Source organism: Microvirga tunisiensis (assembly GCF_009296175.1).
Lineage (GTDB): Bacteria > Pseudomonadota > Alphaproteobacteria > Rhizobiales > Beijerinckiaceae > Microvirga > Microvirga tunisiensis.
Map to the genome: position 1 here is coordinate 1 of NZ_VOSK01000024.1, position 51,201 is coordinate 51,201.

Consider the following 51,201-nt stretch of genomic DNA (forward strand, 5'->3'; position numbering starts at 1 on the left):
GTAGTTCACGCGCGGCTCGGCGCCGAAGATCGTGACCTCGTAGGCGCCGGGCGCCCGCTCGAACAGTTCCTCCAGGGCACGGCCGGCGGCCATGCCGTTGCCGATGACGACCAGCTTCTTGGGCATCGTCACTCTCCTCACGCTGCGAGTGTCGGAGCCCGGTGGCGTGCATAGAGGAACTCCAGCACGGCCGCACGGGCATCGTTGTAGGTGGAATTGCCGACGAGTTCGAGGCGCCGACGGGGGCGCTCCAGATCGACCCTCAGATCCTCGCCGATGGTGGCTGCCGGACCGTTCGTCATCATGACGATCCGGTCGGAGAGCAGCACCGCCTCGTCCACGTCGTGGGTGATCATGATGATCGTGTTGCCGAGCCGGCCGTGGATCTCCATGACCTGATCCTGGAGATGCGCGCGGGTCAGCGCATCGAGAGCGCCGAACGGCTCGTCGAGCAGCAGGATCTTGGGCTCCATGGCGAGCGCCCGGGCGATGCCGACGCGCTGCTTCATGCCGCCGGAGATCTCGTGTGGCCGCTTGTTCTCGGCATGGGCCATGTGCACCAGCTCGAGATTGTGGCGGGTCCAGTCCCGGCGCTCCGCCTTCGACTTCCTGCCGCGGAACACCTTGTTGACCGCAAGCTCCACGTTCTCGCGCACGGTCAGCCAAGGCAGCAGCGAATGGTTCTGGAACACGACGGCGCGATCGGGTCCCGGTCCGCTCACGGCCTTGCCTTCCAGGAGCACCCCGCCTTGGCTCGGCTCCAGGAGGCCGGCCACGATGTTGAGCACGGTGGACTTGCCGCAGCCGGAATGGCCGATGATCGAGACGTATTCGCCTTTTTCGATGGAGAGGTTCACATCCCGCAGCACTTCGGTCGTGGCGCCGGCACGCTGGAAGGAGATGCTGACATGATCGATCTTGAGATAAGCCATGGTGCCGTCTCCCTACTGCGCGGCAGTGCCGCGGGTGAGCAGATGGCCGATGGCCGCGATGGAGCGGTCGAGCACGAAGCCGACCACGCCCACATAGACCAGGGCCACGATGATGTCGGAGATGAGGGACGAGTTCCACGCGTCCCAGATGAAGAAGCCGATGCCGACGCCGCCGATCAGCATCTCGGCCGCCACGATGGCGAGCCAGGACAGGCCGATGCCGATGCGAAGGCCCGTGAACATGTGCGGCACGGTGGCCGGCACCATGATGCGCGCGAAGAACTCGATGGGCGACAAGCGCAGGACCTTGGCGACATTGCGATAATCCTGCGGGATGTTGCGGATGCCCACCGACGTGTTGATCAGGATCGGCCACACGCTCGTGATGAAGATCACGAAGATGGCGGAGGGCTGCCCGTCGCGGAAGGCTGCCAGGGAAAGCGGCAGCCAGGCCAGCGGCGGAATGGTGCGCAGTACCTGGAACACCGGATCGAGGCCGCGCATGGCGAGGGTCGACTGGCCGAGCAGGACGCGTACTCCGATGCCGACGATTGCCGCCAGGATATAGCCGTACCCGACACGCACGAGAGAGGCCGACACGTGCCAGAAGAGGCCCTGGTCGATGCCGTTGCCGACCTTGAAGGGATTGACGATGATCTCCCAGCTCTCGTCGATCACCTTCAGCGGGCTCGGCAGCGCCGAGGTGGGGCTCGAAGCGAGGATCTGCCAGAGGATCAGCAGGAACGCGATGGTCAGAACCGGCGGGGCTAGTTGCGTGGCGATGCCGGTGCCGATGCGCACGGCACGGGAGAGAACGCTGACCGGCTTCGGCGCCAGCGGATGGAGCACTGCCTGCTGGGCAGGCGGTGCGGCCTTCGGATTGGGAAGTGCGACGACGCGGGCGGAATGAACCATGAGCCTGTTCTCCGGCGGTTACGCAATGCGCTTGATGGGCAGGCTTGCGAGATAGACCTGGGGGTTTTCCGGATCGAAGACCTTGCCGTCGAAGAAAGTCTCCTTGCCGCGGCTGTCACTGGCCGGAATGTCGCTTGCGGCGATACCGAGCGTCTTCGCCGCCTCACGCCAGAGATCGGAGCGGTTGACCTTGTCGACGAGGGCCTTGGCGTCGGTGTTTGTCTCGAACTTGCCCCAGCGCATGTTCTCGGCAATGAACCACAGGTCGTGCGACTTGAAGGGGAAGGAGGCGTGATCGCGCCAGAACTTCATGATCCCCGGCGAGTCCGTCACGACCTTGCTCTCGATGCCGTAGTCGTACTCGCCCCTCTGGCGCGGCAGGATGTCGGCGACCGGAACGTTGAACCAGGCGCGGGTGCCGACGATCCTGCACATCTCCTCGCGGTTCTCGAGCTTGTCGCACCAGGCCTGCCCTTCCATCACGGCCATGAGCAGGGCGCGGGCCGCCTTCGGATGCTTGTCCACCCAGGCAGCGCGCAGACCGAGGGCCTTCTCCGGATGCTTGTTCCAGATCTCGTAGGTGTTGGCCGCCGTGTAACCGAGCTTCTGGTTGATGAGCTGCGCATTCCAAGGCTCGCCGACGCAGAAGGCATCCATGGTGCCGACCTTCATGTTGGCGACCATCTGCGGCGGCGGCACCACGATGGTGGACACGTCCTTGTCGGGGTCGATGCCGCCGGCTGCGAGCCAATAACGAATCCACAGATCGTGCGTGCCGCCCGGGAAGGTCATGGCGACTTTCGGATCGCCGCCCGCGGCACGTTTCTTGGCGAAGGCGTCCTTCAGCGGCGATGAGTCGAGCCCGAGCTTCAAACCGTTGTATTCAGCGGCAACGGAGATTGCCTGCGCATCGAGGTTGAGGCGGGCAAGGATATACATCGGGGTCGGCACGCCGCCCTGCGTCACCTTGCCGGTCGAGATCAGGTAGGGCATCGGGGTCAGGATGTGAGCGCCGTCGATGCCGTTGGCTTCCGAGCCCAGCACAAGATTGTCGCGGGTCGCGCCCCAGGAGGCCTGCTTCAGCACCTCAGCATCCGGCAAGCCGTGCTTGGTGAAGAAGCCCTTCTCCTTGGCGATGATCAGAGCGGCTGCATCGGTGAGCGCGATGTAGCCCAGTTTGACCGTCCTCGTCTCGGGCTCGGCACTCTGCGCGAAAGCGCCGCCGGGGAAAGCCGCCTTCGCGGCAGCCAGCGTCAAGGCGGCGCTGGCACCGCGAAGCGCGTCTCGGCGGGTGATCTTCGGTGTCTGCATCGTGCTTCCCCTGCTCCTGCCGCCAAGCGCCGGTGCGCCGAACGAGCGTCAATGAAACTTCGTCGAGGTCGATCTGCCGGAAGCCATGAGGCTCAACCGCGGACGCAGACCGCCCGTTGCCGGCTCATGCAGAGCCGGCCGAAAAGCAAAAAACGCCGCGAGATGAACTGAATTCCGCATCGATGCGGGTACAGCTGATCCAGCGACGTCGTTGTCGGGAAACGCCCCTTTCGAGAGGCATCAACGGCCTGTCATCGTTGACCGGCCTATCGTCGAGAGTGGCTCGGACATCATTGTCCCGCCGGTCTCTCACTTAGAAAAGGTATAGACTGCCTATATCTTGCTCAAGGTCATAATTTGTGCAGTACGCCTTTGTTATGTGCGGTGCAATGCCTATTCGGCAATCGAAGCATTGATCCCGTTTCGGATGTCGAAACCTGCGACGTAGCCGGGAATGTCCTCGGGCACGAAGCTTCGCCCGTCGATGAACTTCTCCCGTCCTACACCCTCGATCTTGCTGTCGATCGTCGGGGCGGAGTGGCCCAAGTTCCCGAGAACCTCCTGGTACATGTCTGGGCGATAGGCGGCCTGAACCTGGGACGGACCTGCCACGTCATAGGCAACCTGTCCCCAGCGCACCATCTGGCTGTAGATCCACAGGGCCTGACTGATCCAGGGAAAGTTCGCCGACTGATCGTGGAACGTCAGATAGTTCTCCACCTGCCGTGTTCGGCCGTCGGGATCGACGGTCAGTTGCCCGGAGAGCAGGCGCAGGATCAGCTCGGACGGCACGCCGACATAGGCGGGATCCGACATCATGTCGGCCAGGGCGCTGTGATTCCGTCTCTCGTCGCACCAGCGGGCCGCGGCATCGAGCACCACGATGAGGCGTGACAGGGTCTCAGGATTCTCTTTGGCCCATTCCGGGCTGACGCCAAGCACCTTTTCCGGAGCCGATGGCCAGATGTCGGCCTTGGTCGCCACCATGCGCCCGACACCCTTTTCCACGGCGATCATGTTCCAGGGAGCATTGACGCAAAAGCCGTCGATGGCCCGCGTGGTCATGGCGTCGACCGTGAGCGGAGGCGGCACGATCGTCATGGTCACGTCGGTGTCGGGATTGATCCCTGCCGCCGCGAGCCAGAAGCGGAACTCGTAATTATGGGAGGAGAAGGGATAGGTCATGGCAAAGACGAGCGGCTTCCTACCGGCCCGCCTTCTCCGCTCGACCACCTGATTCAGAGCCGTGCCGTTCGTAAGCGCGTCCTCGGAACCATCAAGCCCCGCGACAGCCTGCATTTCGCGATAAAGCTCCACAGAAAGCGTGATCGCGTTGCCGCCGCGCCCGAGCGCGAAGGGCGTGAAGCAGGGATAGGGGTTGGATCCGAGATGGAGCTGCGATGCGATCGGCATCGGGCTCAGCATTTGAGCTGCGTCGAACTGACGAAACGCCAGACGGTCGCGGATGTTGGACCACGACACATCCTTGATCAACTGCAGGCGAAGGCCTTCTCGTCGTGCAAAGCCCTGTTCGGCGGCGGCTACCAGCACGGCCATGTCGACGAGGGGGATGAACCCGATGCGGACCAGGCGCTCGGGCGCGGGACGTCCCTTCCTTTTCGAAGGAGTGTCATCCACCGATCCAGCCTGATGCATGGGGCTGCTCCCCGCTTCTTTCAAATCCCACACGCGCTTATTTCTCCAGAAGGGAAGCTGCCGTCACGACACTCTGGGCGATGTCGACGAGCTTCCGTTTCTCGTTCATGGCGGTCTGGCGAAGCAGGGCATAAGCCTCCTCCTCCGAGAGTTGCCTGGTTCTCATGAGAATGCCCTTGGCCCGCTCGATCACCTTGCGGGACGCCAGTTCGCTGCGTGCCTCCAGAAGCTCGCGCTGCAGGCGGTCGAACGCATTGAAGCGGCTCACCGCCATATCGACGATGGGCTTCACCCGCTCCTTGCGCAGCCCATCGACCACATAGGCGGAAACGCCGGCCTCGACGGCAGCCTGGATCATGGATCCGTCGGAGCGGTCCACGAACATCGCCACGGGACGCGACACGAGCTTTGAGACCTGGAACATCTGCTCCAGGACGTCGCGACTCGGGTTCTCGATGCCGATGATGATCACGTCCGGATCGACGGTGCTCAGGCGCCGGAGCATGTTGGTCATCGTCTCGATGACCTCCACGTCGAGGATCCCGGCCTCCCGCAATCCATCGAGGAGAATGGCCGCCCTGATGCTGTTTTCCTCGATGATCGCAACGCGAAGAGGCCGCTGACCGGGTTGTGTGTCTTTGGTCAAATTCCTGAAAGCTCTCGCTGCGAACGGTGATCCACTACCGAAGACTTGAAGCAAGTTTCAGGCCAAGCCGCCAGCCCCTGGCGATTTCCGAAATCCGGCGCCTCGATGCGTAAACTTTAGGCATATGGCGAAGGCTTGGCAGGAGGCGATACCTGCGCTCTTCGCCCTTCTGATCATTGAACCGGCAAGGTTTGACCAGAGAACCATCACTGAACCAGTTGCAAATTGGTTCAGCATTGGGCTAGCCTTGTTTCGTTGAGGCCTTGAGTCACGAAACAATGGATCGTGACTTGAGGACCAGCAGCAAGATTGGTTCGTACGGAGCCGGATCTCATGTCCAACCCCGATCCATTGCTGGACAGCTCGAACTTCGCCCTGGGGCGGCTGCGGGCTCTCCTGGAGGACAGCTCCTTCGACAAGGAGCAGCGGTTGCCGTCGGAGCGAGTCCTGTCGGCGCAGATCGGCATCGGCCGGCGGGCGCTGCGGCGGGCTCTCGAGGTGCTGGAGGCCGAAGGGCGGATCTGGCGCCACCAGGGCAAGGGGACCTTTCTCGGGCCCCGCCCGCCCGAGCCGCATGCCGATCTCGAGGAGCTGTCCAAGCGGACCAATCCGCTCGAGGTCATGGACGTGCGCCTGGAGATCGAGCCGGCGCTGGCCCGGCTCGCAGCCCTGCGTGCCTCGAACGGCGACATCGAGCGGCTTCTGCATCTGGCGAACAAGACCGCGTCGATGTCCGATGCGGACGGCCGCGAGCTCTGGGACAGCGCCCTGCACCGCGCCATTGCAGAGGTCGCCAACAACTCGCTTCTTCTGGCGATCTTCGACATGGTCGATCGAATCCGCCAGGACGCCACGTGGCGGCTTCTGCGCGAGCGCGCCCGCTCAGGCGCCCGTCAGCAGGCCTATGTGGATCAGCACCGGCGCGTGATCGCAGCCATCGCCCAGCGCGAGGCCCATGCGGCGGAAGAAGCCATGCGCGAGCACCTCGAGCTGGTGCGCGACGGGCTTCTGAAAGTCATGACGAGCCCCCTGCCCGACGGCAGGGATCCAGATGCGGCAATATCTGAAAACACCGAGGATCAGCGTCTCCATGGGACTTGAGGCAGCACAGCAATCAATGACCGGCACTCGCAATCCGGGCAAGGTCGGGTTGGCCGCCGAGCCGCCGTTGCTCAATGTTGAAGGGCTCTCGGTCCGCTTCGATGGCGCGCCCAAGGGCGTGAACGTGGTCGACGACGTATCCTTCTCCGTAAGCAAGGGCAAAACTCTGTGCATCGTCGGCGAATCCGGCTGCGGCAAGAGCGTGACCTCGCTGGCCCTCATGGGACTTCTGCCGACACCGCCGGCACGGATCGTCTCAGGCTCGGCCCTGTTCGATGGTCAGGATCTGCTGACGCTCACCGAGCGCGAGCGGGCGGACCTGCGGGGAGATCGGATAGCGATGATCTTCCAGGAGCCGATGGCGTCGCTCAACCCGGCCTTCACCATCGGCGACCAGATCGCGGAGGGCATCGTCCGCCATCGCAAGGTGTCGAAGGCCGAGGCCATGGAGCGGACCCTCGAGATGCTGAAGAAGGTGCGTATTCCCGCACCCGAGAAGCGTCTGCGTGCCTATCCGCACGAGATGTCCGGCGGCATGCGCCAGCGCGTGATGATCGCCATGGCGCTTGCCAACGATCCGCAGCTCCTGATCGCCGACGAGCCGACGACGGCCCTCGACGTGACGATTCAGGCGCAGATCCTCACTCTCATCCGCCGTCTGCAGGAGGAGACCGGGACCGCCATGATCCTTATCACCCACGATCTCGGCGTGGTGGCGGAAGTCGCGGACGAGGTTGCGGTGATGTATGCGGGACGCGTGGTCGAGAGTGGTCCGGTCGATGCGATCTTCGAGGATCCGCAGCATCCCTATACCATCGGACTCATGGGTTCAGTCCCGTCGCTCGGCCGTCGTCAGGGTCGGCTCGCCACGATCCGCGGCACAGTTCCGCCGGCGGAACTGATGCCCAAGGGTTGCCGCTTCACGCCGCGCTGCCCGTTCTCCGACAGCCATTGCGCCAACGATCCACCGCCACTCGCGGAGATCAAGCCCGGCCATCGGGCACGCTGCTGGTACGCCCCTCTCGAACTTCATCGTGGAGCCGACCTATGAGCGTGATGCCCCCGGACGACATCATTCTCGAAGGCGTCGGTCTCAAGAAGCATTTCGGCAGCGGCGGCCTGCTCTCATCGCCCACCGTCGTGCGCGCCGTTGACGGCGTGTCCCTCGGCATTCGGCGCGGCGAGACCTTCGCCGTCGTGGGAGAGTCCGGCTGCGGAAAGTCCACCTTGGGCCGCCTTCTGCTGCGCCTGATCGAGGCCACCGAGGGCGACGTGCGCTATGAGGGGCGTTCGATCCTGAAGCTCGACAAGAGCGAGTTGCGGAAGCTGCGGCGCGAGCTGCAGATCATCTTCCAGGATCCCTACGCCTCACTCAACCCGCGCATGAATGTGGGCGACATCATTGCCGAGCCCATCTGGCTGCATAATCTTGCCGCGGGACGGGAGAAGCGCGAGCGCGTGGCCGATCTCATGCGGACGGTCGGCCTGCTGCCGACCCATACGGATCGCTATCCGCACGAGTTCTCCGGCGGCCAGCGCCAGCGGATCGGTATCGCTCGGGCGCTTGCCGGTGACCCGAAATTGATTGTCGGCGATGAGCCGGTTTCGGCGCTGGACGTCTCGATCCAGGCGCAGATCATCAACTTGCTCGAGGACCTGAAGGGCCGCTTCGGCCTGACCCTCGTTATCGTGGCGCACGACCTTGCCGTCATCCGTCACATGAGCGACCGCGTCGCGGTGATGTACCTTGGCGAGATCGTGGAGCTGTCGGATACGGATGCGCTCTTCGACAATCCACTGCATCCCTATACCCAGGCTCTTCTCGCTGCGATCCCGGTTCCGAGCCCGACGAACTGCCAGCCGAAGGCGCTGCTCCAGGGCGATGTGCCGAGCCCGGCAGCGCCGCCGTCCGGCTGCCGCTTCCATACCCGCTGCCCCCATGCCCGTGCGGTGTGCAAGGAGCAGCATCCTGCTCTTGAAACAGCGCCCGGTGGTCGGCAGGTAGCCTGCCATTTCTGGCGCGAGATCCAGGGAGCGGGCGCCGGCTCCATCAGCGCGCCGCCCCCGAGCGCTGCGCTCGCCAAGCGTCTTGCGCTCTACCGAACTTGGCGCGAACGGCAGGATAAGCCCGTCGCGACGAGCCCTTGAACCAGAAGACGACATCCAGAGGATGATTGGAGGACGACAGAATGAAGAAGAGACTGCTCCTTGCCTTGGCCGCCGGGCTCATGATGACCACCGCGGCCTCTGCACAAACCCTGCGCATCGGCCTGAACGAAGATCCCGATGTGCTCGATCCGCACCGCGCACGCACCTTCGTCGGACGCATCGTGTTCACGTCGCTTTGCAACAAGCTCGTGGACATCACGCCCGATCTGAAGTTCACGCCTGAACTCGCCACCGAATGGCAATGGGGCGACGACGGCAAGTCGCTGACTTTCAAGCTGCGCCCGGGCGTGAAGTTCCATGACGGCGAGCCGCTGAATGCGGCTGCCGTGAAGGCCAATATCGACCGCGCCCGCACGCTGCCGGATAGCCTTCGCAAGAGCGAGCTGACCTCGGTGGACAATGTCGAGGCCGTCGACGACCTGACCGTCAAGGTCAATCTCTCCCGCGCCGACGCGACCCTGCTCTCCCAGCTCTCCGACCGCGCCGGCATGATCATGTCGCCGAAGGCGCTCGCCTCCGCCGATTTTGGCCAGAAGCCGGTCTGCTCGGGTCCCTACAAGTTCGTCGAGCGCGTCCAGAACGATCGCATTGTTCTGGAAAAGTTCGCCGATCATTGGGACGCCAAGAACTTCAACTTCGAGCGCATCGTGTTCCAACCCATTCCGGACACGACCGTGCGTCTTGCCAACCTGCGCTCCGGCAACCTCGACCTCATCGAGCGTCTGGCCCCGAGCGACGTTCCGGCGGCGAAGAGCGATTCCAACCTGGTCTTCGCGCCGGTTTCCGGCATCGGCTACCAGGGATTGACCATCAACACCAACAATGGTGAGCGCGCCAAGAGCCCGCTCGGTCAGGACAAGCGCGTCCGTCAGGCCCTCGAGCTCTCCATCGACCGCAATGTCATCAACGAAGTGGTCGGCGCGGGAATCTATCCGCCCGCAGGTCAGCCGTTCCCGGAAGCGAGCCCCTACAACAACCCGAAGTTCAAGGCCACCGAGCGTGACGTCGCCAAGGCCAAGCAGCTCCTGAAAGAGGCCGGTGTCGACCGGGTGAAGCTCGAGCTGACTTTCGGCACCGGAACGACGGCTCAGCAGATCGCCGAGATCATCCAGGCGATGGCCGCCGAGGCAGGATTCGACATCTCGCTGCGCCCGACCGAGTTCGCCGCCATGCAGAAAGAAGCCCAGGCTGGCAACTTCGACGTGAACGTGATCGGCTGGTCCGGCCGCGTCGACCCCGACGGCAACATCCATCCGTTCGTCACCTGCAAGGGCGCCCTGAACGACGGCCGCTACTGCAACGAGCAGGTCGACAAGCTCTTGAACGACGCCCGCATCACCAATGACGAGGCCAAGCGCAAGCAGCTCTACGACGCCGCGCAGGAAATCCTGAAGCAGGATCTGCCGATCATCTACACCTACTACCAGCCCTGGCCCTTCGTTCACACGAAGAAGGTCCAGAACTTCAAGCCCTACCCGGACGGCATGATCCGTCTGAAGGGCGTGAAGTTCGCCTCCTGAGACGACCAAGAAGCTGCGTGCCCGGTTGAATGACCGGGCACGCCCCTGCCCTTCTATGATGTGGGTTCCACGAGCTGATGCTGCGCTATATCGGACGACGAATACTGATTGCTATCCCGACGCTGATCATCGTGTCGCTTCTCGTCTTCGCCCTGCAGAAGCTCCTGCCCGGCGATCCGGTTCTCACCATGGCGGGCGAGGAACGCGACCCGCAGGTGCTCGCCTACCTGCGCGAGAAGTATCGCCTGGATGACCCCATCCCGGTTCAGTATTTCGCCTGGATCGGATCCGCGTTGACAGGCAATCTCGGGATCTCGCTGCGCACCGACATCCCGGTTCTCGATCTGATCCTCAGCAAGCTGCCCGTGACCTTGGAACTGGCCATCATGGCGATGATCGTTGCGCTCGCCATCGGCATACCCGCCGGCATCATCTCGGCCGTGAAGAAGGGAACGGCGGTCGACTACACCGCCAACGTCATCGCCCTCTCGGGCCTGTCCATTCCCAATTTCTGGCTCGGCATCATGCTCATCATGCTGATCTCGGTGCGCTGGCAGCTCCTGCCCGCCTCCGGCTATGTGCCGCCGACCGAGGACCTGTGGCTCAACATCAAGACGATGCTCATGCCGGCCTTCGTGCTCGGCACGGGTTTGGCCGCGAGCCTGATGCGCCATACCCGCAGCGCCATGCTCGGCGTGATGCGGTCCGACTATATCCGCACGGCTCGAGCCAAAGGGCTTCTGTCGAGAAAGGTCATTCTGAAGCACGCCCTGCGCAACGCGCTCGTGCCCATCGTGACACTTTCCACCCTGCTCTTCGGCGAGCTGCTGGCCGGCGCCGTGCTCACGGAGCAGATCTTCACCATCCCGGGTTTCGGCAAGCTCATCGTCGATGCGGTGTTCAATCGTGACTACGCGGTGGTGCAGGGCGTCGTGCTCTGCACGGCCATCGGCTTCATCTTCATGAATCTCCTCGCCGACGTCCTTTACGTTCTCGTCAATCCCCGCCTGAGGCACGCCGCATGACCGCCACAGCCGCTATTGCCGACGAGGTCGCGCTGCCGAAGAAGCGCAGCCGCGTCCTTGCCAAGTTCCTGAAGAACAGGAGCGCCGTGCTCGGCGGCGCCATCGTCCTGTTCTTCGTCCTCGTCGCCCTCGTCGGTCCATACTTCGCGCCGTACGATCCGATCAAGCCGAGTTTCACCAGCATCCGGAAGGCGCCGTCGGCTTTGTACTGGTTCGGTACCGACGAACTCGGACGTGACCTTCTCTCCCGCATGCTCTGGGGAGCACGCGCCTCCATCATGGCCGGCGTGGTCTCGGTGACGATCGCCATCGTGCTCGGCGTGCCGTTCGGCCTCGTCGCCGGCTATTTCGGCGGCTGGATCGATGCTGCGATCTCCCGCGCGACCGATGCCATGCTGGCGATCCCCTTCCTCATCTTCGCCATCGCGCTCGCGGCCTTCCTCGGGCCCAGCCTCACCAACGCGATGATCGCCATCGGTCTGTCCGCCATGCCCATCTTCATCCGCCTCACCCGCGGACAGGTGCTGACGGTGAAGGCGGAGGATTACGTGGAAGGCGCGCGCGCCATCGGGCTGCCCGATTTCTGGATCCTGGTGCGCTATGTGTTCCCAAATGTCCTGCCGCCGATCCTGGTTCAGGGCACTCTCACCATCGCGACCGCCATCATCGCAGAGGCAAGCCTGTCTTTCCTCGGCCTCGGCCAGCAGCCGCCGAACCCATCCTGGGGCTCCATGCTCAACACGGCCAAGAACTTCATGGACCAGGCTCCCTGGATGTCGATCTTCCCCGGCTCGGCGATCTTCCTGATCGTGCTCGGCTTCAATCTTCTCGGCGACGGCCTGCGCGATGCGCTCGATCCTCGCGAACAGTAACAATAACACCAACTTCGGATAAGATATATGTTTACGACTCGGCCAGAGATCCTCGGCACCTTCGGCATCGTCACCTCGACCCACTGGCTCGCCTCCGCGGCCGGCATGTCGATGCTCGAAAAAGGCGGCAATGCCTTTGACGCCTGCGTCGCCTCCGCTTTCGTGCTGCAGGTCGTCGAACCGCATCTGGTGGGTCCGTCCGGCGAAGTGCCTGCGGTGTTCTACTCGGCCAAGACCAAGAAGATCGAAGTTCTCTGCGGCCAGGGCACGGCTCCGAAAGGCGCCACCATCGCCCATTACAAGAACGAGGGCCTCAAGCTCATTCCCGGCAACGGCATGCTCGCCACCGTCGTGCCCGGCGCTTTCGATGCCTGGATGCTGCTGCTGCGCGACCATGGCCTTCTCTCGCTGAGAGACGTGCTGGAACCTGCCATCTACTATGCCGAGCAGGGGCATCCCCTGCTGCCGCGCGTGTCGGACACCATCAAGGGCCTGAAGGAATTCTTCGAGACCGAATGGCCAACCTCTGCTAGCGTCTTCCTGCCCGGCGGCGAGGTCCCCAAGCCCCGCCAGCTCCTCCGCAACCCGCAGCTTGCCGACACCTGGAAGCGTATCCTCCGCGAGGGAGAAGCCAAGGGCGGCGACCGCGAGGCTCAGATCGAGGCGGCGCGCAATGCCTTCTACAAGGGCTTCGTGGCCGAGGCCATCGACGCCTTCGTGCGCAAGACGGAAGTCATGGATCAAAGCGGTTCGCGCCATCGTGGCGTGCTCACCGCGGACGACATGGCGAAGTGGTCCGCAAGCTACGACGCTCCGCAGACCTACGACTATCATAATTACCGGGTGAACAAGATCCGGCCCTGGGGCCAGGGTCCCGTCTTCCTGCAGACGCTGGCTTTGCTGAAGGACTTCGACCTCGCCGCCATGGGCCCGACCAGCGCGGAGTTCGTCCACACCATTGTCGAGGCTAAGAAGCTCGCCTTCGCCGATCGCGAGGCCTATTACGGTGATCCGGATTTCGTCGACGTCCCCATCGAGACCCTGCTATCGGATGCCTATAACGACGAGCGCCGCAAGCTCATTAGCGACAAGGCATCGTTTGAGCTCCGCCCCGGCCGCATCGAAGGCTACGAGGCTCAGGTGGAACGCACACTTGAGGCCCTGCGCAATCTCTCGACAAAGAACCGGGAAGTGACGGGCGGCGAGCCGACGCTCGCCTCTATGCGCTCCGCACGCCGCGGCGACACAGTGCATATCGATGCGGTGGACCGCTTCGGCAACATGATCGCCGCCATGCCCTCCGGTGGATGGCTGCAATCCTCGCCGGTCATTCCGGAACTCGGCTTCATGCTCAACTCCCGCGCCCAGATGTTCTGGCTCGAAGAGAATCTGCCGGCGAGCCTGGCTCCGGGCAAGCGTCCGCGCACCACCCTCACGCCGACTCTCGCCGAGAAGGACGGCGAACCCTACATGGTCTTCGGCTCACCGGGCGGCGACCAGCAGGAGCAATGGCAGCTTCTGCTGTTCCTGCGCCATGCCCATCATGGCCTGAACCTGCAGGAAGCCATCGACCAGCCGATGTCGCATACGGCGCATTTCCCCTCCTCGTTCTATCCGCGCGAGCAGAAGCCCGGCCATCTCATGGCGGAGGAGACCTATGGCGCTGAGGTGCTCGACGATCTGCGCAGGCGCGGTCACGACGTCGAGGTTGCGCCCGCCTGGACGGTCGGTCGCCTCGTGGCGGCAAGCCGCGACAAGGATGGGCTGCTGCACGGCGCCGCCACGCCGCGCCTCATGCAGGCCTATGCGGTCGGTCGTTGAGGAGCAGGAACCATGACCTGGTCGATCATCGCCAAGGATCCTGAGACCGGCGCCTTCGGCGTTGCGGTGACCACGAAGTTCTTCGCCGTGGGAGCGCTTTGCCCCCACGGCGCGGCACGGGTCGGTGCTCTTGCCACCCAGGCGCTCGTCAACCCCCTTTACGGCCCGGATGGCATTCGGCTCCTGGCGGAGGGACGCAGCGCCGAGGACATCGTCGCGATCGTCACGGCCCAAGATCCGGGCAGCGGCTCCCGCCAGCTCCATGTGATCGCCCGTGATGGTCGCACCGCGGCCCATACGGGCCAGGACTGCATCGACTGGTGCGGTCACCTGACGGATGAGGGTGTCTCCGTTGCCGGCAACATGCTGGCGGGTCCTGCAGTGATCGAGGCGACGCTCGAGACCTACAAGCAGCGCATGGATCTGCCCTTCGCGGATCGTCTCATGAGTGCGCTCGATGCGGGGCAGGCCGAGGGTGGCGACAAGCGCGGAAAGCAATCCGCCGCCATCAAGATCTGGCGCGACGAGCCCTATCCCATGCTCGACCTGCGCGTCGACGATCACCCCGAGCCTCTGGATGAGATTCGCCGGCTCTACGGCGTCGCTCATGAGCGCTTTCTCGCGTTCATGGATGCCATGGCGACTCGCGCCAATCCCGGCGGCATCACGGATCGATCCTGGATCGACGAGAAGGCGCGTGAATATCAGGCGCAGCATGAGAGACGCACCTCGCGGTAGGACAATCCTGCAACAGTCTCACTTGCCGCGGGATTGAAAAGATCCTACGGCGATCTGCTTCCTTTTGATGGACATTCCGATGTTTGGCATCCCCCTGTTTGATCTGGCGTGGCTCGTTGTGGCGCTGCTGGCTGCCGGCGCGATCACCGGCCTGCTCGCCGGCGTCTTCGGCGTCGGCGGCGGCGCGGTCGCCGTGCCGATCCTCTACGAGCTCTTCCGCATCCTCGAGGTGCCCGAGGAGGTGCGCATGCCGCTGTGCGTCGGCACCTCGCTGGCCATCATCATCCCGACCTCGATCCGCTCCTTCAACGCTCACCGGGCCAAGGGCGCCGTCGACATGACCATCCTGCGGGTCTGGGCCGTGCCTGTGGTGCTCGGCGTCATCCTCGGCAGCATCATCGCCCGCTATGCCCCGGCCGACCTGTTCAAGGCCGTGTTTGTGGTCGTGGCCGGCCTCTCGGCCATCCGCCTGCTCTTCGGCAAGGACACCTGGCGCTTCGGCCTCGACATGCCGGCCAAGCCCATCATGGTGGCCTATGGCTGGATCATCGGCATCCTCTCGGCCCTCATGGGCATCGGCGGCGGCCAGCTCTCCAACCTGTTCATGACCTTCTACAACCGCCCGATCCATCAGGCGGTGGCGACCTCGTCGGGTCTCGGCATCCTGATCTCGATCCCCGGGGCGCTCGGCTACATCTATGCCGGCTGGCCGCACATGGCCGATTACCCGAACGTGATCGCCTTCCAGCCGCCCTTGGCCCTGGGCTACATCTCGCTCCTCGGCTTCGTCCTGTTCATCCCCACCAGCACCTGGATGGCGCCCATCGGCGCACGGCTGGCCCACCGGCTCTCGAAGCGCAGGCTCGAGGTCGCCTTCGGCATCTTCCTCCTCCTCGTCTGCGCCCGCTTCGCCGCAAGCCTCATCGCCTAAGCGCACGAACAGCCTTAAACTGACGCCCCAAGCGGAGGCACGGCAATGGCATCATCGGCGGGACCTCTCCATGCTTTTCTTGCCGGAACCGGGCGCGACAGCCGGGGACGTCTTGCGGCCGATGTGCTCGGCTTTCCCGACGAGCCGCTGGAAGAGGTGCACGACTACATCCAGTGGCTGTTTCCGCGTCCGACCCGCAGCGGCGCTCAGCCTGGAGCTCCGATACTGACGCAGGCCGAGATCGACGCGGTCAGGGCTGATCCGAGCGCACAGGACACGCTCAAGCGGGCAGCCGGGCGGATGCTAAGGTTCTATCGAGATACGCGTTGGTGGCTCCGCTCGTATGACCATAACCACCTGCGGATCACCCGGATCATCCATAGCCTGAGAATTCTCACCGGACCGGAGGAAGCTCGGCGCTTTCACAATGCTGTCCTTGAACTGAATGACGCAGCAGGATTGCCCGTCAACGCGCGCAGCCTTGAGTACTGGGCAGACGCCGCAGGCACCTGACTCGTCAGGTCTTTGCCTCAGGCGAACTGCGCCTCGCTCAGCCGCTTGTAAATTCCATTGGTAGCGAGAAGCTCCTTGTGGTCGCCCTGCTCCACAATCACGCCGCGGTCGATCACGGCAATCCGGTCCGCGTTCACGATGGTGGCGAGGCGATGGGCGATGACGAGTGTCGTGCGCCCCTTCGACAGCTCGGCAAGGGCCTGCTGGATCGCCCGCTCGGTTTCCGTATCGAGGGCCGATGTGGCCTCGTCGAGGATCAGGATCGGCGGGTTCTTGAGGAAGATCCGCGCGATGGCGAGGCGCTGCTTCTGACCTCCCGAGAGCTTGACGCCCCGCTCTCCGATGATCGTATCGAGGCCCGCCGGCAGGGAGGCGATCACCTCGTCGAGTCGGGCCCTGCGGGCAGCCTCCAGAATTTCACCCTCGGTGGCCTCGAGCCGGCCATAGGCGATGTTCTCGCGGATGGTGCCTGCGAACAGGAACACATCCTGCTGCACGATGCCGATCTGGCTGCGCAGGGAGCGGAGAGTCATATCCCGGATGTCGATTCCGTCGATCGTGATTGCGCCGCCGTCGACCTCATAGAAGCGAGGCAGGAGCGAGCAGATCGTGGTCTTGCCCGCCCCGGATGGGCCGACGAAGGCGATGGTTTCGCCGGCGCGGATCGTCAGGTCGAGACCCTTGAGGATGTTGCGCTCCGCGGCATAGCCGAACTCGACGTTTTTATACTGAATGTCGCCTTTGAGCTTGCCCACGTCCCTCGCGCCGGGACGGTCCGCGATATCCGGACGCGTGTCGAGGAACGTCATGTAGCGCTTGAAACCGGCGATGCCCTTCGGATATGTCTCGATGACCGAATTGATCTTCTCGATCGGCCGGAAGAAGACGCCGACGAGAAGCAGGAAGCCTACGAAGCCACCTGCGCTGAGTTCCCCTTTGAGCACCAGATAGCTGCCCGCGACCATGACGACCATCTGGATCAGGCGCATGCTGAGATAGCTCAGCGAGGTCGAAGCTGCCATGATCTTGTAGGCTTCGAGCTTCGTCTTGCGATAGCCCTGGTTATCGGCGGCGAACAGGCGCCGTTCGTGATCCTCATTGGCAAAGGCCTGAACCACGCGGATTCCGCCGACGTTTTCCTCGATTCGAGCGTTGAAATCTCCGACTTTTCCATAAAGAGCCTGCCAATTGCGTGTCATGCGGCCGCCATAGCGCGTCGTCAGCCAAGCGGTGAGCGGCACCACGAGCGCCGTGATCACGGCAAGCTTCATATTGACCGTGAACATCAGGATGAATGCGCCCACGAGCGTCATCACGGCGATGAAGAGATCCTCCGGCCCGTGATGGGCGACCTCGCCGATCTCTTCCAGGTCCTTGGTGAGGCGCGCCACGAGATGCCCGGTCTTCTGGTTGTCGAAGAAACCGAAGGAGAGTTTCTGGAGATGGTCGAAGGCCTTGCGCCGCATCTCGGTCTCGATGTTGATGCCGAGCATGTGGCCCCAATAGGTCACCGTGGCCATCAGACCGGCAGTGAGAACGTAGACGGCAAGCAGGATTGCCGAGGCCAAGGCGATGAGCCCCCACTGGCTCGTCGGAAGCAGGGTATCGATGAGCAGCTTGACGGCGATCGGAAAGCCGAGCTCGAGCAGGCCCGACGCCACGGCGCACGAGAAGTCCAGCACGAACAAGCCGCGATGAGGCTGATAATACGCGAAGAAACGTTTGAGGAGGGAGCGCATGGCAGCACTAGGTACTGCCGGCTGCCGGTGAGGGCAAGCGGGAGCTTGGAAACGGGCTCAACGGACGAAGCTGACGGGCTGGCCGGTGACGGGATGCGGGATGACATCCATGGCAATGCCGTAGATGGCCTCCAGCTGATCTGGCGTCATGATCTCGTCGGGCGTGCCCCGGGCGATCAGCCGGCCCATCTGCAGCGCCAGGATCTCATCGCAGAAGCGAGAGGCCATGTTGACGTCGTGCAGTACGACGACCACGCCGAGGCCGCGCTCTCGCGAGAGACGCTGGACGAGCGCCAGCACCTCAACCTGATGAGTGACGTCGAGTGCCGAAATCGGCTCGTCGAGCAGCAGGAACTGAGCATCCTGCGCCACCAGCATCGCCAGCCAGACCCGCTGGCGTTCGCCGCCGGAGAGGGTATCGACGAGGCGGTCGGCGAAAGGCTCCACGTCGGCGAGCGCCATGGCCTCAGCCACCTTCTCGCGATCGGTCGTTCCGAAGCGCCCCAGCGGGCCATGCCAGGGAAAGCGGCCAAGCGCCACGAGTTCCTTGACGAGCATGCCCGACGCCGGCGGCGTCTGCTGTGGCAGATAGGCGACCCGTCTCGCGAAGGACCGGTCTCCCCAGTCCGACAGCGCCCTCCCCTCAAAAGCAATGCCGCCGCCGGATGCCGGCTGCTGGCGGGCCAGGAGTTTGATCAGCGTCGACTTGCCCGAACCATTGTGGCCGATCAATCCGATCACACGCCGCCCCGGAAGGGACAGCGTCAGAGGATGAAGCAATGTGCGCTCCGGAATCGCGAAACTGACATCCGTCAATTCGAACAGAGGAGCCTCGGCGACAAGGTGGGGACTGGAAGCAGTGGACATGGACTTCAGCACGGACATGAGAGCGTCGCCTCGAGACGGCGCTCCGCACATCACCACTTGTAGCTCGCCTTCAGGGTCGCGACACGTCCTGCGCCGTAATTGCAGGTGTATTGTGTGTCGCAGGACGAGACATATTCGTTATCGAAGAGATTGTTGACGTTGAGCGCCACCGTGAAGTTATCGCGCGTGTAGCGTATAGCGCCGTCGAACACGGTCGCCGCAGGGACTTTCAAGGTGTTCTCGTTGTCGACATAGGAGAAGCCGACATAGCGGATGCCGGCGCCGAAGCCGAGCCCTTTGAACGCACCGTCCTGGACCGTGTAATCGAGCCAGCCGGAGGCCAGGATCTCCGGCACCACATTGGGGCGGTTGCCGATGAGTGCGGCATTGGGATCCTCTGTGATTTCGATATCGTAGGCAGTGAAGGCGGCGACTGCCTTCAGGCCTTCCGTGATGTTGGCCTGCGCTTCGAACTCGAAGCCGCGAGAGCGGACCTCACCCAACTGAGCCTCAAAGAATAGGTGCTGAGGGTCGGAGGTCAGGACATTCTGGCGCGTCAGATCGAACAGGGAGGCGGTGATGAGACCGTCGAAGAATGTCGGCTTGTATTTGAGGCCGACTTCATATTGCTGTCCGGTCTCGGGCTCGAACCCTTGACCGGAGAAATCGGACCCGATGACCGGATTGAACGAGCGCGACACGGAGACGTAGGGTGTCATTCCGTTGGCGAACTCATAGCCCAGTCCCAGGCGACCGCTGAACTCGCCGGCTTCGTCGCTGAAATTGGCAGCTCCGGCCTTGTCGGTGCTCTTCGTGGAGACGTGATCGTATCGTCCGTTCAGCGTTGCGATCCAGCCCCCGAAGCGGATCTGGTCCTGAGCGTAGAACCCGATCTGGTTCATGGTCAGGTCCTGATCGAGATAGGGAACGGTCGGTCCCTGGGGCACACCATAAATTGGATTGACGGGGCTGATCGGCGTACCGCCGCCGGACGCTTGGATCTGATCGATGTTGTAGTACTTGTAATCCAGGCCGAGGAGCAGAGTGTGATTCAGCGGTCCAGTTCCGAACTTCGCTTCCGCCTGGTTGTCAATGGACAGGGTGTTCACCACCGTGTGGTGGTTGAAACCGATGCGGTAAAGCAGGAAGTCAGGTGCGACAGGTGTCGCCACGGGAAAACCTGTCGCGGGGTCGAGATAGCCGTAGGGATAGGGACCGCGCTCCTTTGAATCGGTATGGGCGTAGCGGAAGTTCTGTCTGAGCGTCCAAATATCATTCAGGGCATGCTCGAACTCATAGCCGATCATCGCCTGGTCGCGGCGGTAGAGATCGATATCGGGCTCGCTGTAATAGAACCCGCGCGAAATGCGGCCGTAGGGCGCTGGAACGACCGTTCCGATATAAGGCAGGAAGCCACCCGTGTGGGTCAGATCCATGTTCTGGTAGGATCCGAGCACGGTCAGTTCGGTGCCCGCATCGGGCCTGAACGTGAGGGCCGGTGCAATGACGCCACGAAAATCCTCGGCTTCCTTCGTCTCCCAGCCGCCGCCGGACATTTTGCCGGTCAAGCGGTAGGACCAGATCTTGTCCTTGTCGAGCGCTCCGCCGAAATCGAAGGCCGCATAACCGTTGCCCCAAGAGTTGATGCCCGTCTCGACATAGCGAAGCGGCTCGGTCGTCGGGCGCTTGCTCACGAGATTGACGATGCCGCCGATCGCGGAGCCGCCATACAGAGCGGCAGTCGGCCCGTTGAGCACTTCGATCCGTTCGAGAACGAACGGGTCGATATAAAACCCGCCGAACCCATATTGATAAAGCGGCAGGTTGTTCAGGAAGACACCTGTCTGTCCGGCATCGAAGCCGCGGATGAAGAACCAGTCGGTGTCGGAATCCTCTCCATAGGGCTGCGCGAAGACGCCGGCCGTGTACCGCAGAGCCTCGTCGACCTTCTGCGCCTGCCGGTCTTCGATCGCCTCGCGACCGATCACCGAAACCGATTGCGGAATCTCCTCGATGGGCGTGTCGGTCTTGGATCCCGTTGCCGTGCGATTGGGAACATAGCCGTTGACCGGCCCGGTTGCGTTGCCGCCTAGCCCTTCGACAGTGACGGTTTCCAGCGAAATCTCACCGGACGCAGGCTGTGTCTGAGCCAAGGATTGCCCACTCGATGCCGCCATCACGGCCAGCGAGACCAAGCTCACTCCCATACTCAATACATAACGACGATTCATGAATGTCCCCAAGGCTTTCAATCCCACGGAGGTCTGCTGAAACCTCACATGCGCGTGCAATCGGCGGATTGCTGGTCGGGGTCACTGACTAGGGTTTCCCCTGGGTTCAATCAAGAAATATGTTTTCTAATTACTCTAAACTGCAGTTTAAAATCGTTATAATCCGTGGATGCATTCTTTATAATTCATGTAAGCTGACACTTACTCTTTATAAGATGAGAGAGCGATTGTATGATCCACGGGCTGCACAGCGCGCACCGGCGAGTGCTTCAGGCGTGACGCAAGAAGCCGCTCTAATGAAGATTGCCTCGCCCCGCTTTTGAGCAGCAATTTTTGGAAACATTCTAAGTTTATGCAGTGATTGCACTTTCGAGAGAAATCTATTGACGCAATGGCGTCCACGGTTCATCAACCCGCTCTAGACGACCGATGATGTTGGAGTCCCGCACGACAAACATTGATCGAAGGCGGCAGCCAATCGATCTTTGTTCCAAGAAGGATAATGCATAGTATTAGTGGCCATACCATAAGTATAAATTGTCCATTATAGAGAGACCTCAAGGATCTTCTCCTGGTACGTCGAAAGCCAATGCAACCTTATTCCGCACGAAATGCATTCGCGTTGACCCGGCGCAGCTTTCTTGGAGGCGCAATCGGCTCTTCCTTCATCGGCCAAGCTCAGGCGAACCCGCATCAGCGGATTGCGGTCGTCGATTGGGCCATGTTCGAGACCTTGCTCGCCCTGGATGTCGTGCCTGCCGCTGCGACCGAACTCGTGCAGTTTCGGAAGATTGCAGTCGAACCGCATGTGCCAACGCAAGTTGCGGATCTCGGCCTTCGCGGCTCTCCGAATTTCGAAATGCTGCGTCTCTCCAATCCCGATCTGATCATCAGCTCGCGCTGGTTTTCATGGGTGCAGGACAGCCTCGAACGGATCGCGCCCGTCGCGTCCTATTCGATCTACGAACCGGGTCGCCCCCCCTACGCCTCGGCCGAGCAGATCACCATCGCTCTGGGTGAGTATCTCGGACGCAAGCAACAGGCGCAGGCCTATGTGGAGGCATCGTCCCTTGAGATCGCACAGGCGACCCGGCGCCTCGCCGACAGGGCGATGCGGCCCGTTTTCCTGATCAATCTCGGCGATGCACGCCACTTCAGGGTCTTCGGCGCCGATAGCATGTTCGGCGACGTTCTCCAGCGCCTCGGTTTCAGGAATGCCTGGCCGAAAGCCACCAGCTATGCAGCGGCCGCGCCAATCCCTCTCGAAGCTCTCGCGGAGGAGCCCGAGGCGTCGATCGTCATCATCTCTCCGGTTCCACCGGATGCGCACAGCACTCTCGCGAATAGTCCGTTGTGGAAGGCCTTTCCGGCCGTTCGCGACGGGCGCGTCGTGACGCTTCCACCGGTCAATCCCTTCGGTGCGCTTCCCGCCGCAAGGCGCTTCGCTCGAGTGCTGGCGGAAGCGTTCTCCAAGCTCGGAGCCCCGACGCATGGTTAGGGCAATGACGGAAAGGCCATCCGTGCTCGCATGGCTTCTGACGGCTGCCGTCGCCATGGGTCTATGCTGGTATCAGGTCCTGAACCTGTTTCCGTTATCAGGCGGTCAGGGCTTCGATCTCAATCGCATCCTTCTTCTCAACAGCGTTCTTCCCCGCGCCGCGGTCGCGCTGCTCTCCGGAGCAGCGCTCGGATTGTCCGGTGCCTTGTTGCAGCAGGTCCTGCGCAACCCTATCGCGGATCCGTCGACGCTCGGCATCTCGGCGGGTGCGCAATTCGCCATGACCGCGGCCACCTTATTTGCACCGGCGCTCATGGATACCGCACGCGAGACCGTCGCGCTGTTCGGAGGGCTGGCGGTCGTTGCCATTCTCCTTTCCCTCACCTGGAAGCGTGGGCTCGAGCCGATCACCCTCGTCCTCGCCGGCATGGTGGTTTCCTTGATCGCCATGGCTTTAAGCGCGGCTCTGATCCTCGCGAATGGCGAATACATGATGTCCCTTCTCATCTGGGGCAGCGGTTCGCTCACTCAGCAGGGCTGGGATCACGCTCAGACGATTGCGCTCACGCTATCCATCTCCGTTATCGCAGCCTTCCTCCTGATCCGTCCGCTGGAGATCCTAAGCCTCGATGACGCGAGCGCGCGCAGCCTTGGGGTCAGTCTCCTGTCCCTGCGCCTCCTGGCGCTCGCCGTCGCCGTTTGGCTCGCCACGACCATCACGGCGGAAGTCGGAGTGATCGGCTTCATCGGGTTGGCAGCCCCAACTTTCGCCCGGCTGTGCGGCGCGCGCAGTCAGAAGGACACCTTTGTGGCAGCGCCGCTCATCGGAGCCCCCATCTTGTGGCTCACGGATGGCCTCGTGCAGCTTGCGGCCGGTGGATCGGCGGAGATCGTGCCTACAGGAGCCGCCACGGCGCTGCTCGGTGGACCTCTGCTCCTCTATCTGCTCCCACGCCTTCGGCTCGCCGGCCAAGCATCCGTATCGATGCCGCCCTCACCTGCGCGACGGATTGCTCGACCACACCTCCCGTTCCTCGCGATCCTCCTTCTTGTCATGGGCATGATCGTGCTGGCGCTGCTCATTGGGCGCGGACCGGATGGCTGGAGTGTGGCAACAGGACAGCTTCTTGACGACCTCTTCCCGTTCCGCGCACCACGCATCGCCGCGGCAGCCGCGGCCGGAGCGATGCTGGCAGCGGCTGGAATGATCCTGCAGCGGATGACCAACAATCCTCTCGCGAGCCCGGAAGTGCTGGGCGTCAGTGCCGGTGCCGGAGTTGGTCTCGCTGCCGTGCTCTTCACATTTCCTGCGCCGACTATGGGCACACGGCTGATCGGTGCCACGGTCGGCGTCCTGATCGCCCTGATCGCACTTCTCTCGGTGGCCGGGCGGCAGGAGAGAAACTCGGAGCGCCTCCTGCTTGGAGGGCTGGCGACCGGGGCTCTCTGCAGCGCTCTGGTCAACGCCGCCATGATCACGGGCGATGCACGCGCCTTCCAGCTTCTGGCCTGGATCAGCGGCTCGACCAATCAAGTCACGTGGACGGAAGCCTCGGTCGCAGGTGCGGTGGCGTTGGTCCTGCTGGGACTGCTGCCTCTCATGACGCGCTGGCTCGAAATTCTGCCTCTGGGAGCCGATCAGACGCGAGCTGTGGGATTGCCGCTCCAGATCAGCTGGATGACCCTCACCCTGTTTGCCGCAGGCTTGACGGCTGCGGCCTCGATCATCGTCGGACCTTTGAGCTTTGTCGGGCTTGTCGCTCCCCACATGGCGCGGCTGCTCGGCTTCGGTCGTGCCCATCACCAGCTGCTGGCTGCAATCCTGATCGGGACGGGACTGATGACAGGAGCCGATTGGCTCTCCAGGATCGTCTCCTTTCCCTATCAACTCCCGCTGGGTCTTTTCGCCTCGCTCATCGGCGGACCGTATCTGATCTGGCTTTTACGTCGAAACCGATAGATGGAGCGCCATTGTCCATGGAACATACGATGACATCACCCATCCTTCGCGCCGAAGCGAGGGTTACCCTCGCTGGCCCCATCCAAATGATGGAAAAACTCTGCGATCATTTCATCGAACACGGCAAGGTGGATCGGTCCGAGCGCTCGGCTCGAGTGGAATTCGATTATGGCATTGCATCGGTCGAGGCCGATGACGACACTCTCTACCTTCGTGCCGAAGGGACCGACGCGACAGGACTTGCTTACGTCAAGTGGAGCCTCGCGGAGCATATCCTGGGTTTTGTCGAGGGCGAGACACCTCGCATTGCCTGGTCTGGCGATGGCGCTGCCGGAGCGCCGCTTCCCTACTTCCGCGAAATGCACGTCGTCCGCGCGACCAACATCACGCCCCGTATGCGCAAGGTGAGGCTCAAGGGAGCGGATCTGGCGCGCTTTGCCATCGGCGGCATGCATGTCCGCCTCCTGTTTCCTCCAAAGCCCGGTATTGCACCACAATGGCCGGTGATGGGTGAGGACGGACGGCCCGTCTGGTCGAAGGGAGAGGATCGGCCAGTGATGCGGATCTATACTATCCGCGAACTCGATGTAGAGCGCGGTGAGATCGATATCGATTTCGTCCTGCACGAAGGTGACAACACGCCCGGCTCGACCTGGGCCCAGCAGGCACGCTCCGGAGACATCGTCGGAGTGATGGGACCCGGCGGTGGTGACCTTCCGGCTGCCGACTGGTACTTGTTTGCCGGCGATGAAACGGCGCTTCCGGCTATCAGCCGCATCCTAGCGGAGCTCCCGGCCGAATGCAGAGCCACCGTCCTGCTCGAGGTGGCCGATGCGAGCGAGGAGCAGCCTCTTCGCTCAGCCGCCGCACTGGACATCCGCTGGATGTACCGGAACGGAGCGCCGGCAGGAACGACGTCCCTGCTCGAGGATGCCGTCCGTGGGATTGCCATGCCGTCGGACCAGGCGCGCCGCTTCATCTGGGCCGGCTGCGAGCAGAAAAGCTGCCGATGCCTGAAGAAGCTCTTGCGCAAGGAGTGGAAGGTCCCGACCTCGGAGCATCAGGTCGTTGCATATTGGCGTGCAGGCCATACGGCCGATCAGGTCGAACATTAAAGAAGAGCCGCAGGGGGCAGTTCCCCTACGGCTCTTTTCATTTTCAGTCGATACCCTGAATTACGCGGCTTTGACTCCGGAGAGGAAGGAGTCGACCTCCTGTCCAAGGCTGGCGGTGTGCCGCGCAAGCTCCTGAGCCGCCGAAAGCACCTGGGATGCCGCGGCACCTGTGTCGCCGGCTGCCTGACGAACCTCTCCAATGCTGCCCGTGACGACCTCTGTGCCGCGGGCCGCTTCCTGCACATTGCGGGAGATCTCGGCCGTAGCCGCACCCTGCTCTTCCATGGCCGCCGCGATCGTCACCGAGATCTGGGACATCTCGCCGATGGTACCGGCAATCGCCTGGATGGCCTGTACGGCCTCGGCTGTCACCTGCTGCACGCTGGCGATCTGAGCCGAGATTTCGTCGGTCGCCCGAGAGGTCTGGTTGGCGAGTTCCTTCACCTCCGAAGCGACGACCGCAAAGCCCTTACCGGCCTCTCCCGCCCGGGCGGCCTCGATTGTGGCGTTGAGCGCCAGGAGGTTGGTCTGGGACGCAATGCTGTTGATGAGCTGAACCACGTGGCCGATCTTCTCGGCGGAGCCTGCGAGCATCTGCACGATGCCGTTCGTACGCTGGGCATCGACCACGGCGCGCTCGGCAATGCTGGACGACTGAGCCACCTGCGAAGCAATCTCACGAATGGAGATGGACAGCTCCTCCGTGGCCGCCGCAACCGTCTGCACATTCGCGGAAGTCTGCTGCGAGGCGGAAGCGACGCCCACGGATTGGTGGGTCGCCTTGTCGGCGACCGACGTCATGGACTGAGCGGTCGCCTCCAGATGCGATGCAGCAACGGACAGGCGATGCGTCAGGGTCGAAACCTTCGACTCAAAGTGCTGCGTGAGCTTGTCCAGCATCTGGGCACGGCGGGTCTTCACCTCCTGCTCTCGAGCAGCAGCCTCACCTGCCTGTCTCTGGGCGATCAGCGCGCTTCTAACCATTCCTATTCACCAGAGTTTGTTTCGGGGCCTATTTGGTAGCGCGGACGTGCTGATCGGTTGCGTTTCTTTCACCGCGGCGAGATCTGGAACGTGGGGAACGCGTTGGCCGGGACGGGATGGGATGACCGGGGCGATGGCAGCCCCGGCGCTCAGGGCGAGGCCGCCCGGGGCTGGGGTGCCAGAGCGCTCGCAAGACGGCGGACGAGATCCGCTTCCGGACAGCACGAGGCAAAGGCCAGTCGGATGCGGCTGGTGGTTTCCTGCACCCGCACGGCGATCTTGAGCAGGCGCAACCGCAGCGTTGCGAACTCCGCCCGGGCGAGATCTCGCGTGGCTGGGATGGCCTCCCGCACGGACAGCATCAGCCAGTAGGCGGCCGTGTGCAGTACGAGCCGGACCTGGTTGGCCACGGCGCGCCGGCACGAGGTCCGATCGGAGGCGAGTTGCGCCTTGTGGAACTTGATCCAGTTCTCCGCCTGACCGCGGGCACAGTACAGGCTCTCATAGATGACGCGCGGGCTGGTGCCGGTCAGATTGGTGACGACAAAGCGGATGTCGAGCCCCAGGCGCGTGGCCTCGATCCGAGCCACCACCCGGCGCTCGCACGACCAGCTCTTGGCTCGGTGTGTCGTCTCGGCAAAGCCTCGGATGACGTCACAATCTTCCAGCGCCCTGTGGGTGCGCACCGCATCGGCCACCTCCTGAACTTTGGTGGTGAGTGGCCGGGTGCCAGCCAGCCCAAAGAGGTAGCTGGCGCCGTTCTGCTCGCAGAACGTCATGGCCTCGGGCCGGGCATAATGACTGTCGCCGCGGATCGTGATGTGGGTGAGCGGCCAGCGCCTGCGGATGCGCCGCACCAGCCGACGCAGATGCGCCCGCACCTCCAGACCCGAAGGTGTTTTGCCCGGCCGCAGCACGATGGCGACGGGGCGGCCGGTGGCGCTGTCATAGACATGGATGGGCAGAAAGCAGCGCTCGTCATAGTGGGCGTTGAACAAGGAGAGTTGCTGGTGCCCATGCACCACGTCGCAGGTGTCGTCGATGTCCAGCACCACACCATCCGGCGCGGCGGCATAGCTGTCCATCCATTGATCGACCAGAGCATAGGTCAACCGGATGGCATCGCGGGTTGTCGGAGCGTTCTCCAGCCGGGAGAGGGTTGGCTGCGAGGCCAGATCCGCACCCGTCTCGGGCAAGTGCCCGCAGGCGAGCTTGAACGCCGGGTCAGCGCGCAGCAGGCCGAAGTCGTTGCAATCCTCATAGCCGCACGCGATGGCGAAGATGCGGGCGCGGATCATGTCGGTGATCGCGTGCGTCACGCGGCCTGGATCGCGGCGATCCGGGATGAGGCGCGCCAGCCGCTCGGCGATGCCGAGCCGGCGCTCGGCCTGGGCCAGGAGCATCACACCACCGTCCGACGACAGGCGCCCACCGTCGAAAGCAGCGGTGATCTTCTTGCGGCCAACGGCTGGAAACGGGAAGGTGGCAGGTGTATCGTCCGGCATGGCGAGTGTGGCACAGGGCAATTGGTGGCAGGGATTAGTCTCAACAACCAAATCCTACGCTGCTTCAAGTGCTTAAGCTACACTCGCCAGCCTTCATCAACCTTCCCATGCATAAGAACGGCTAGCTCCTGACGGGACTTGGCCACTGCACCGATCTCATCGCCACGGTCCTGGTAACCGATGGCGCTTTCGAGATCTCCTTCCGCCAGCTTCTCGACCCGGCCGGTGATCTCCTTGAGCGGGCGGAACAGTCTGGTTGCAATCAGCATGGCGCCTATGCTGGCAAGAACAGCGATCAAGCCGGCTGCTATGGTCAGCATCGTCATTGTTGATGAGTAGGCCTCATGCAGATCCGCAACCGGCACGCCTACATAGAGAATGCCGTTGACCTCGCCTGCATTGTCGAAAGTCGGCTGATAGGCCGTGTAGAACTGGCTCCCGAACAGAATCGTCGGGCCGTAATAGGGCTCGCCGCTGCGAACAAAGGCTTGAGCCGGGCTATCCGGAGCCAGGGCCGTGCCAACTGCCCGCTCCCCGTTCTCTTTCTTGACCGTCGTGACGCGGCGGATGAATTTGTCCTGCGCCGCATCGAAGGTGAAGATAGTGGCATTGCCACCAACATAGGACACGGAATCGTCGACAACCGAGAGATCCTTGTACTCGGCCAGCGGCGGACTCACGATGCGTGCGACCCGACCATTCTCGATCCTGGTCTCGGCGCCGGACATCCGCGCAGCATAGACGAGAGAGAGGCTGCGCAAATACTGCTCGGCCCTCTGCTGCTGCTGTATCTCCAGATCAGACCAGATCTGACGCGAAGCGGCAAACCACATGGTTCCAGCCGTCGAGAAGATGACCATGGCAACCAGCGCCATGATCTTTACAGGCAACGTAACTCTATTCAACACCGAAGAGCCCCAACTTGTACTGTGATTTGCTTCGCAATACTGCTCGATTGGTTAATGTGGCCCTACTTTACTATAAGTATATTTACCCGCCTCCTAGGACAAATGGCGAAACTAGTTCCAGTTGCCGCTGATCTTCTATGTTGCGTACTTGCTGCGGAGATAAGCGAGATAAGGCGCCGGATCGAGACGGCGTCCCGTTTCGCGCTCCAGCAACTCGTCGCGCCTGAACCGGCGGCCGTGCTGCCAAATCCGGGTGCGCAGTTCTTGCGCCAGAGTAGAATACTCGCCTGCCGTGATGGCAGCATCGAGAGAGGGCTTCTGCCTGCGCAGGGTCTCCATCATTTGCGCGCCCATGACATTGCCGATCGTGTAGGTCGGAAAGGAGCCGATATATCCCGTCGACCAATGTACGTCCTGCAAGACGCCATGCGCATCGTTCGGCACGACGAGATCAAGATCGCGTCTGATTGCGGCATTCCAGGCTTCAGGCAGATCGGCCACGGGCAGCGAACCGTCCATGAGAGCACACTCGATGTCGGCGCGCATTATGATGTGGAAGTCATAGGTCAGCTCATCAGCCTCGACGCGGATGAAGCCGGGCTCCACGCGTGTGACGGCGCGATAGAACTCTTCCGCGCTCACGTCGCCGCGTTGATCCGGGAAATGCTTCTGCAGCTCGGGGAAGTGAAGCTGCCAGAAGGTACGGCTGCGGACGATGTGGTTCTCCCAGAGGCGCGACTGGGATTCATGGGCACCGAAGCTGGTGCCACCGACCGTGTAGAGGCCGACCAGATCGGTGGTGAGCGTCGTGCGGGTGTAGGCCGGATCGACGCCCTGCTCATAGAGTCCATGCCCGGTCTCGTGGGCTGTGCCGAAGATGGAAGCCGGAAGATAGTTGCGGTTGTAGCGGGTGGCGATGCGCACGTCGTTGCGCGTGAACGACACCTCGAACGGATGCACCGTGGTATCCAGGCGCCCACGTTGGAGATCGTAACCGAGCTTCTCGGTAAGGCTCAGCCCAAAGGCGCGCTGCCCCTCTTCCGGAAAGTCGCGGAACAGGAAGTCCGAACGGGGTTGAGGCCGGGACCTCGCGGCGTCAAGGATCGGCAGCAGCCCAGCCCGCAATTCCTTGAAAAGATCTTTGAGACTCGCAGCCGTTTCGCCTGGCTCGTAGATTGATACCATTGCGTCATAGGGATGCTCGCTCCAGCCGATGCAATCGGCATATGCGCGGGACAATTCGACAGTCTTGGCAAGGTAGGACGAGAAGATCGAGAATTCGCTCTTTGAACGCGCCTCGATCCAGGCTGCCTGGGCGACGGTGCGAAGGGCCGCCCGCTCCTGGATCAGGGATGCAGGCACTCTCTTGTGATGCTCCACCGCATGCCGCGTCTGCTGCACCATGCGCCGCTCGGCAGAATCCTCCGCAAGTCCCTCGACCGCCCGCTCGGCACCCTCAAGCGCCCTCTCGGTCTCGGGCGCGAGAAGCAGATCGCGCGCGATCCGCGTCAGCGTCGCGATCTGATGTCCGCGGGTTTCCGCTCCGCCCGCGGGCATCATGGTGCGGGAATCCCATGTCAGGACGGATGTTGCATTGAGCACATCGTTGACGGCAGCGATACGCTCCTGGAGCGCCACGAGAGAGGCGTGCTGGGTCATGTCTGTCAGTCTTCTCGATTAATCCGTGCCGCCGGTGTTGAGATGGCAGGCGGAGAAGCGGCCGGGGCCGATAGCGGTCAGCGGAGGCGTTTCCCGCTTGCAGCGTGGACCTGCGAAGGGACAGCGCGGGTGGAAGTGGCATCCGCTCGGTGGATGGAGCGGCGACGGAATCTCGCCTGCAATCGACCGAAAGTCCTTCCGGCCCACGCCGATGCGCGGAACACTCTCGAAGAGCGCTCGCGTATAGGGATGGTTCGGTTTGGCATAGAGCTCGGATGTCGGCGCCAGTTCGACGATGCGTCCGAGATACATGATCGCGACTCGGTCGGAGACGTGTCGAACCACACCGAGATCATGGCTGATGAAGATACCGGTCAGATCGAGATCGCGACGCAGATCCATGAAAAGGTTCAGCACCTGCGCCTGGATCGACACGTCGAGCGATGCCACGGGTTCGTCAAGCACGAGAAGATCCGGCTTCATGGCGAGTGCGCGGGCAATGGCGATGCGCTGGCGCTGGCCGCCGGAGAACTGATGGGGAAAGCGCCTGCGGTAGCTCGGGTCGAGTCCGACGCGGCCGAGCAGATCTGCCACATAGGAATCCGCCTCGCGCGACCTGACGATGTTGTGCGCCACCGGGCCTTCGGCCACCGTATCGCCAATGCGGATGCGCGGATTGAGGCTCGCGAAGGGATCCTGGTGGATCATCTGCACACGGGTCGTCAGCTTCTGCGTGCGCCGTCCCTGCGACTTGGCCACGGGCACCTTGTCGAACAGGATCTTGCCGTCGCTCGGCGTGTAGATGCCGGCGACCATGCGCCCAAGCGTCGACTTTCCGCAGCCGGATTCACCAACGAGGCCCACAACCTCGCCCTTGGCGATCGTGAGACTTACATCGGTTACAGCGCGCACAGTCTCGGCCTTCTGCCCCGCACCCAAGAGACCGGCGATGCGCTCTCCGAGATTGGGTTGCTTTACGAAGCGCTTCGATACGTGGTCGATGTCAAGGAGAGCGGCTGGCATGAAACGGGCTCGATCGGGTAATGGCAAAGGGCGGTGCGTCCATCCTCGAAGTGCTGGACAGGCGGTGTCGTGGTGCAGGCCGGTCCCGCCTTGGCACAGCGGGGCGCGAAGGCGCAGCCCGGCGGGAGATTGGCCAGGGAAGGCGTCGAACCGGGAACTTGCGGAAGCTTCGTCCCGGGCTCGTGCTCGGCGGGCACAGATGCGAGGAGACCAGCGGTGTAGGGATGACGCGGCGATGCGATCACGTCGGCGGCAGGACCGCTTTCCACAACCCTTCCCGCATACATGACGCAGATATCGTCCGCGAGGCTCGACACCACGGCGAGGTCGTGCGTCACCCACACGAATGCCGTGCCGGTCTCATCCGCAAGTCGCCGCACCTCGGCAAGGATCTGGCCCTGGATCGAGACGTCGAGCGCCGTGGTCGGCTCATCCGCGATGATGACGGCAGGGCTGTGCAGGAGAGCGATGGCGATAGCCACGCGCTGGCGCATGCCGCCGGAGAGCTGATGCGGATACGTATCGAGCCGCTCCTCGGGACTCGGAATGCCCACCTTGGCGAGTGCATCGCGCGCTCTTTCACGAGCTACCTTGCGCGAGACCTTGTCGTGAGCCCGCACGGCCGCGATCATCTGCGTTCCGATCTTGAGGACCGGATTGAGCGTCATCATCGGGTCCTGGAAGACCATGGCGATTTGGGCGCCGCGGACTTGCCGCATGGCCTCGCCCTTCAGGCGGGTGAGATCCTTGCCGTTCAGGAGCACCTCGCCCCCTGCGATCCTGCCGGGCGGCTCGACTAGGCCGAGAATGGAATATCCCGTCACGCTCTTGCCGGAGCCGGACTCGCCGACGAGCCCCAGAATACGGCCACGGCCGACCTCGAAGCTGACGCCGTCGACGGCCTTCAGAACGCCGGCCCGGGTCTGGAACTGCGTCTGAAGGTCTTTGACACGAAGAACCGCATCACTCATCGGCTGCGCCTCGGGTTCAAAACGTTGCGGACCTGATCGCCGACGAGATTGATGGCGACGACGATCAGCATCAGCGCGATGCCCGGATAGATCGAGATCCAGTAGCGACCCGACAGCAGGAATTGGAACCCATTGGAGATGAGGGACCCCAGCGAAGGCTGCGTGATGGGAAGTCCGAGCCCAAGGAAGGACAGAGTCGCTTCGAGGGCGATGGAGTTCGCCACCTGGACCGTCGCCACCACGATCAGGGGTGGCAGCGCATTGGGCAGGAGATGACGAAATAGCACGTGGCGTGCAGGCAACGGCGTGGAAAGCGCCGCCTCGATGTAATCCTTGCGCCGCTCCGCGCTGGCCGCACCATGGGTCGTACGTGCGAAATAGGCATATTGCGCAGCCACGAGCGCCGCGACGAGCTGCAGCAGCCCCTGTCCCAGCATGGCGACGAGAACCAGCGCGAGCAGGATTGCCGGCAGAGAGAGCTGCAGATCAATGATGCGCATGATAAGCGCCTCGATGCGGCCGCCATAATAGGCAGCAACGAGACCGACCGTCGTACCGAGTACAAGCGCCAACGTGCTGGCCATGACGCCGACGATAAGGCTCGTGCGCAACCCATAAAGAATGGCAGAAAAGATGTCTCGCCCGGCAGCATCGGTGCCGAGCCAGTGGACATAGCCTCCGGATCCGACCTCTCCGGGCTCAAGACGGGCATCGAACAGGTCGAGAGTCTCCTGGTTATAGGGATCCTGCGGCGCCACGAAGGGCGCTAGAACAGCCATGAGAACGATTGCGACGACGACGATCAGGGCAGCGACCGCAACGGGGCTCTGGCGAAAGTCCGACCAGAAATTGGAGAACCGGGTCCAGCCAGTCTCCGCCGGCAATGGGAGAGCGGGAGAACTGCTCATGATGCCGCCTTTACACGGATGCGCGGGTCAAGCTGGCCATAGACCAGATCGACAACGAGATTGATCATAACGAAGAGGAACACTACGAGAATGAGGTAGGCGACCATCACGGGCCGGTCGAGAACGGTAATCGAATCGATGATGAGTTTGCCCATGCCGGGCCAGTTGAAGACCGTTTCCGTCACCACCGCGAAGGCAAGCGTCGAGCCAAGCTCCAGGCCGAAGACCGTCACGATCGGAATCGAGATGTTCTTGAGCACATGAAGGCCGACGACCTTGCTCTCCGACAGGCCTTGTGCGCGGGCAAAGCGCACATAATCGGAGCTCATCACCTCGACCGTGCCCGCGCGCGTCAGACGGATCAGCAGACCGAGCTTGAACAGCGCCAGGTTGAACGCCGGCAGAATGATGTAGCTCCAGCCCTCGAGCGAGGTGATCGACAGGTTCATGCCGAGCACCTGAGTGGTCGGCCCCCGCCCGCCTGACGGCAACCATCCGAGCTCGACCGCGAAGATCATGATGAGCAGAAGTCCGACCCAGAAGCTCGGCACGCTGAACCCGAGGACCGAAAAGCCCATGATCGCTTTGGCTGAAAGGGAATCTGGCTTGTAGCCGGCCCACAAACCGAGCGGAATGCCGAGGCCGGTGGCGATCAACATGGCCGTCAGCGCGAGTTCCAATGTTGCTGGAAGACGCGACATGATCAGGTTGAGCACAGGCAGGCGATAGATGAAGGATTGGCCGAGATCCCCGTGCAGCATATTGTTCATGAACACGAAGTACTGCTCAATCAGGGGACGATCGAAGCCGTACCGCTGGATGAGCGCTTCGCGCAGGGCTTGGTCCGATCCCGGATCGATCATCACGTCGATCGGATTGCCGATGGCGTAGACGCCAAGGAACACGATGATCGACATCGCGATCACGACCATGATCGCTTGCAGAATGCGCTGAATAAGAAAACCAATCATGCTGTCTCGTGCATGGTGTCGGGATGCCGAGGAGCGAGGGACAGGCTGTCCGACACTCCAGGACGGGGATCAATCAAAAAAGCCGGAGGGAAGATTTTCTTCCCTCCGGGAGAGGCCGGCCGGGATGACCGGCCGGCTATCAACACAATCAGCTCTTCGGCTTGATCTCGTAAGCCAAGGTTTCCTGATCGACGCGCGGCGGAATGGTAACCATGCCCTTCTTGGCAGCCCACACTGTCTGGATCTGAACAGTGGGGATCAGCGCGCGGTCGTTCATGGAGACTTCCGTCACCTTTTCGAACAAGGCGCGGCGCTTCGGGTCGTCCATGGTGCGTGCACCTTCCTGGAGCAGCTTGTCCACTTCCGGATTGGAATAACCCTGCTTGTTGAAGGCGCCGAGGCCGACCTGCGGATCCGCTGTGTGCACGAGCGATCCATAGGTGTAGCTCGCCTCGCCGGTCAGCGTGCCCCAGCCGCTCATCCAGAGCGAGAACTCGCCCTTCTGCTGCGCCGGGAAGAACACAGTGCCGTTGAGCGCATTCGCGTTCACCTTCAATCCAGCGCGGGCCCACATCTGCGAGAGCGCCTCGCACACTGCTCCATCGCCCGGCAGGCGATTGTTGGTGCAATGGAAGTCGATCTCGAAGCCCTTGGGGTAACCCGCATCGGCCAGCAGCTGCTTCGCCTTGGCCAGATCGTAGGGACGCTCGGGCAGGTTCTTGTTGCCGCCGAAGAAACTGGCGGGCATCAGCTGGTTGGCCGGGCGGCCCAGGCCTTCGAGCACGACGCGAACGAGCGTCTTGCGGTCGATGGCGAGATCCATGGCCTCGCGCACCTTGGGATCGCGCAACGGGTTGGCTTCGATCTCCTTGCCGTCGACCTTCACCTTCTTTGGCAGGGTTTCCTTCACATTGGGCGTGATGTTCAGGAAGTAGACCGAGTCGGCCACGAAGGTGTCGACCGACTTGTCCTTCTGCATCGCAGCATAGTCGGTGGCCGGCACGTAGTTGGCGAGGTCGACTTGGCCGGACTTCAGCGCCGCCATGCGAGCCGGATCGCTCGGAATTTCCTTACGGATCACCTTCTGCCAGGGCTGCTTCTCGCCCCAATAGCCATCGAAGCGCTCAAGGACGAGATCACCCTTGGGCTCCCAGGAGACGAATTTGTACGGGCCGGTGCCGATAGCGGCTTTGCCCGAGTTGAACTGCTCGTTGCGGGCTTCCATGCCGACGGACTTCGACACGACGAAGAGGCGGATGAAATCGTTCGGCAGGGTCGGAGCCGAAGCCTTCGTCTTCACGTGCAGGGTGTACTTGTCGGCGACCTTCGTCTCCGCAACCTGCTTCGTATAGATGGTCATGCTCATGGGGCCGGTGACCACCGGGATGCGGTCGATCGAGAACTTCACGTCCTCGGCAGTCAGCTCCGATCCGTCGTGAAACTTCACGCCTTCGCGGATCTTGAACTCCCAGGTCGTGTCGTCGATCGGCTTCCATGAGGTTGCAAGACCTGGCTTCAGTCCCAGGTTCTCGTCCGACATCACGAGCGTATCGAAGATATGACGCAGTGCCTCCGCCTGACTGCCGAGCGTCGACCAATGCGGGTCGATCGAGTCAGGCCCCGCCCGAAGGCCCATGGTCAGCGTTTGTGCCGAAACCGAGCCGCCGAGAACGGTTCCGAGGACGAGAGCTGCGACGAGCGATCCACCAAGCTTGAAGTTTTGTTTCACTTCACTTCCCCTCTTGCTAAGACCCTGGCTTTTCGTCCAAGGTGTTCTTATCGATTAGAACGGTAGGTCACTCGGTTAAGAAAAGTCAACAGCGCCTTGCCCAAACCTCAACCAGCATCTGACGCTTATGAAGGCATCCGTTATAGCGACACGGTACAGACGCCCGACGAACGCATTCTTGCCAATCTCGCTGGGGCGCTTGACCGTACTCTTCCGGTGCCGCTTGGCATCCAGCTGCGCGGCCTGATCGAGTTCGGCATTGCTCTCGGCGAGTTGCCCACCGGTCAGCGCTTGCCCTCCGTGCGGGAATTGGCCGAGCGGGCTGGCATTGCGCATATGACCGTCGCGACGGTTTACCGGGAGTTGCGCGAGGCAGGGCTCATCGAGGCGAAGCCGGGTGCTGGCACTTATGTCGGCGACGGACACAACAGCGACGGCCTGCGCTCGTCCGCTATCCGAAAGATCCAGCGTAGAATCGAAATGCTCTTCACTGAGGCCAAGCAACTCGGCCTCGCACCCTCGGTCGTGTCGTCGCTGGTGAATGCGCGCGCCGCTCGGGGGCCGACGCCGACGCGGCCTCTGCGTCTCGTCATGGTGGGCAATTTCGTCGAGACGACCCAGCAATACGCCAACAGGATCCAGGAATATCTGGGCGCCGGCGACACCATCGCGGTGACGACGGTAGACGCCCTGCATGCCGGCGAGACCTTCCCTCTGCCCTGCGATATCTGCGTCACCCTCGCTCACCGGCGCGGCGAAGTCGAGCACCTCGTTCCCAACGGCATTCCGGTCGTTGGCCTGAGCTTCATTCCGGCGGAAGAGACGCGGGCGCAGCTCGCCATGATCGATCCCATGGCTCGCATCGGCATCGTGTCGATCTTTCCTGAATTCACCGCCCTGATGAAGCCCGGCGTGCTGCGCTTCGCCCCTCACGTTTCCGATGTGGACGTGCGCCTGATCACGGCACCCGACCTGGAGGCGTTTTTGTCTCAGATCGACGTGGCGATCTATGCCAGCGGTGCGGAAGCAACTGTCCGACAGAAGTTGCCGGAGGATCGCCAAGCCATGGAATTCCGCTACGTGCCGGATCCCCATGCCATTCGCGCCACGCTGCTCCCCGTGATCGAGCGGCTGCGCTCGTCCCTCGTTTCGCAAGAGGAAGTCCCTTCATGAAAATCAGTGAGATGAACTGGCTTCAGGTCGAAGAATATCTGAAGACGGATGATCGCGCCGTGGTCCCGCTCGGCTGTACGGAGCAGCACGCCTACCTCAGCCTGTCCGTCGACAGCATCCTGGCGGAACGCGTAGCTTCGGAAGCAGCCGCGCCGACAGGCGTTCCGGTCTTCCCCGTTCAGGCCTACGGCATCACACCTTATTTCATGGCTTATCCGGGAACCATTTCCCTGAGAGCGGATACTTACCTGCGCATCATCACCGACATCCTCGATTCCTTGAAACGCACAGGCTTTCGCCGGATCCTCTTCGTCAACGGCCATGGCGGCAACACGCCCGGCCAGACCGCTGCCATCGAATGGATGGGCGAGAACCCGGATTGCCGCGTGAAATTCCATAACTGGTGGAACGCGCCGCGCACGTTCGAGAAGGTGAAGCAAATCGACCCGGTCGCCTCCCATGCTTCCTGGATGGAGAACTTCCCCTGGACCCGTCTGCCCGGAATCGAGCAACCATCTCACCAGAAGCCGATGGTCGATCTGGAGCGCATGCGCACGTTCGGCCCTAAAGGCGTCCGCGAGATCCTGCAGGACGGAAATTTCGGCGGCTACTTCCAGCGCTCCGATGAAGACATGAACGCCATCTGGTCCGTCGCCATCGAAGAAACCCGCGCGCTGATCGAGAACTGGCAATGAACGAGAACACCATTCTGATCTGGGGCGCAGGCGCCATCGGTGGAACCCTCGGCGCCTATCTGGCTCGTGCGGGCGAAGACGTGCTGCTCGTCGACATCGTCGAGCCGCACGTAGAGGCCATGAAGCGGGACGGCCTCTTCCTCGAGGGGCCAGTCGAGACCTTTCAGCAAACGGTCAAGGCCGCGCTGCCCAGCGAGGTCAAGGGCCAGTTCAAGCGCATCATCCTGGCCGTCAAAGCTCACCACACCCGCGACGCCGTACGGGCCCTGAAACCGCATCTGGCTGATAACGGCACCGTTCTCTCCGCTCAGAACGGGCTGAACGAGATCGTCATTGCCGAGGAAGTCGGTACCGAGCGCACCATCGGCTGCTTCGTCAACTTCGGCGCGGACTGGCTGGAGCCCGGCCGCATTCTTTTCGGAAACCGGGCAGCGGTCGCAGTCGGCGGCCTCGACGGGCAAGCCACGGATGCGGTGCGCGACTATCATCGCCTGCTGTCGATCTTCGAGCCGAAAGCCGTGCTGACCGATAACATCTGGGGCTATCTCTGGGGCAAGCTCGGTTACGGCTCGCTGCTTTTCGCAACGGCGCTGACCAATGCCTCCATGTCCGAGAACCTCGCTTCCGAGCGTCACTTTTCGGTCTATCGCCGCCTTGGGCAGGAAGTGATGGCGGTGGCGAAAGCCCGTGGCGTGAAGCCGTTGGGATTCAACGGCTTCGATCCGGACACCTTCATGCCGGGTGCGGATGAGACGGCAGCGCACCGCTCCGTCGCCGACATGGCCGAGTTCAACCGGCACACGGCCAAGACGCATTCCGGCATCTGGCGCGATCTCGCCGTGCGCAAGCGTAAGACCGAAGTCGACGCACAGATCGCGATCATTGCTGTCCTCGGAAGGGAGGCAGGCATCCCAACGCCTGCCATCAGTAAGCTGGTCGAGCTGATCCACGACATCGAGGACGAGCGGCGCGAACAATCCTGGCCCACCCTCGACGAGATGCTGACGCTATGAATCTGGATTTCACCAATCGCCGCGTTGCCGTGACCGGAGCGGCGCAGGGTATCGGCCGGACCATCGTTCAAGCCCTTGCGGCAGAGGGCGCCCATGTGTGGGCTCTCGACATGGACGATGCCGGCTTGCGCGTCGCTGCGGAAGCGGGAGCCAAAGCGACCAGCACCCTTGATCTTGCGGATCGTGCTGCGGTCGGCCGCGCCTTCGACGAGATGGCGGACAGCCTCGGAGGCATCGACATTCTCGTCAATTGCGCCGGCGGCGTCCGAGGACAAGTGGCAAAACCGATCGAGGAGGTCAGCGAGCAGGATTGGCTTGTTCTCTTCGAGGCCAATGTGCACGGCGCGTTCTGGTGCTCGCAGGCCGTGGCCCCTCACATGAAGCGCCAGACGTTCGGCCGGATCGTCAATATCTCGTCGGGAGCAGGCCTGCGTCCGAGCCTAACCGGCATCCAGGCCTATACGGCCTCGAAGCATGCCCTCGTCGGGCTGACGAAGCAGCTCAGCTTCGAACTCGGTCCTCATGGCATCACCGTCAACAGCGTCGCCCCCGGCTTCGTGCTGTCGAACCCGGCAACGCAGCGCCAGTGGGAGAGCTATGGCCCCGAAGGCCAGGCTCGCCTGGTGGAGAGCATTCATACACGGCGCCTGGGTTATCCGCAGGACATAGCCAATGCCGTCATGTTCCTGGCCTCCGATGCAGCGGCCTGGATCTCCGGACAGATCATCTCCGCGGATGGCGGACGCTCCTGAAGCCAGAATGGGGCGGGCAAATTTTCAAGCAAGGATTTTGAGGAGGAAGCATGGACGATATCAGCAGCCAACCCTGGCGTTGGGACGAGCAGACCTGGCGCGGCAAGGTGGATCACGTGCGCGCCGGCCTCTCCATGAAGCCGGCTAAGTGGAAGAACGGAGCCCGCTGCGCCGTCGCCCTCTCCTTTGATTCCGACCATGAGACGAACGAGCTGCGCGACGGCGGCAAATCCATCGGCCGCATGTCTCAGGGGCAATACGGCAACCGCCAGGGCGTACCGCGCATTCTTAACGCGCTCGCCAAATATGATGCCAAGGCGACCTTCTTCGTCCCCGCCGTCGCCGGCCTCCTGTACGAGGACGAGCAGCGCCGAGTCGTCGCGGAAGGCCACGAGATCGGCATCCACGGCTGGATCCACGAGCTCAACAGCCAGCTACCCTACGAGATCGAACGCGATCTGATGTTCCGCTCGGCGGATGCCCTGGAGCGAATCACGGGCGTGCGTCCCGTCGGCCTGCGAACCCCGTCCTGGGATTTCAGCCCCAGTACGCTGCGCATCGAGCGGGAACTTGGCCTCCTCTACGATTCGTCGCTCATGGCCGACGACGACCCTTACGAATTGCTGGAACAAGGCGAACCCACCGGCATCGTGGAACTTCCCGTGGAATGGATCCGCGACGACGCAGTGTATTTCAACATGCACCGCTTCAACGGCCTGCGCCCGCACACACCGCCGACGGCCGTCTACGACATCTTCTTCCGTGAATTCGAACGGGCCTACGAGGAAGGCGGTCTCTTCCTGCTCACCATGCATCCGCACGTGACCGGCTACCGCTCGCGCATCTGGATCCTCGAAAAGCTCCTGGAGGAGATCACCCGGCGCTCGGATGTTTGGATCGCGACCCATGCGGAGATCGCCGCCTTCGTGAAGGCGGAATGCCCCTGATGAGCTGCCCTCCCCGTGCCCGGGATGCCGGCTTCGCCTGCGGCAGCCTGCCGGCAGGTACGCTCAACAGCATCGCGGATGTCCCAGGCGTTCGCGTCGGCCATCGGACGCTCGTTGATGGCGACATCCGAACCGGGGTGACCGCCATCGTACCGCATGGCGGGAATCTCTATCGAGAGAAGCCGATTGCCGCCGTTCATGTTCTGAACGGCTTCGGAAAAAGCGCAGGACTGGTGCAGGTAGAGGAGTTGGGCACACTCGAGACCCCTATCCTGCTCACCAACACTCTTTCAGTTGGCACCTGCTGCACCGCGCTTGTGCGCCACGCCGTCGAGAACAATCCGGATATCGGCCGCGAGACCGCGACCGTGAACCCAGTCGTGTTCGAGTGCAATGACGGGTACCTGAACGACATTCAGGCTCTGGCCGTCACGGAAGCGGACGCACGTGCTGCTTTGGAGCGCGCTTCACCTCAGTTCGAGGGCGGTTCCGTGGGTGCCGGCTGCGGGATGAGCACCTTCGGTTTCAAGGGCGGCATCGGTTCGTCCTCCCGTCGACTGGATCTCGATGGGCGAAGCTTTCACCTGGGTGTCCTTGTCCTATCCAATTTCGGCCGCCCGGGCGACCTGCGTCTTCCGGGTGGCAAAGTCGTCGGGCCTTCGAAAGCCGCCATGGACGAGAAGGCCGCAGAGAAGGGCTCAATCATCATTATCGCGGCCACGGACATTCCCCTGACCGATCGGCAGCTCAAGCGAGTCATTCGCCGCTCCGGTGTCGGTTTGGCGCGACTGGGCGCCTTCTGGGGCCATGGCAGCGGCGACATCGCACTCGGCTTTACCACCGCCAATATCCTGTCTCACGACGAGAAGGCGGATCTCGTGAACCTTCGCATCCTCAACGAGTGTCGCATCGATCGCCTCTTCGAGGCCATGGCCGACGCCACGCAGGAGGCGGTTCTCGATGCCCTTGTCGCTGCAGGCTCGATAACAGGCCGTGATGGTCATCACCGCCCGGGCCTCGTCGGCGCACTGAAATCTCTCACAACCGAAACGTGAATCCCATGACAGGCAACAAGATCTCCGACAACGATTTCGCCCTCGCGATCCATGGTGGCGCTGGCACGATCCTGCGCAGCAAGATGACGCGCGAGCGGGAAGCCGACTATCATGGAGGCCTGCGCCGTGCGCTCGAGGCCGGGCGCATTGTCCTAGCCGATGGCGGCAGCGCGCTCGATGCGGCATCCGCGGCGGTCATGGCGCTCGAGGACGAACCGCTCTTCAATGCGGGGCGTGGGGCGGTTTATACCTCGGCCGGCACGCAGGAAATGGATGCTGCCGTCATGGACGGGCGCGACCGCTCGGCTGGGGCCGTCGCCGGGATCTGCGGCCCGCGCAATCCGGTCCTTGCCGCCCGCGCCGTGATGGAGCATTCCGGCCACGTGATCCTCATCGGGGAAAGCGCCCTGCAGTTCTGCCGCAGGCAAGGCCTCGCTTTCGAGGAGCCTACCTATTTCTACACTGAGCAGCGCTGGAACGCTTTGCAGGAAACGCTTGCCATCCGCGAAAGCGGCGCGGACGACCAGGACGAGTCGCGCAAGCATGGCACGGTCGGCGCGGTGGCCCGCGACAGACATGGCAACCTTGCTGCCGCTACATCCACTGGTGGCATGACCGCTAAATCTCCAGGACGCGTCGGCGACAGTCCCGTGATCGGTGCAGGGACATGGGCTGACAACGAGACCTGCGCCATCTCGGCGACGGGTCACGGCGAGATCTTCATCCGCTATGCGGCTGCCCATGAGATCGCGTCCCGCATGCGCTATGCTGGCCAGTCTCTGGAAGAAGCGGCGCGTGCCGTCGTGATCGACATGCTGGCGCCTGCCGGAGGTTCCGGTGGCGTCATTGCAGTCGACCAAGCCGGCAACGTTTCCCTGCCCTTCAATTGCTCGGGCATGTATCGCGGCGTGGTCAGAGGTGACGGCAGGCTGCTGACTGCGATCTATGACGAGCCGCTCATCGATTTCCGGAATGCATAGGGGCGCAGAAAGCGGCTGGAGAAATGAGGCATTGAACCGAGGTGGACATCGATGAATGATTGTGCGGTTTAGACAAGGGAGAGCCTACCGTGATCTCGAACTATACCTCAGCAGCGGCTTTTCTCGCCAGCACTCTCGTCTCATCGTACGCCTTCGCACAACAACCTTCCCAGCAGCAGACCGGGCTCTGGTCCGTTTACGAACAAAGTATCAAGACTGCCAAGCATATCGACCTCACTCACGCCTTCGCACCGGTTCAGCCGGTCTGGCCAGGCTTCGGACACGCGGAGTTCAAGGCGACGACGGCAGGGTCCGATATGCCGAATTACGTCGCGAAGGGTGACGAATACACCTATGCCAAGCATGGGTTCGTCGCCACGAGTTATCTGCTCACCACGGATCAGTACGGTACGCAGCTCGATCCGCCGGCCCATTGGGACGAGTACGGTGCAACGATAAGCGACCTTCCGCCGACATATGCAGTCCGTCCGCTTGTGGTAATCCCGATCCATGAAAAAGTGGCTGCGGATCCGGGCTATCACCTCAGTGTGCAGGACATCCAGGATTGGGAGAGCCGGAACGGGCGAATTCCCGAAGGCGCCGTCGTTATGGTCCGCTCGGACTGGTACAAGGGCTGGAACGACTCGGCCCGATTTGCCAGTAAGCCGCATCCTGGGGTCAGCCTCGATACTCTCAAGTTCCTGCATCTCGAGCGCAAAATCCTGTTTCATGGGCACGAGCCTCTCGACACGGACACGACACCGACTCTCGAAGGCGAATCCTGGCTTCTGCACAATCACTTCACTCAAGCCGAAGGTGTCGCCAATCTCGACAAGGTCCCCGAGACCGGTGCCCTGATCTCCATCGGCTTCGCCAAGCCTCTCGGCGGCACGGGTGGCTATGCCCGATATGTGGCCATCGCTCCGGCCGACTGGCCGCATGGCGTGACTGTCGCTGAAGCTCCTGGCGCCCCGTTGCCGAAGCAATCGGCTCCCCTGCGCCGCGACGAAAAAGGTGTGATGCGCCCGCAAGCGGGCGCAAAGTGAACTCATGCATGAGAGGGCCGTTCAGCGGCTCTCTCGGCTCTGCCGTCCTGCGCCTATTCCCACTCTTAAAGAAGCGCCTATATCCCTCCCGTCTGGAACCAGCCCTGAAGAGGATTTTCCCATGCCGCTCAACGATAATCCCGTTTGGTTCATCACGGGCTGCTCGACCGGGTTCGGACGGGAACTGGCGCAACTGGTGCTGCGACGGGGCTGGCGCACCGTGGTGACGGCGCGCAATGCCAGTCGCGTAGAGGATCTAACCCGCGGATATGAGGAGAAGGCGCTGGCCCTGTCGCTCGATGTCACCAAACATGGTGACATCGTCGCGGCCGTCAATGAGGCTGAGACACGTTTTGGCGCCATCGACGTGCTCGTGAACAATGCCGGCTATGGGTACCAAGCCTCCATCGAGGAAGGCGACGACGCAGAGATCCGCGCCCAGTTCGAGACGAATGTCTTCGGTCTTGCAGCCATGACCCGCGCAGTGCTTCCCGGCATGCGGGCGCGCCGTCGTGGGCATATCGTCAATATCTCATCGCAGGCTGGCTTCATCGGTTATCCAGGCTCCGGCTACTACGCCGCGACCAAGCATGCGGTGGAGGGCTTGTCAGACGCACTCTCCAAGGAGGTCGCGCCGCCCGGGATCAAGGTAACCTGCGTCGAGCCTGGACCGTTCCGCACCGATTGGGCGGGCCGCTCCCTGCAGCAGCGGCGCCCGACGATTGCCGATTACCAGGACACCGTCGGCGCCCGCCTTGAAACGACGGCGAACTACAGCGGCAAGCAACCCGGCGATCCTGTTCGGGCGGCGGAAGCCATCATCAAGGCCGTCGAGGCGAACGATCCGCCCAAGCATCTGGTTCTGGGCGCCATTGCGCTCGACGGAATCGGGGAGAAGCTCAAGGAAACTCTCGCGGAAGTCGAAGCCTGGGCGGAGACAAGCCGGGGAGCGGATTATCCGGAGAGCGAGCGCTAGAAACACGTTTGCATGATGGACGGGACGGCGGCTGTCCTGATCGCATCGTATCGGGCGACCAATTGTGGTATGCCCACCGCCTCCTCCAACTCCCATCAAAGGAGCTTCTCGGCCATGAGCCTCGAATCCGTTCGCACCTTTCTGGCCCAGAACGCACCGGATATCGAGATCATCGAAATGCAGACCAGCACCGCCACCGTGACCCAGGCGGCGGAAGCACATGGCGTCGAGCCCGAAAAAATTGCCAAGACGCTGTCTCTGCGCGTGGGAGAGAAAAGCTTTCTCGTCGTCACGAGCGGTACGGCGCGGCTGGATAACCGCAAGGTCAAGGCAACCTTCGGTGGCAAGGCCTCCCTGCTGGATGCGGAACAGGTTCAGGCTCTCACCGGGCACCCCGTTGGCGGGATCTGCCCGTTCGGGTTGGCAACGCCGCTTCCGATCTACTGCGACATCTCCCTGAAAGCCTTCGACGAAGTCGTCCCGGCGGCGGGTTCGATCCACACGGCTGTGCGCATCCATCCTCAGCGGATGGCCGATCTCGTTGGCGCCGATTGGGTGGATGTGTGTCAATAGATCGCTCAAAAGGAATGAGTGCAACCGACCGTAGAGATCATCGTTGGGCAGACGCGCTTATGGCTTCAGATGCTCATTCCGGACGGCGGCAGATCGTTCGGCGCGGAAAACCAGGCCCACTATTTGCCGGCCCCGACCTTCGGTTCCACACGATGCGCTAGGCCGGAAGGCATCATAGATGCCCCAGCTTCCAAGCTAAATGATGTAAAAATCTTTCTCAGCCATGGCGAGACCAGACTTCAACTTGAAAAACAGAATGGCCTTGTACTTGGAGCCGGAGCCATCCGCGTCATAGGACAGGTAGCCGTTCTTCTTGTTATAGACTAGATAGTCGTTCCCATCCTGGGCTTTGCTGCCGATGGTCAAGAAATCCGGTTTCAGCTTTCCTGTCTCGCGTAGCTTTTTGAAAACGCTGTTCTCCAGGCGGATTCTATCATCCTTTACATTGAAGTCCGTGATCGTATCGACATTGGTCTTCGCATTCAGCACATTCTTGAAAATGAAGATGTCACGTCCCCATCCCGCGGATAAGGTGTCTTTCCCGGCTCCACCATCGAGAACGTCATTACCGGCGTCGCTGTAAAGCCTGTCGTTGCCATCTCCGCCCTGCAAGGTGTCCGCGTGCATTCCTCCATAGAGCGTATCGTTGCCGCTCTGCCCGAGCAGTCGGTTGCTTTCGGTGCCGCCATAGAGTCGGTCATGACCGGCGCCAGCATAGATCGTGTCCTGTCCCGTGTCCCCATAGAGAAGGTCATTTCCATCCCCACCTGAGAGGAAGTCGTTCCCGATCCCTCCATACAAGACATCCTGCCCGACACCACCATCGATGATATCGTTGCCACCATCTCCATAGAGCCCGTCGTCTCCGTCGAGGCCATAGATCCCGTTGGCACCCAAATTACCGAAGATCTCATTGGAGAGCGCGTTGCCCGTTAGATTGATGGCGGAATAGCCGCCTGAGGCTTTCAAAATTTCGATATTGGCGCTCAACGTGTATGACGCGTCGGCCAAGACGGTATCATGCCCCTGTCCAATGTCCTCCCAGGCAATATCGAATGGGCTGTCGACAATATAAAGATCGTCCCCGGCTCCGCCGGTCAAGGTGTCGACACCTCCCTTACCGTCGAGCTTGTCGTTGCCGGAAGTGCCTGCGATCAGGTTCGCGGAATCACTACCGATCAGGGACAGGGAACTCGTCCCATCGACAGCGATAACCTCTTCGATCTCGGCATCGGACGCCATGGCGAAGCTGACACTCGTCAAGACGACATCGGAGCCCCCTCCGATTGTTTCGAGGACGCGGTCGTCCCTGCTATCGACGATGTAGGTGTCGTTGCCTAATCCACCATCCAGCGTATCTGCGCCGGCCCCGCCATCGAGACGGTCATTCCCGGCATATCCTTCTAGATAATCGCCGTGAGACGAACCCATGAGGTGGTCATCGCCTTGCATGACGGCAGTTGCAGCGGCGGCACCTTGCGCGTGGAAACTGGTGAGCCCAGGATAAGTAGACTGTACCAAACCATTCACTTCGCTATAGACCAACCAAGGCGTGCTCTGTGGTCCGAAGCGAAGATATGCGATGCTTTTACCAGCCTCGAAGACTATAGATCCCTCGTAGAAGACATCGACAGGATCTTGATAAATTATAATCTTGAAACTCGCTATGTAATAACCGGATTCCATTCTATCGACTAGGCTTTCACCCACGACCGACGTGAAGAGTTCCTCCAATCTGAGCCCTTGCGGCATGCTGCTAGTGAACGTGACAACGGCCATAGTGGGTTACCAGAGAACTTTCAAGTGAGTGGTCAGCAATGGAGCATATCGGGGTCGGCTACGCTCAAAACAGGAATCCGACTTCCACTCACGCCCGAATTGGCCGATCGGCGCTACAGTTCGAAATCCAATCCGCAGGGCACTTCGGATATTTAGTCCTAAGTCTTCACCAAGGCAACACAGACTTGATCCCACGCAACTTGACGAGGAGCAGCGCGCCGATGCGAGGAATCGCCGCATGGCAGCATAGCACCGTACTTGCCGTCCGCAGCCAACCACAAATCAGGATCGCTGCGGTAGCGGCTGACGAGGCTGGGAGCTGGTCTCGATCCCTTCCGATGATCCGGACCTTACGGTCAGCAACGCCACCGGTGTGATCGCGAGGATGACGAGAAACGCCGCAAGCCCGAAACAGGCGCTGTAGCCGAAATGCTGAGCGATCCAGCCTGCCCCGATGCCGCCGATCATGCTGACGAGCGCGTCCATGCATTGCAGCAGCGTGAAGTCGATCCCAGCCTGGCGAGGATCCGAGAGTGTCATGAACTGTGCATAAAGCGCCACGAACCCGAGCGCCATGATGGCGGACGAACTGCCAAGCGCAAGGCCCAGTAGAAGCAATTGAGATGCTCCCCCGTTCCACGCGGCCGCCGCAAGTCCAGACAGAGTGAGAGCCTGCAGGACGAGCGCGAGGACCATGATCGCTCGTGCTCCCCAAGATCGGACCAGAGCGCCGCCCAGAAGCGCGCAGCCGAAACCGAGGATCATCCCTCCGGCCCCATTGACGATTCCGAGCGAATCCAGATCGAGACCGGAATCGACGAGGAATGGACCTAGCATCGCCAAGCCCCATTTCTGTGATACGGCATAAAGTGCGGCCAGCGCCAGCCCCTTGCGCATCTCTGTACGCCTCAGTGCGTCACGCAGAGATGGCCTATGAGTTCTCGCGTCGACTGGTGTGATCGCAGGCGACAGGACGAAGGGCAGCCCGAGCAGCAGGAGAAGGACCGCCATGACGATCATGGCCTGAATCCAGTCGACTCGCGCAACGAGCACCAGGAAAAGACCTGAGCCAATCGCGGAACCGAGATAGGCCCCACCCACCTGAGCGGCATTGCCCCAGCCGTGATACCGCTCGGACAGGCTTTCGACGGCATGACCATCGCAAGCGATATCGACGGTCGAGGCTGCGAACGCGACCACAATGAATATGGCCATGAGTGGCGCAAAGCTGGTCGGACCGATCACGGCAGCCAAGACGAAGCAGACGGCCGAGATCAGCCCGCCGATCAGGACGATGGATCGCGACCGGCTCGGACCGGTTGACGGCAGACGATAGCGCTCGATCGCCGGGGCCCAGAGAAACTTCAGCACCCATGGCAGAACCGCGAGGTAGGTCAGCCCAATCTGGTCGAGAGGCAGTCCACGACCGCGAAGCACACTCGGGAGAGCGCTGAAGGTCACTCCTCCGATGATGCTCTGCCCCACATACAATCCTCCGATCGCAAGGACGATAGCGAGCGGGGTGTCGAGACCGCGAGCGGGCGGCGCTCCTGAGGCCGTCATCGTCACCACCGGTACCGCAGACCTGCGATGACCTTACGGCCCTCGTCGAAGTAGCAATAGTTGGACGTGCAGACCTGACCGTCCTCGTCGAGCAGGTTCGTGGCATTCACCTGGAAGCGCAGTCCCTTGAGGCTCGGATTGATATTCTCGAGATCATAGCGGATTGCGGCATCGAGATAGGTACGAGGATCGTTCTCGATCACGAGGCGGTTGAGGTTGTCGCCGAAGCTGGAGCCGACATAGCGCACGCCGCCGGCAATGCCGAGGCCCCTGGCCGGTCCCTCCTGAACAGTATAATCGAGCCAGAACGATGCTAGATGGTAGGGTACGCTCGTCAGCCGATTGCCCACGGTTTCCGGGGTCAGCTTCTCGATGCGCGCATCGGTGTAGGAATAGGACGCCTGGATGTTCAGACCTTCCGTCAGCGAGGCAACGCCTTCAAGCTCGAAGCCCTGGGAGCGCAGATCGAGCTGAACCTGCTGGTTCGTGCCATCGACGACTTGGTAGACCACCACGTTGTCCTGATGAATATCGAAGACGGCAGCACGCAGCGATGCATTGAGACCTGGAAGGTCGTATTTCACGCCGACCTCGACCTGTTCGCCCGTCGTCGGCTCGGCCACGCCGCCGCCCAGAATGGTACCTGGATTGGGCGTGAAGGACGTACCCCAGCTCACATAGGGCGCGAGCCCGAAATCGGTCACATAGCCCAAAGCGGCACGCCCCGTGAACTTGGTGTCATCCCGATCGAACTCGAGGCCTGCACTGTCGAACTCGCTCGTCAGCCAGTCATGACGGCCGCTAAGAGTCAGCCGCCAGTTCTGCCACTTGAGTTGATCCTGAATGTAAATTCCAGTGAGGGTCTGCGTCTGATCCTCCCGATATGAGAGCACTGGATCTGTCCCGATGGGGACGACGCCGAAACCTTGCTTGGAGACATAGCTCAAGCGGCTGACATCCAGACCGGTCAGGATCGTGTGGTCGACCGCACCCGTTTTCAAGCGGCTTTCGAGATAGGTATCGCTGACGATACCCCAATTGTTCTCGCGAGTGAGGCCCGACCCAGCGAAGAAATATTCCTGGTTGGTGCCAAGCGCAGAGAACCGCGTGCGCTGGCGCAGGATGAACATATCGTTGAGGCGATGCTCGAACTCATAGCCGATCCGGCCCTGCTTCTGGCGAAAATCATTGTATCGCTTGTCGCCGGCAAACACACGGGTCGCGCCGATCGAGAGGCTGGTGGGATTGCCTGCAGCGTCCAGCGCGTAGTTGTTGATATAGGCTGCGGTACCACCGGTGGTCGAATCCATGTATTCGCCGAGGATCGTCAGCATCGTGGCATCGTTCGGCCTCCAGGTGAAGGCCGGCGCGATGAAGATCCGGTCGTCCTTGACGGCATCGATCTCGGTTCCCGCATCGCGCACGAGACCGGTCAGACGATAGAAGAACGTGTTGTCGGAATTGACGGGACCTGAAAGATCGAAGTTGCCCTGAAGACGTCCATAGAAGCCGGTTTGAACTTCGACTTCGCGAAAGGGTAGAAAAGTCGGGCGCTTCGAAATCAGATCGACGACGCCACCGGTGCTGCTTGCGCCATAAATCGAGGCCGCGGGCCCTCTCAGAACCGTAATTCCGTCCAAGCCGTAAGGCTCGAGCCGGAACAAGCCGTTCGGGCTGTTCACCTGGCGCAGGCCATCACGGAATACCCCGGTATAGGTGACATCGATGCCGCGGATGGTGAAGGCGTCGTAACGCGGATCAAAACCGTAGCTCCCAACCCGGGCGCCAGGCGTATAGGATAGTGCATCGAGCAACGTCTGGGGCTTGCGATCCTCCAGTTGCTCCTGCGTGACCGTTGACATCGACCGAGGCGTCTCGAGAACTGGCGTGTCCGTCTTGGTTGCACTGCGGGTCGACGTGGCGACATAGCCGTCGGCGGTGATGTCACCCCCCTGCCCGGTTTGGCTCCCTTCAACCGTCACCTCCTCAAGCTGAATGGCGCGCGTCTCTGATGTCTGAGCGAACACTTCAGTTGAAACGAAAACAAGAGCTGACGATGCCAGCAACGTAAGGGACAGCTTCACAACAGAAACCTTCATATCACGACGACGGTTTCCGCCCATCAGAACAGTTCTCGGAGAGTCAAATACTATAGTTTTTAATTATTATAATAAAATTATACATATATTCGAACTATTCTAACCTATATCAGCGTTAGTTGCCGAAACATGCTCATTCGTTTAGCCGGCAGCGTCCGCCGAACTGACGCACATACTTTTGATACTGTCGGCGAATTCAGAGGGTTGGCGCCAACGCAGCAAAGCGGGTCACGCGCGTCTTGGTGCGCGGCCATCCGTCCAACCAGTGTACGACCCGCAAGACGTTCATCGCAGCCGCCGAACACACCTCCTGGAGGCCGGTCTTCAGGAGC

General features: G+C 62.0%; 43 protein-coding genes. 23 read left to right on the top strand and 20 right to left on the bottom strand.

Annotated elements, in window-relative coordinates:
• Positions 1-137: 137 nt before the first annotated feature.
• The 5 genes from FS320_RS09435 to FS320_RS09455 form a co-directional block, all read right to left on the bottom strand.
• Positions 138-932, bottom strand: coding sequence for an ABC transporter ATP-binding protein (locus tag FS320_RS09435; RefSeq protein WP_152711126.1), 795 nt, complete (start codon positions 930-932; stop codon positions 138-140).
• Positions 933-944: 12 nt separating this feature from the next.
• Positions 945-1,847 (bottom strand): nitrate ABC transporter permease, encoded by a 903-nt coding sequence (gene ntrB / locus FS320_RS09440; RefSeq protein WP_152711128.1) that lies wholly within the window; start codon positions 1,845-1,847, stop codon positions 945-947.
• An 18-nt stretch (positions 1,848-1,865) separates the two neighbouring features.
• Complete coding sequence (locus tag FS320_RS09445) at positions 1,866-3,158, bottom strand: CmpA/NrtA family ABC transporter substrate-binding protein (protein WP_152711130.1); 1,293 nt, start codon at positions 3,156-3,158, stop codon at positions 1,866-1,868.
• 393 nt (positions 3,159-3,551) lie between these two features.
• Complete coding sequence (locus FS320_RS09450; protein ID WP_152711132.1) at positions 3,552-4,814, bottom strand: CmpA/NrtA family ABC transporter substrate-binding protein; 1,263 nt, start codon at positions 4,812-4,814, stop codon at positions 3,552-3,554.
• A 37-nt stretch (positions 4,815-4,851) separates the two neighbouring features.
• Complete coding sequence (locus tag FS320_RS09455; protein ID WP_152711133.1) at positions 4,852-5,460, bottom strand: ANTAR domain-containing response regulator; 609 nt, start codon at positions 5,458-5,460, stop codon at positions 4,852-4,854.
• A gap of 333 nt (positions 5,461-5,793) precedes the next feature.
• Between FS320_RS09455 and FS320_RS09460 the strand changes: the two genes are divergently transcribed.
• From FS320_RS09460 to FS320_RS09505, 10 genes are all read left to right on the top strand, one after another.
• Positions 5,794-6,561, top strand: a complete 768-nt coding sequence (locus tag FS320_RS09460; RefSeq protein WP_152711135.1) for a FadR/GntR family transcriptional regulator — start codon at positions 5,794-5,796, stop codon at positions 6,559-6,561.
• Positions 6,562-6,577: 16 nt separating this feature from the next.
• Entirely contained in the window at positions 6,578-7,612 is a 1,035-nt protein-coding gene (locus FS320_RS09465; protein ID WP_162866269.1) for an ABC transporter ATP-binding protein, read from the top strand.
• The gene (locus FS320_RS09470; protein WP_152711138.1) at positions 7,609-8,709 is read left to right on the top strand and encodes an ABC transporter ATP-binding protein; all 1,101 of its coding nucleotides are present in this window, start codon (positions 7,609-7,611) and stop codon (positions 8,707-8,709) included. Before FS320_RS09465 ends, FS320_RS09470 begins: the two co-directional genes overlap by 4 nt.
• 41 nt (positions 8,710-8,750) lie before the next feature.
• Positions 8,751-10,250: an ABC transporter substrate-binding protein gene (locus tag FS320_RS09475; protein ID WP_152711141.1), complete on the top strand. Its 1,500-nt coding sequence runs from the start codon at positions 8,751-8,753 to the stop codon at positions 10,248-10,250.
• A 77-nt stretch (positions 10,251-10,327) separates the two neighbouring features.
• Positions 10,328-11,275 carry an ABC transporter permease gene (locus FS320_RS09480; protein ID WP_152711143.1) on the top strand — a complete coding sequence of 316 codons (948 nt, stop codon included), beginning with the start codon at positions 10,328-10,330 and terminating at the stop codon, positions 11,273-11,275.
• Positions 11,272-12,147, top strand: a complete 876-nt coding sequence (locus tag FS320_RS09485) for an ABC transporter permease (protein WP_152711145.1) — start codon at positions 11,272-11,274, stop codon at positions 12,145-12,147. Before FS320_RS09480 ends, FS320_RS09485 begins: the two co-directional genes overlap by 4 nt.
• Before the next feature lie 27 nt (positions 12,148-12,174).
• Positions 12,175-13,968 (top strand): gamma-glutamyltransferase family protein, encoded by a 1,794-nt coding sequence (locus FS320_RS09490; protein ID WP_152711146.1) that lies wholly within the window; start codon positions 12,175-12,177, stop codon positions 13,966-13,968.
• Positions 13,969-13,980: 12 nt separating this feature from the next.
• Positions 13,981-14,706 carry a DUF1028 domain-containing protein gene (locus tag FS320_RS09495; protein ID WP_152711148.1) on the top strand — a complete coding sequence of 242 codons (726 nt, stop codon included), beginning with the start codon at positions 13,981-13,983 and terminating at the stop codon, positions 14,704-14,706.
• 79 nt (positions 14,707-14,785) lie between these two features.
• The gene (locus FS320_RS09500; protein WP_152711150.1) at positions 14,786-15,637 is read left to right on the top strand and encodes a sulfite exporter TauE/SafE family protein; all 852 of its coding nucleotides are present in this window, start codon (positions 14,786-14,788) and stop codon (positions 15,635-15,637) included.
• A gap of 45 nt (positions 15,638-15,682) precedes the next feature.
• Positions 15,683-16,150: an opioid growth factor receptor-related protein gene (locus FS320_RS09505; RefSeq protein ID WP_152711152.1), complete on the top strand. Its 468-nt coding sequence runs from the start codon at positions 15,683-15,685 to the stop codon at positions 16,148-16,150.
• A 17-nt stretch (positions 16,151-16,167) separates the two neighbouring features.
• Here FS320_RS09505 and FS320_RS09510 read toward each other — a convergent pair whose 3' ends face one another.
• From FS320_RS09510 to FS320_RS09520, 3 genes are read right to left on the bottom strand one after another with little or no spacing between them, the layout of a single operon-like run.
• Entirely contained in the window at positions 16,168-17,889 is a 1,722-nt protein-coding gene (locus FS320_RS09510) for an ABC transporter ATP-binding protein (RefSeq protein WP_152711154.1), read from the bottom strand.
• Positions 17,890-17,946: 57 nt separating this feature from the next.
• Positions 17,947-18,774, bottom strand: coding sequence for an ATP-binding cassette domain-containing protein (locus FS320_RS09515; protein WP_244627054.1), 828 nt, complete (start codon positions 18,772-18,774; stop codon positions 17,947-17,949).
• Between the two features lie 32 nt (positions 18,775-18,806).
• Positions 18,807-20,987, bottom strand: a complete 2,181-nt coding sequence (locus tag FS320_RS09520) for a TonB-dependent siderophore receptor (RefSeq protein ID WP_162002899.1) — start codon at positions 20,985-20,987, stop codon at positions 18,807-18,809.
• A gap of 589 nt (positions 20,988-21,576) precedes the next feature.
• On the opposite strand from FS320_RS09520, the gene FS320_RS09525 reads away from it, so the two are divergent.
• Genes FS320_RS09525 through FS320_RS09535 form a run of 3 tightly spaced genes read left to right on the top strand, consistent with a single transcriptional unit; the run spans position 21,577 to position 25,560 of the window.
• Entirely contained in the window at positions 21,577-22,485 is a 909-nt protein-coding gene (locus FS320_RS09525) for an iron-siderophore ABC transporter substrate-binding protein (protein WP_152711156.1), read from the top strand.
• Positions 22,478-24,445, top strand: a complete 1,968-nt coding sequence (gene fhuB, locus FS320_RS09530; protein ID WP_152711158.1) for a Fe(3+)-hydroxamate ABC transporter permease FhuB — start codon at positions 22,478-22,480, stop codon at positions 24,443-24,445. The genes FS320_RS09525 and fhuB overlap by 8 nt, the downstream gene beginning before the upstream one ends.
• 29 nt (positions 24,446-24,474) lie before the next feature.
• Complete coding sequence (locus FS320_RS09535) at positions 24,475-25,560, top strand: siderophore-interacting protein (protein ID WP_152711159.1); 1,086 nt, start codon at positions 24,475-24,477, stop codon at positions 25,558-25,560.
• Between the two features lie 60 nt (positions 25,561-25,620).
• Here FS320_RS09535 and FS320_RS09540 read toward each other — a convergent pair whose 3' ends face one another.
• From FS320_RS09540 to FS320_RS09580, 9 genes are all read right to left on the bottom strand, one after another.
• On the bottom strand, positions 25,621-26,544 hold the full coding sequence (locus tag FS320_RS09540; protein WP_152711161.1) for a methyl-accepting chemotaxis protein: 924 nt from the start codon (positions 26,542-26,544) through the stop codon (positions 25,621-25,623).
• 149 nt (positions 26,545-26,693) lie between these two features.
• Positions 26,694-28,049, bottom strand: a complete 1,356-nt coding sequence (locus tag FS320_RS09545; RefSeq protein WP_152711201.1) for an IS1380 family transposase — start codon at positions 28,047-28,049, stop codon at positions 26,694-26,696.
• Between the two features lie 77 nt (positions 28,050-28,126).
• Positions 28,127-28,939 (bottom strand): Cache 3/Cache 2 fusion domain-containing protein, encoded by an 813-nt coding sequence (locus FS320_RS09550; RefSeq protein ID WP_152711163.1) that lies wholly within the window; start codon positions 28,937-28,939, stop codon positions 28,127-28,129.
• A 153-nt stretch (positions 28,940-29,092) separates the two neighbouring features.
• Positions 29,093-30,616, bottom strand: coding sequence for a carboxypeptidase M32 (locus FS320_RS09555; RefSeq protein WP_152711165.1), 1,524 nt, complete (start codon positions 30,614-30,616; stop codon positions 29,093-29,095).
• Positions 30,617-30,634: 18 nt separating this feature from the next.
• Positions 30,635-31,639, bottom strand: coding sequence for an ABC transporter ATP-binding protein (locus FS320_RS09560; protein ID WP_152711167.1), 1,005 nt, complete (start codon positions 31,637-31,639; stop codon positions 30,635-30,637).
• On the bottom strand, positions 31,591-32,610 hold the full coding sequence (locus FS320_RS09565) for an ABC transporter ATP-binding protein (protein WP_152711169.1): 1,020 nt from the start codon (positions 32,608-32,610) through the stop codon (positions 31,591-31,593). The genes FS320_RS09560 and FS320_RS09565 overlap by 49 nt, the downstream gene beginning before the upstream one ends.
• Positions 32,607-33,518 (bottom strand): ABC transporter permease, encoded by a 912-nt coding sequence (locus tag FS320_RS09570; protein ID WP_152711171.1) that lies wholly within the window; start codon positions 33,516-33,518, stop codon positions 32,607-32,609. Before FS320_RS09570 ends, FS320_RS09565 begins: the two co-directional genes overlap by 4 nt.
• Positions 33,515-34,489 (bottom strand): ABC transporter permease, encoded by a 975-nt coding sequence (locus FS320_RS09575; RefSeq protein ID WP_152711172.1) that lies wholly within the window; start codon positions 34,487-34,489, stop codon positions 33,515-33,517. Before FS320_RS09575 ends, FS320_RS09570 begins: the two co-directional genes overlap by 4 nt.
• Positions 34,490-34,637: 148 nt before the next feature.
• Positions 34,638-36,218, bottom strand: coding sequence for an ABC transporter substrate-binding protein (locus FS320_RS09580; protein ID WP_162002900.1), 1,581 nt, complete (start codon positions 36,216-36,218; stop codon positions 34,638-34,640).
• 96 nt (positions 36,219-36,314) lie between these two features.
• Between FS320_RS09580 and FS320_RS09585 the strand changes: the two genes are divergently transcribed.
• The 10 genes from FS320_RS09585 (at position 36,315) to FS320_RS09630 (ending at position 45,428) form a co-directional block, all read left to right on the top strand.
• Complete coding sequence (locus tag FS320_RS09585; protein WP_152711174.1) at positions 36,315-37,391, top strand: GntR family transcriptional regulator; 1,077 nt, start codon at positions 36,315-36,317, stop codon at positions 37,389-37,391.
• A complete protein-coding gene (locus tag FS320_RS09590; protein ID WP_152711176.1) occupies positions 37,388-38,086 on the top strand; it encodes a creatininase family protein in 699 nt (232 codons plus the stop codon). The genes FS320_RS09585 and FS320_RS09590 overlap by 4 nt, the downstream gene beginning before the upstream one ends.
• Positions 38,083-39,099 carry a ketopantoate reductase family protein gene (locus FS320_RS09595; protein WP_152711178.1) on the top strand — a complete coding sequence of 339 codons (1,017 nt, stop codon included), beginning with the start codon at positions 38,083-38,085 and terminating at the stop codon, positions 39,097-39,099. Before FS320_RS09590 ends, FS320_RS09595 begins: the two co-directional genes overlap by 4 nt.
• A complete protein-coding gene (locus FS320_RS09600; RefSeq protein WP_152711179.1) occupies positions 39,096-39,851 on the top strand; it encodes an SDR family NAD(P)-dependent oxidoreductase in 756 nt (251 codons plus the stop codon). Before FS320_RS09595 ends, FS320_RS09600 begins: the two co-directional genes overlap by 4 nt.
• Positions 39,852-39,901: 50 nt before the next feature.
• Positions 39,902-40,798, top strand: coding sequence for a polysaccharide deacetylase family protein (locus FS320_RS09605; RefSeq protein WP_152711181.1), 897 nt, complete (start codon positions 39,902-39,904; stop codon positions 40,796-40,798).
• Positions 40,798-41,853 (top strand): DmpA family aminopeptidase, encoded by a 1,056-nt coding sequence (locus FS320_RS09610; RefSeq protein ID WP_152711183.1) that lies wholly within the window; start codon positions 40,798-40,800, stop codon positions 41,851-41,853. The genes FS320_RS09605 and FS320_RS09610 overlap by 1 nt, the downstream gene beginning before the upstream one ends.
• Positions 41,854-41,858: 5 nt before the next feature.
• Positions 41,859-42,833, top strand: coding sequence for an isoaspartyl peptidase/L-asparaginase family protein (locus FS320_RS09615; protein ID WP_152711185.1), 975 nt, complete (start codon positions 41,859-41,861; stop codon positions 42,831-42,833).
• 89 nt (positions 42,834-42,922) lie between these two features.
• Complete coding sequence (locus FS320_RS09620; RefSeq protein ID WP_162002901.1) at positions 42,923-43,879, top strand: cyclase family protein; 957 nt, start codon at positions 42,923-42,925, stop codon at positions 43,877-43,879.
• Positions 43,880-44,000: 121 nt separating this feature from the next.
• Entirely contained in the window at positions 44,001-44,855 is an 855-nt protein-coding gene (locus FS320_RS09625) for an oxidoreductase (RefSeq protein ID WP_152711188.1), read from the top strand.
• Between the two features lie 114 nt (positions 44,856-44,969).
• A complete protein-coding gene (locus FS320_RS09630; protein WP_152711190.1) occupies positions 44,970-45,428 on the top strand; it encodes a YbaK/EbsC family protein in 459 nt (152 codons plus the stop codon).
• Between the two features lie 195 nt (positions 45,429-45,623).
• Here FS320_RS09630 and FS320_RS09635 read toward each other — a convergent pair whose 3' ends face one another.
• From FS320_RS09635 to FS320_RS09645, 3 genes are all read right to left on the bottom strand, one after another.
• Entirely contained in the window at positions 45,624-47,207 is a 1,584-nt protein-coding gene (locus tag FS320_RS09635) for a calcium-binding protein (protein ID WP_152711192.1), read from the bottom strand.
• A gap of 282 nt (positions 47,208-47,489) precedes the next feature.
• Positions 47,490-48,770 carry an MFS transporter gene (locus FS320_RS09640; protein ID WP_152711194.1) on the bottom strand — a complete coding sequence of 427 codons (1,281 nt, stop codon included), beginning with the start codon at positions 48,768-48,770 and terminating at the stop codon, positions 47,490-47,492.
• Between the two features lie 2 nt (positions 48,771-48,772).
• Positions 48,773-50,854, bottom strand: coding sequence for a TonB-dependent siderophore receptor (locus FS320_RS09645; RefSeq protein WP_342211956.1), 2,082 nt, complete (start codon positions 50,852-50,854; stop codon positions 48,773-48,775).
• Between the last annotated feature and the right edge of the window lie 347 nt (positions 50,855-51,201).

Excerpts from the sequence above, each read along its gene's own strand:
- FS320_RS09600 (WP_152711179.1), top strand. The coding sequence starts at position 39,096 with ATGAATCTGGATTTCACCAATCGCCGCGTTGCCGTGACCGGAGCGGCG.
- FS320_RS09525 (WP_152711156.1), top strand. The coding sequence starts at position 21,577 with ATGCAACCTTATTCCGCACGAAATGCATTCGCGTTGACCCGGCGCAGC.
- FS320_RS09465 (WP_162866269.1), top strand. The coding sequence starts at position 6,578 with ATGACCGGCACTCGCAATCCGGGCAAGGTCGGGTTGGCCGCCGAGCCG.
- FS320_RS09450 (WP_152711132.1), bottom strand. The coding sequence starts at position 4,814 with ATGCATCAGGCTGGATCGGTGGATGACACTCCTTCGAAAAGGAAGGGA.
- FS320_RS09610 (WP_152711183.1), top strand. The coding sequence starts at position 40,798 with ATGAGCTGCCCTCCCCGTGCCCGGGATGCCGGCTTCGCCTGCGGCAGC.
- FS320_RS09605 (WP_152711181.1), top strand. The coding sequence starts at position 39,902 with ATGGACGATATCAGCAGCCAACCCTGGCGTTGGGACGAGCAGACCTGG.
- FS320_RS09630 (WP_152711190.1), top strand. The coding sequence starts at position 44,970 with ATGAGCCTCGAATCCGTTCGCACCTTTCTGGCCCAGAACGCACCGGAT.
- ntrB (WP_152711128.1), bottom strand. The coding sequence starts at position 1,847 with ATGGTTCATTCCGCCCGCGTCGTCGCACTTCCCAATCCGAAGGCCGCA.
- FS320_RS09555 (WP_152711165.1), bottom strand. The coding sequence starts at position 30,616 with ATGACCCAGCACGCCTCTCTCGTGGCGCTCCAGGAGCGTATCGCTGCC.
- FS320_RS09485 (WP_152711145.1), top strand. The coding sequence starts at position 11,272 with ATGACCGCCACAGCCGCTATTGCCGACGAGGTCGCGCTGCCGAAGAAG.
- FS320_RS09515 (WP_244627054.1), bottom strand. The coding sequence starts at position 18,774 with ATGTCCGTGCTGAAGTCCATGTCCACTGCTTCCAGTCCCCACCTTGTC.
- FS320_RS09445 (WP_152711130.1), bottom strand. The coding sequence starts at position 3,158 with ATGCAGACACCGAAGATCACCCGCCGAGACGCGCTTCGCGGTGCCAGC.
- FS320_RS09520 (WP_162002899.1), bottom strand. The coding sequence starts at position 20,987 with ATGAATCGTCGTTATGTATTGAGTATGGGAGTGAGCTTGGTCTCGCTG.
- FS320_RS09495 (WP_152711148.1), top strand. The coding sequence starts at position 13,981 with ATGACCTGGTCGATCATCGCCAAGGATCCTGAGACCGGCGCCTTCGGC.
- FS320_RS09565 (WP_152711169.1), bottom strand. The coding sequence starts at position 32,610 with ATGAGTGATGCGGTTCTTCGTGTCAAAGACCTTCAGACGCAGTTCCAG.
- FS320_RS09510 (WP_152711154.1), bottom strand. The coding sequence starts at position 17,889 with ATGCGCTCCCTCCTCAAACGTTTCTTCGCGTATTATCAGCCTCATCGC.
- FS320_RS09560 (WP_152711167.1), bottom strand. The coding sequence starts at position 31,639 with ATGCCAGCCGCTCTCCTTGACATCGACCACGTATCGAAGCGCTTCGTA.
- FS320_RS09615 (WP_152711185.1), top strand. The coding sequence starts at position 41,859 with ATGACAGGCAACAAGATCTCCGACAACGATTTCGCCCTCGCGATCCAT.
- FS320_RS09625 (WP_152711188.1), top strand. The coding sequence starts at position 44,001 with ATGCCGCTCAACGATAATCCCGTTTGGTTCATCACGGGCTGCTCGACC.
- FS320_RS09595 (WP_152711178.1), top strand. The coding sequence starts at position 38,083 with ATGAACGAGAACACCATTCTGATCTGGGGCGCAGGCGCCATCGGTGGA.
- FS320_RS09575 (WP_152711172.1), bottom strand. The coding sequence starts at position 34,489 with ATGATTGGTTTTCTTATTCAGCGCATTCTGCAAGCGATCATGGTCGTG.
- FS320_RS09570 (WP_152711171.1), bottom strand. The coding sequence starts at position 33,518 with ATGAGCAGTTCTCCCGCTCTCCCATTGCCGGCGGAGACTGGCTGGACC.
- FS320_RS09500 (WP_152711150.1), top strand. The coding sequence starts at position 14,786 with ATGTTTGGCATCCCCCTGTTTGATCTGGCGTGGCTCGTTGTGGCGCTG.
- FS320_RS09635 (WP_152711192.1), bottom strand. The coding sequence starts at position 47,207 with ATGGCCGTTGTCACGTTCACTAGCAGCATGCCGCAAGGGCTCAGATTG.
- FS320_RS09460 (WP_152711135.1), top strand. The coding sequence starts at position 5,794 with ATGTCCAACCCCGATCCATTGCTGGACAGCTCGAACTTCGCCCTGGGG.
- FS320_RS09545 (WP_152711201.1), bottom strand. The coding sequence starts at position 28,049 with ATGCCGGACGATACACCTGCCACCTTCCCGTTTCCAGCCGTTGGCCGC.
- FS320_RS09535 (WP_152711159.1), top strand. The coding sequence starts at position 24,475 with ATGACATCACCCATCCTTCGCGCCGAAGCGAGGGTTACCCTCGCTGGC.
- FS320_RS09505 (WP_152711152.1), top strand. The coding sequence starts at position 15,683 with ATGGCATCATCGGCGGGACCTCTCCATGCTTTTCTTGCCGGAACCGGG.
- FS320_RS09470 (WP_152711138.1), top strand. The coding sequence starts at position 7,609 with ATGAGCGTGATGCCCCCGGACGACATCATTCTCGAAGGCGTCGGTCTC.
- FS320_RS09435 (WP_152711126.1), bottom strand. The coding sequence starts at position 932 with ATGGCTTATCTCAAGATCGATCATGTCAGCATCTCCTTCCAGCGTGCC.
- FS320_RS09480 (WP_152711143.1), top strand. The coding sequence starts at position 10,328 with ATGCTGCGCTATATCGGACGACGAATACTGATTGCTATCCCGACGCTG.
- FS320_RS09540 (WP_152711161.1), bottom strand. The coding sequence starts at position 26,544 with ATGGTTAGAAGCGCGCTGATCGCCCAGAGACAGGCAGGTGAGGCTGCT.
- FS320_RS09590 (WP_152711176.1), top strand. The coding sequence starts at position 37,388 with ATGAAAATCAGTGAGATGAACTGGCTTCAGGTCGAAGAATATCTGAAG.
- fhuB (WP_152711158.1), top strand. The coding sequence starts at position 22,478 with ATGGTTAGGGCAATGACGGAAAGGCCATCCGTGCTCGCATGGCTTCTG.
- FS320_RS09475 (WP_152711141.1), top strand. The coding sequence starts at position 8,751 with ATGAAGAAGAGACTGCTCCTTGCCTTGGCCGCCGGGCTCATGATGACC.
- FS320_RS09490 (WP_152711146.1), top strand. The coding sequence starts at position 12,175 with ATGTTTACGACTCGGCCAGAGATCCTCGGCACCTTCGGCATCGTCACC.
- FS320_RS09640 (WP_152711194.1), bottom strand. The coding sequence starts at position 48,770 with ATGACGGCCTCAGGAGCGCCGCCCGCTCGCGGTCTCGACACCCCGCTC.